General features: G+C 46.4%; 61 protein-coding genes, 1 tRNA gene, 1 other RNA gene and 1 pseudogene (1 of these 64 cut by a window edge). 40 read left to right on the top strand and 24 right to left on the bottom strand.

Features of this window, described 5'->3' with window-relative positions; all coding sequences use genetic code 11:
- Positions 1-399, bottom strand: partial view of a HAMP domain-containing sensor histidine kinase gene (locus tag QZW47_RS09940; RefSeq protein ID WP_293126607.1) — the 5' end (the start) only. 1767 nt of this gene lie to the left of the window's left edge; the window shows 399 of its 2166 coding nt (coding positions 1-399); its start codon is at positions 397-399; the stop codon falls past the left edge of the window.
- 337 nt (positions 400-736) lie between these two features.
- Entirely contained in the window at positions 737-2020 is a 1284-nt protein-coding gene (purD, locus tag QZW47_RS09935; RefSeq protein WP_293126605.1) for a phosphoribosylamine--glycine ligase, read from the bottom strand.
- Positions 2021-2051: 31 nt separating this feature from the next.
- On the opposite strand from purD, the gene QZW47_RS09930 reads away from it, so the two are divergent.
- The 5 genes from QZW47_RS09930 to QZW47_RS09910 all read left to right on the top strand — a co-directional run bounded on the left by QZW47_RS09930 (position 2052) and on the right by QZW47_RS09910 (position 6092).
- Positions 2052-2246 (top strand): hypothetical protein, encoded by a 195-nt coding sequence (locus tag QZW47_RS09930; protein ID WP_293126603.1) that lies wholly within the window; start codon positions 2052-2054, stop codon positions 2244-2246.
- 108 nt (positions 2247-2354) lie between these two features.
- Positions 2355-3674 (top strand): 5-(carboxyamino)imidazole ribonucleotide synthase, encoded by a 1320-nt coding sequence (locus QZW47_RS09925; RefSeq protein WP_293126601.1) that lies wholly within the window; start codon positions 2355-2357, stop codon positions 3672-3674.
- A 50-nt stretch (positions 3675-3724) separates the two neighbouring features.
- Positions 3725-3911, top strand: a non-coding RNA gene (ssrS, locus tag QZW47_RS09920) — 6S RNA.
- A 708-nt stretch (positions 3912-4619) separates the two neighbouring features.
- The gene (locus QZW47_RS09915; RefSeq protein WP_293126599.1) at positions 4620-5207 is read left to right on the top strand and encodes a TetR/AcrR family transcriptional regulator; all 588 of its coding nucleotides are present in this window, start codon (positions 4620-4622) and stop codon (positions 5205-5207) included.
- 114 nt (positions 5208-5321) lie between these two features.
- Positions 5322-6092, top strand: coding sequence for a glutathione S-transferase family protein (locus tag QZW47_RS09910; RefSeq protein ID WP_293126597.1), 771 nt, complete (start codon positions 5322-5324; stop codon positions 6090-6092).
- Here QZW47_RS09910 and QZW47_RS09905 read toward each other — a convergent pair whose 3' ends face one another.
- Positions 6093-6695: a hypothetical protein gene (locus tag QZW47_RS09905; protein ID WP_293126595.1), complete on the bottom strand. Its 603-nt coding sequence runs from the start codon at positions 6693-6695 to the stop codon at positions 6093-6095.
- A gap of 208 nt (positions 6696-6903) precedes the next feature.
- Between QZW47_RS09905 and QZW47_RS09900 the strand changes: the two genes are divergently transcribed.
- Positions 6904-7506 carry a hypothetical protein gene (locus tag QZW47_RS09900; protein ID WP_293126593.1) on the top strand — a complete coding sequence of 201 codons (603 nt, stop codon included), beginning with the start codon at positions 6904-6906 and terminating at the stop codon, positions 7504-7506.
- A 425-nt stretch (positions 7507-7931) separates the two neighbouring features.
- On the opposite strand, the gene QZW47_RS09895 is transcribed toward QZW47_RS09900, so the two are convergent.
- Positions 7932-8636 carry a type 1 glutamine amidotransferase gene (locus QZW47_RS09895; RefSeq protein ID WP_293126591.1) on the bottom strand — a complete coding sequence of 235 codons (705 nt, stop codon included), beginning with the start codon at positions 8634-8636 and terminating at the stop codon, positions 7932-7934.
- 224 nt (positions 8637-8860) lie between these two features.
- On the opposite strand from QZW47_RS09895, the gene rpmI reads away from it, so the two are divergent.
- The 6 genes from rpmI to QZW47_RS09865 all read left to right on the top strand — a co-directional run bounded on the left by rpmI (position 8861) and on the right by QZW47_RS09865 (position 13641).
- Entirely contained in the window at positions 8861-9058 is a 198-nt protein-coding gene (gene rpmI / locus QZW47_RS09890) for a 50S ribosomal protein L35 (RefSeq protein ID WP_293126590.1), read from the top strand.
- Positions 9059-9077: 19 nt separating this feature from the next.
- Positions 9078-9434: a 50S ribosomal protein L20 gene (gene rplT, locus QZW47_RS09885; RefSeq protein WP_293126581.1), complete on the top strand. Its 357-nt coding sequence runs from the start codon at positions 9078-9080 to the stop codon at positions 9432-9434.
- A 268-nt stretch (positions 9435-9702) separates the two neighbouring features.
- The gene (locus QZW47_RS09880) at positions 9703-10233 is read left to right on the top strand and encodes a tetratricopeptide repeat protein (protein ID WP_293126579.1); all 531 of its coding nucleotides are present in this window, start codon (positions 9703-9705) and stop codon (positions 10231-10233) included.
- A 236-nt stretch (positions 10234-10469) separates the two neighbouring features.
- Positions 10470-10847 carry a response regulator gene (locus QZW47_RS09875; RefSeq protein ID WP_293126577.1) on the top strand — a complete coding sequence of 126 codons (378 nt, stop codon included), beginning with the start codon at positions 10470-10472 and terminating at the stop codon, positions 10845-10847.
- Positions 10844-11452 carry a chemotaxis protein CheC gene (locus QZW47_RS09870; protein WP_293126575.1) on the top strand — a complete coding sequence of 203 codons (609 nt, stop codon included), beginning with the start codon at positions 10844-10846 and terminating at the stop codon, positions 11450-11452. Before QZW47_RS09875 ends, QZW47_RS09870 begins: the two co-directional genes overlap by 4 nt.
- A complete protein-coding gene (locus QZW47_RS09865; RefSeq protein ID WP_293126573.1) occupies positions 11449-13641 on the top strand; it encodes a diguanylate cyclase in 2193 nt (730 codons plus the stop codon). Before QZW47_RS09870 ends, QZW47_RS09865 begins: the two co-directional genes overlap by 4 nt.
- Before the next feature lie 696 nt (positions 13642-14337).
- Here the strand turns inward: QZW47_RS09865 and QZW47_RS09860 are convergent.
- Positions 14338-15411 carry a hypothetical protein gene (locus tag QZW47_RS09860; protein ID WP_293126571.1) on the bottom strand — a complete coding sequence of 358 codons (1074 nt, stop codon included), beginning with the start codon at positions 15409-15411 and terminating at the stop codon, positions 14338-14340.
- 412 nt (positions 15412-15823) lie between these two features.
- Positions 15824-16804 carry a DNA polymerase III subunit delta gene (holA, locus tag QZW47_RS09855; RefSeq protein WP_293126569.1) on the bottom strand — a complete coding sequence of 327 codons (981 nt, stop codon included), beginning with the start codon at positions 16802-16804 and terminating at the stop codon, positions 15824-15826.
- A 176-nt stretch (positions 16805-16980) separates the two neighbouring features.
- Here holA and QZW47_RS09850 point away from each other — a divergent pair, with 176 nt between their 5' ends.
- The 3 genes from QZW47_RS09850 (at position 16981) to cbiE (ending at position 19702) form a co-directional block, all read left to right on the top strand.
- Positions 16981-17721 (top strand): DUF1868 domain-containing protein, encoded by a 741-nt coding sequence (locus tag QZW47_RS09850; protein WP_293126921.1) that lies wholly within the window; start codon positions 16981-16983, stop codon positions 17719-17721.
- A complete protein-coding gene (locus QZW47_RS09845) occupies positions 17718-17891 on the top strand; it encodes a hypothetical protein (protein ID WP_293126567.1) in 174 nt (57 codons plus the stop codon). The genes QZW47_RS09850 and QZW47_RS09845 overlap by 4 nt, the downstream gene beginning before the upstream one ends.
- Before the next feature lie 497 nt (positions 17892-18388).
- A complete protein-coding gene (cbiE, locus tag QZW47_RS09840) occupies positions 18389-19702 on the top strand; it encodes a precorrin-6y C5,15-methyltransferase (decarboxylating) subunit CbiE (protein WP_293126565.1) in 1314 nt (437 codons plus the stop codon).
- A gap of 245 nt (positions 19703-19947) precedes the next feature.
- Here cbiE and QZW47_RS09835 read toward each other — a convergent pair whose 3' ends face one another.
- The 3 genes from QZW47_RS09835 to QZW47_RS09825 form a co-directional block, all read right to left on the bottom strand.
- Positions 19948-20817, bottom strand: a complete 870-nt coding sequence (locus QZW47_RS09835; RefSeq protein ID WP_293126563.1) for a CPBP family intramembrane glutamic endopeptidase — start codon at positions 20815-20817, stop codon at positions 19948-19950.
- Between the two features lie 272 nt (positions 20818-21089).
- Positions 21090-22130, bottom strand: a complete 1041-nt coding sequence (gene lpxD, locus QZW47_RS09830) for a UDP-3-O-(3-hydroxymyristoyl)glucosamine N-acyltransferase (RefSeq protein WP_293126561.1) — start codon at positions 22128-22130, stop codon at positions 21090-21092.
- Between the two features lie 298 nt (positions 22131-22428).
- The gene (locus tag QZW47_RS09825; protein ID WP_293126559.1) at positions 22429-22743 is read right to left on the bottom strand and encodes a YkvA family protein; all 315 of its coding nucleotides are present in this window, start codon (positions 22741-22743) and stop codon (positions 22429-22431) included.
- Here QZW47_RS09825 and QZW47_RS09820 point away from each other — a divergent pair.
- A complete protein-coding gene (locus QZW47_RS09820) occupies positions 22742-22990 on the top strand; it encodes a hypothetical protein (RefSeq protein WP_293126557.1) in 249 nt (82 codons plus the stop codon). The genes QZW47_RS09825 and QZW47_RS09820 overlap by 2 nt on opposite strands.
- 29 nt (positions 22991-23019) lie before the next feature.
- Here the strand turns inward: QZW47_RS09820 and QZW47_RS09815 are convergent, their stop codons facing one another.
- Both QZW47_RS09815 and QZW47_RS09810 read right to left on the bottom strand, forming a co-directional pair.
- Positions 23020-23181: a hypothetical protein gene (locus QZW47_RS09815; protein ID WP_293126555.1), complete on the bottom strand. Its 162-nt coding sequence runs from the start codon at positions 23179-23181 to the stop codon at positions 23020-23022.
- A gap of 474 nt (positions 23182-23655) precedes the next feature.
- Positions 23656-24876 (bottom strand): SPFH domain-containing protein, encoded by a 1221-nt coding sequence (locus QZW47_RS09810; protein ID WP_293126553.1) that lies wholly within the window; start codon positions 24874-24876, stop codon positions 23656-23658.
- 191 nt (positions 24877-25067) lie between these two features.
- Here QZW47_RS09810 and QZW47_RS09805 point away from each other — a divergent pair, with 191 nt between their 5' ends.
- The 5 genes and pseudogenes from QZW47_RS09805 to QZW47_RS09785 all read left to right on the top strand — a co-directional run.
- Positions 25068-25337, top strand: coding sequence for a type II toxin-antitoxin system ParD family antitoxin (locus tag QZW47_RS09805; protein ID WP_293126551.1), 270 nt, complete (start codon positions 25068-25070; stop codon positions 25335-25337).
- Positions 25334-25576, top strand: coding sequence for a type II toxin-antitoxin system RelE/ParE family toxin (locus QZW47_RS09800; RefSeq protein WP_293126549.1), 243 nt, complete (start codon positions 25334-25336; stop codon positions 25574-25576). The genes QZW47_RS09805 and QZW47_RS09800 overlap by 4 nt, the downstream gene beginning before the upstream one ends.
- A 315-nt stretch (positions 25577-25891) precedes the next feature.
- The gene (locus tag QZW47_RS09795) at positions 25892-26248 is read left to right on the top strand and encodes a hypothetical protein (protein WP_293126547.1); all 357 of its coding nucleotides are present in this window, start codon (positions 25892-25894) and stop codon (positions 26246-26248) included.
- Between the two features lie 122 nt (positions 26249-26370).
- Positions 26371-27522, top strand: coding sequence for a GUN4 domain-containing protein (locus tag QZW47_RS09790; RefSeq protein ID WP_293126545.1), 1152 nt, complete (start codon positions 26371-26373; stop codon positions 27520-27522).
- A gap of 198 nt (positions 27523-27720) precedes the next feature.
- Positions 27721-27840, top strand: a pseudogene (locus QZW47_RS09785) (DUF4058 family protein); the annotation flags it as partial.
- Here the strand turns inward: QZW47_RS09785 and QZW47_RS09780 are convergent.
- The 3 genes from QZW47_RS09780 to rlmD form a co-directional block, all read right to left on the bottom strand.
- Positions 27825-28082, bottom strand: a complete 258-nt coding sequence (locus QZW47_RS09780) for a DUF5615 family PIN-like protein (RefSeq protein WP_293126919.1) — start codon at positions 28080-28082, stop codon at positions 27825-27827. The pseudogene QZW47_RS09785 and the gene QZW47_RS09780 sit on opposite strands and share 16 nt — an antisense overlap.
- 18 nt (positions 28083-28100) lie before the next feature.
- Entirely contained in the window at positions 28101-28415 is a 315-nt protein-coding gene (locus tag QZW47_RS09775; protein ID WP_293126543.1) for a DUF433 domain-containing protein, read from the bottom strand.
- A 199-nt stretch (positions 28416-28614) separates the two neighbouring features.
- Positions 28615-30036, bottom strand: coding sequence for a 23S rRNA (uracil(1939)-C(5))-methyltransferase RlmD (gene rlmD, locus QZW47_RS09770; RefSeq protein WP_293126541.1), 1422 nt, complete (start codon positions 30034-30036; stop codon positions 28615-28617).
- Between the two features lie 469 nt (positions 30037-30505).
- On the opposite strand from rlmD, the gene apcD reads away from it, so the two are divergent.
- Positions 30506-30991 carry an allophycocyanin subunit alpha-B gene (gene apcD, locus QZW47_RS09765; RefSeq protein WP_293126539.1) on the top strand — a complete coding sequence of 162 codons (486 nt, stop codon included), beginning with the start codon at positions 30506-30508 and terminating at the stop codon, positions 30989-30991.
- A 117-nt stretch (positions 30992-31108) separates the two neighbouring features.
- Here the strand turns inward: apcD and QZW47_RS09760 are convergent, their stop codons facing one another.
- Positions 31109-31492, bottom strand: coding sequence for a hypothetical protein (locus QZW47_RS09760; protein WP_293126537.1), 384 nt, complete (start codon positions 31490-31492; stop codon positions 31109-31111).
- Positions 31493-31632: 140 nt separating this feature from the next.
- Between QZW47_RS09760 and QZW47_RS09755 the strand changes: the two genes are divergently transcribed.
- Complete coding sequence (locus QZW47_RS09755; RefSeq protein ID WP_293126535.1) at positions 31633-32013, top strand: helix-turn-helix transcriptional regulator; 381 nt, start codon at positions 31633-31635, stop codon at positions 32011-32013.
- Between the two features lie 7 nt (positions 32014-32020).
- Positions 32021-32425, top strand: coding sequence for a helix-turn-helix transcriptional regulator (locus tag QZW47_RS09750; protein WP_293126533.1), 405 nt, complete (start codon positions 32021-32023; stop codon positions 32423-32425).
- Between the two features lie 598 nt (positions 32426-33023).
- Here the strand turns inward: QZW47_RS09750 and QZW47_RS09745 are convergent.
- Positions 33024-33404, bottom strand: a complete 381-nt coding sequence (locus QZW47_RS09745; RefSeq protein WP_293126531.1) for a hypothetical protein — start codon at positions 33402-33404, stop codon at positions 33024-33026.
- Positions 33405-33578: 174 nt separating this feature from the next.
- On the opposite strand from QZW47_RS09745, the gene QZW47_RS09740 reads away from it, so the two are divergent.
- The gene (locus QZW47_RS09740) at positions 33579-33995 is read left to right on the top strand and encodes a helix-turn-helix transcriptional regulator (RefSeq protein ID WP_293126529.1); all 417 of its coding nucleotides are present in this window, start codon (positions 33579-33581) and stop codon (positions 33993-33995) included.
- A gap of 130 nt (positions 33996-34125) precedes the next feature.
- Entirely contained in the window at positions 34126-34527 is a 402-nt protein-coding gene (locus QZW47_RS09735; protein WP_293126527.1) for a helix-turn-helix transcriptional regulator, read from the top strand.
- A gap of 123 nt (positions 34528-34650) precedes the next feature.
- On the opposite strand, the gene mazG is transcribed toward QZW47_RS09735, so the two are convergent.
- Both mazG and QZW47_RS09725 read right to left on the bottom strand, forming a co-directional pair.
- On the bottom strand, positions 34651-35478 hold the full coding sequence (gene mazG, locus QZW47_RS09730; RefSeq protein WP_293126525.1) for a nucleoside triphosphate pyrophosphohydrolase: 828 nt from the start codon (positions 35476-35478) through the stop codon (positions 34651-34653).
- Positions 35479-35484: 6 nt separating this feature from the next.
- Entirely contained in the window at positions 35485-36075 is a 591-nt protein-coding gene (locus QZW47_RS09725) for a metal-binding protein (RefSeq protein ID WP_293126523.1), read from the bottom strand.
- A gap of 71 nt (positions 36076-36146) precedes the next feature.
- Here QZW47_RS09725 and QZW47_RS09720 point away from each other — a divergent pair.
- The 3 genes from QZW47_RS09720 to QZW47_RS09710 all read left to right on the top strand — a co-directional run bounded on the left by QZW47_RS09720 (position 36147) and on the right by QZW47_RS09710 (position 38220).
- Positions 36147-36218: transfer RNA gene (locus QZW47_RS09720), tRNA-Val, on the top strand.
- A 271-nt stretch (positions 36219-36489) separates the two neighbouring features.
- Entirely contained in the window at positions 36490-36873 is a 384-nt protein-coding gene (locus QZW47_RS09715; RefSeq protein WP_293126521.1) for a hypothetical protein, read from the top strand.
- Positions 36874-37167: 294 nt separating this feature from the next.
- The gene (locus tag QZW47_RS09710; RefSeq protein ID WP_293126519.1) at positions 37168-38220 is read left to right on the top strand and encodes a folate-binding protein; all 1053 of its coding nucleotides are present in this window, start codon (positions 37168-37170) and stop codon (positions 38218-38220) included.
- A 359-nt stretch (positions 38221-38579) separates the two neighbouring features.
- On the opposite strand, the gene QZW47_RS09705 is transcribed toward QZW47_RS09710, so the two are convergent.
- Together QZW47_RS09705 and QZW47_RS09700 are read right to left on the bottom strand one after the other, a co-directional pair.
- Positions 38580-39398, bottom strand: coding sequence for an FkbM family methyltransferase (locus QZW47_RS09705; protein ID WP_293126517.1), 819 nt, complete (start codon positions 39396-39398; stop codon positions 38580-38582).
- Between the two features lie 113 nt (positions 39399-39511).
- Positions 39512-40015 (bottom strand): hypothetical protein, encoded by a 504-nt coding sequence (locus QZW47_RS09700; RefSeq protein ID WP_293126515.1) that lies wholly within the window; start codon positions 40013-40015, stop codon positions 39512-39514.
- Between the two features lie 137 nt (positions 40016-40152).
- Here QZW47_RS09700 and QZW47_RS09695 point away from each other — a divergent pair, with 137 nt between their 5' ends.
- The 6 genes from QZW47_RS09695 (at position 40153) to QZW47_RS09670 (ending at position 46979) form a co-directional block, all read left to right on the top strand.
- The gene (locus tag QZW47_RS09695; RefSeq protein WP_293126513.1) at positions 40153-40395 is read left to right on the top strand and encodes a hypothetical protein; all 243 of its coding nucleotides are present in this window, start codon (positions 40153-40155) and stop codon (positions 40393-40395) included.
- 418 nt (positions 40396-40813) lie between these two features.
- Positions 40814-41896, top strand: coding sequence for an ATP-dependent 6-phosphofructokinase (locus QZW47_RS09690; protein WP_293126511.1), 1083 nt, complete (start codon positions 40814-40816; stop codon positions 41894-41896).
- 329 nt (positions 41897-42225) lie between these two features.
- The gene (locus tag QZW47_RS09685; protein ID WP_293126509.1) at positions 42226-42654 is read left to right on the top strand and encodes a thioesterase family protein; all 429 of its coding nucleotides are present in this window, start codon (positions 42226-42228) and stop codon (positions 42652-42654) included.
- 180 nt (positions 42655-42834) lie between these two features.
- Positions 42835-44457 carry a DUF697 domain-containing protein gene (locus QZW47_RS09680; RefSeq protein WP_366930835.1) on the top strand — a complete coding sequence of 541 codons (1623 nt, stop codon included), beginning with the start codon at positions 42835-42837 and terminating at the stop codon, positions 44455-44457.
- 330 nt (positions 44458-44787) lie between these two features.
- Positions 44788-46335: a DUF697 domain-containing protein gene (locus QZW47_RS09675; protein ID WP_293126507.1), complete on the top strand. Its 1548-nt coding sequence runs from the start codon at positions 44788-44790 to the stop codon at positions 46333-46335.
- Positions 46332-46979: a type I restriction endonuclease subunit R gene (locus QZW47_RS09670; protein ID WP_293126505.1), complete on the top strand. Its 648-nt coding sequence runs from the start codon at positions 46332-46334 to the stop codon at positions 46977-46979. Before QZW47_RS09675 ends, QZW47_RS09670 begins: the two co-directional genes overlap by 4 nt.
- A gap of 206 nt (positions 46980-47185) precedes the next feature.
- On the opposite strand, the gene QZW47_RS09665 is transcribed toward QZW47_RS09670, so the two are convergent.
- Together QZW47_RS09665 and QZW47_RS09660 are read right to left on the bottom strand one after the other, a co-directional pair.
- Positions 47186-47875 carry a hypothetical protein gene (locus tag QZW47_RS09665; protein WP_293126503.1) on the bottom strand — a complete coding sequence of 230 codons (690 nt, stop codon included), beginning with the start codon at positions 47873-47875 and terminating at the stop codon, positions 47186-47188.
- Between the two features lie 149 nt (positions 47876-48024).
- On the bottom strand, positions 48025-48948 hold the full coding sequence (locus QZW47_RS09660) for a TlyA family RNA methyltransferase (protein ID WP_293126501.1): 924 nt from the start codon (positions 48946-48948) through the stop codon (positions 48025-48027).
- 400 nt (positions 48949-49348) lie between these two features.
- Between QZW47_RS09660 and QZW47_RS09655 the strand changes: the two genes are divergently transcribed.
- On the top strand, positions 49349-49546 hold the full coding sequence (locus QZW47_RS09655) for a hypothetical protein (protein WP_293126499.1): 198 nt from the start codon (positions 49349-49351) through the stop codon (positions 49544-49546).
- 112 nt (positions 49547-49658) lie between these two features.
- On the opposite strand, the gene apcB is transcribed toward QZW47_RS09655, so the two are convergent.
- Complete coding sequence (gene apcB / locus QZW47_RS09650; RefSeq protein WP_293126497.1) at positions 49659-50168, bottom strand: allophycocyanin subunit beta; 510 nt, start codon at positions 50166-50168, stop codon at positions 49659-49661.
- A 338-nt stretch (positions 50169-50506) separates the two neighbouring features.
- Here apcB and glnA point away from each other — a divergent pair, with 338 nt between their 5' ends.
- Positions 50507-51928 (top strand): type I glutamate--ammonia ligase, encoded by a 1422-nt coding sequence (glnA, locus tag QZW47_RS09645; protein ID WP_293126495.1) that lies wholly within the window; start codon positions 50507-50509, stop codon positions 51926-51928.
- A gap of 563 nt (positions 51929-52491) precedes the next feature.
- Here the strand turns inward: glnA and QZW47_RS09640 are convergent.
- The gene (locus QZW47_RS09640) at positions 52492-52734 is read right to left on the bottom strand and encodes a hypothetical protein (protein WP_293126493.1); all 243 of its coding nucleotides are present in this window, start codon (positions 52732-52734) and stop codon (positions 52492-52494) included.
- Positions 52735-52801: 67 nt separating this feature from the next.
- Here QZW47_RS09640 and QZW47_RS09635 point away from each other — a divergent pair, with 67 nt between their 5' ends.
- The 3 genes from QZW47_RS09635 to QZW47_RS09625 all read left to right on the top strand — a co-directional run bounded on the left by QZW47_RS09635 (position 52802) and on the right by QZW47_RS09625 (position 54472).
- The gene (locus QZW47_RS09635) at positions 52802-53128 is read left to right on the top strand and encodes a hypothetical protein (protein WP_293126491.1); all 327 of its coding nucleotides are present in this window, start codon (positions 52802-52804) and stop codon (positions 53126-53128) included.
- Positions 53125-53358 carry a hypothetical protein gene (locus QZW47_RS09630; RefSeq protein WP_293126489.1) on the top strand — a complete coding sequence of 78 codons (234 nt, stop codon included), beginning with the start codon at positions 53125-53127 and terminating at the stop codon, positions 53356-53358. The genes QZW47_RS09635 and QZW47_RS09630 overlap by 4 nt, the downstream gene beginning before the upstream one ends.
- Positions 53359-53566: 208 nt before the next feature.
- A complete protein-coding gene (locus QZW47_RS09625; protein ID WP_293126487.1) occupies positions 53567-54472 on the top strand; it encodes a ferritin-like domain-containing protein in 906 nt (301 codons plus the stop codon).
- The last annotated feature ends 864 nt before the right edge of the window (positions 54473-55336 follow it).

Genomic DNA, 55336 nt, shown 5'->3' with positions numbered 1-55336 from the left:
GGGGAGTTTAATTTGGCGGCGCAGGGTGAGGGAAGTGCGTACCTCGGATTCGGAGAATGGTATCCCCAGGAAAATATCTCCTGCTTCGTCGGCGTACAGCATATAGCGGACGCTGGATGTGCTGCTGTAAAATTGGCGCGAAAAACGGGCAACTTCGGAGCGATCGTTATTCGCAATCAGCGGCGCCACATTTGCCGCCAACAGCAGGCCGAGGTCACGGCCGTAGCGAGTATCGTTAAGTCGGGCGTCTAGCTGGATAGTATTCACGGCCCAAAAAGTTAGGCCGCTCATAATTAACGACACTACGAGGGTAGCACCGGCCATCAGGCGAGTCTGGAGGGTAAAGTCCGACCACCAGCGGGCAATAATTTCTCGGATTTTGTTTAGTATGGCCAGCATTTCACCTGTTCACCAGTTAAATATTAAAAGCAAAATTAAGTCATTGGTCATTGGTCAATTGTCATTGGTCAATTGTCATTGGTCATTGGTCGTTGGTCATTGGTCATTTGTGATTGGTCGTTTGTCATCAGGAAGAAGTAAGAAGATATACACAGAATTTTTTTTATCGATCCGTATTTTACGTTTAATTAGGTAGATTTGCTTAATTTAGTTTTTGGTCGATCGAATTTTGTGCTGCGACTTGGAAGCTACCGCCACCGCAGATGTGCCAAACTTCATTGTTACATTTCTAATTTCACATTGCTTGGCTTGCCGGTGGCGGGCGGTGTCGAAACTGCTAAATTTTGTCCGCCAAAGCCCGACGGCCGATATCACGACGGCAGTATACCCCTTCAAATTGGATGCAATCGACTGCTGCATAAGCTTTGGAAATAGCTTGTTCCAAAGTTTCACCCGCAGCGGTGACGCCCAAAACGCGGCCGCCCTCGGTCACCAATTGCTGCTGCTTCAACTGAGTGCCGGCATGAAACACGTCTGCACCTTTGGCTTCGGCTTCCTCGATACCTGTAATAACTTTGCCTTTTTGGTAATTTCCCGGATAGCCCCCTGAAGCCAAAACTACACAAACAGAAGCCCCCGACTTCCAGCGAATATTGGAATATTCACCGAGACGCTGTTGACAGCAAGCCAACACCAAATCTTCTAAGGGAGTTTCCAAGAGCGACAAAACCGCTTGAGTTTCGGGATCTCCGAAACGACAGTTGAATTCCAAGACTGTGGGTTCTCCTTCGCTGGCGATCATTAAACCTGCGTAGAGGACGCCCCGGTAGTCGATGTTGCGTTTTCGCAGCGCTGCGAGGGTGGGTTCGAGAATTTCTGCTTGAATCCTGTCCATGAGTTCTGGGGTGACAATTGGCGCCGGGGCGTAGGCTCCCATACCGCCCGTGTTTGCTCCCTTGTCGCCTTCGCCGATGGCTTTGTGGTCTTGGGCCGGCAGCAGGGGTTCTACGGTAATGCCATCCGTGAGGGCGAGAATCGAGACTTCTTGGCCCGTGACATATTCTTCCACGACGACTCGGATGTTGTCGGTGCCGAATTCCCCTCGGAAAATGGTGTTGATGGCGCTGTGAGCCATTTTGACGGTGGTGGCAACGGTGACTCCTTTGCCTGATGCGAGTCCGTCTGCTTTGATAACTATGGGCGCTCCTTGTTCCAGCACGTATGCTTTAGCTGCTTCTGCTTCTGTAAATACGGCAGCTTTGGGTGTTGGGATACCCTCGGAGAGCATCAATTCTTTAGCCCAGGATTTGCTGGATTCTATTTGGGCGCCGGCTTTGTTGGGGCCGAAAATCATCAGTTTTCGCTGTTGGAAGTAGTCAACGATGCCTAGCGATAGGGGCAATTCCGGGCCGACAATCACTAATCCGATGTTGTTGACCATCACAAAGCGTTCGATGCCTTGGAAGTCGTCGATGTTGAGCGAGAGATTTTGACAGCCTTTGGTGGTAGCTGTGCCACCGTTACCCGGTACGCAGAATACTTGTTTAACCCGCGTCGATTCTAGCAATTTTTTGGCGATCGCGTGTTCGCGACCTCCGTTCCCCACAACCAAAACTTTCACAGCATCCTCACCTATAACTTTTGTTCTCTAAATGGCTGATTTTCCGTGTTTGCACCTGTCTGCTTTTTGCAGTGCCCTCAATTATGCCATGCTTGGCGCGACGGAATTGCTAGATGTGGCACTTTTCTCGATGAGTCGGGCTCGATCGCTATTTCTCAACGCCTCGGAGCGTGGAATAATTAAAGACTTTCGCCACCGATTTTTTGGGGCTGCGGTCTCGATTTAATCCTGCAATTACAACTATTCTTTTGCTGTTAACTGTGCAATTACTCTAATTCATTGTGGTACAAATAGCGGTAAAATAGGTTGGTTGACTTTGCGGATTTTTACTCACATGAAATCAAATCAAACCGCTGCGAGTTCCTCTGCAAAATTTAAGCGGGTGGGCGTTATCGGCGGCGGCCAGCTAGCTGGGATGATGGGGGATGCTGCTAATGCGCTGGGTCTTGAATTAATAGTGCAAACTCCTCAGGCAACTGACCCGGCTGTTTGTGTGGCTGCGGGTGCTGTTTTGGCTGCTGTTGATGATGTTTTGGCTACGGCTCATTTGGCAGATGGCTGCGATGTTGTTACTTTTGAAAATGAGTTTGTGGATGTGGATGGTTTGCGGATTCTCGAACAGCAAGGTGTATTATTTCAGCCCAGCTTGTCGTCGCTTTCTCCTTTGTTGGATAAGTACGTGCAGCGCTGTTATTTACAAGATTTGGATTTGCCCACTCCCAGGTTTTGGGCGCCCGCGGATCTGAGCCAATTGCAGTTAGATTCGTTGCAGCAATCCGAGCAAAAGCAAATTGGCTCCGAAGGTGTGGGGGATGCGCCGAATTTGGGGTTCGTGGCGATCGACAATCGGGGAATTTCCGTTTCCGACAGCACAGAGATAGCACAAAACTCGGAATCTGGGCCGAGAGATTTTCCCTTTGTGGTCAAAGTTCGCCGCCACGGTTACGACGGCCAAGGTACTTTTATTGTTAAGGATCGCGAGAGTTTTGAGTCAATTAGCGCTCAACTAAAAGGCCAGTCTTTGCTAGTGGAAGAGTTTGTGCCCTTCGATCGCGAGTTGGCTGTGATTGCTGCTCGATCGGCGAATGGCGAAATGGCGATTTACCCGATCGTGGAAACCCAACAGCTCGATCAAGTTTGCCGCAGGGCGATCGCGCCCGCGGATATTAGTTTAGAGGTGCAAGCTGAAGCTTGTGCGATCGCCCGTACTCTCCTCAATAGCTTAGAAGCTGTCGGCGTATTCGGCATTGAATTGTTTTTAACCGCCGACAATAAGCTGTTAGTCAATGAAATCGCCCCGCGCACTCACAACTCGGGACATTTTACCATCGATGCTTGCGAAACTTCACAATTTGAACAGCATTTGCGCGCGGTTTGTCAACTGCCTTTAGGCAATTGCGATCTGAAATGTGCAGGTGCTGTGATGGTAAATTTGCTCGGCTACGAGTCTGCGGAGTCCGACTATTTAGAAAAACGAAAACAACTGGCACAAATCAGCGGCGCTTTTGTACATTGGTATGGTAAGAAAGTATCGCGTCCGGGCCGCAAACTCGGTCACGTTACTGTTGTGTCCGATGCCCGGTTGGGGGATGAGGGAGGACAGTCGGCTAGTGCGATCGCTCAAACCGTAGAATCCATCTGGTATTCAACTTAAATTGCTCCGAGCTTGCCAAAATCTGGTTAGTTGGTATATATTAAATAAAGGTTCTACTGCGACGTTGGTGACTGCCAATAATGTTTTTTTGATCTATAACTCTTAACTCTCGGGAATCAAGATGTTTGGACAGCAGTAAACTGGGCTTGTACCCAGAAACTTTAAGTCCGAGCCAACGGTGCCCACCTGGTAAAATACCAGGTCAAAAGCTGAGGTAAGACGGCGTTGCGGGGAGCCATCATAAAATTGATTGAGATAGGCGCTGTGAAATATGGCTAGCCTATTTTTTTTGACATTAAACCTAAAAATTTCCATTTTTGGTGTAAGATCGTGGTCGCAGAAAACGATCGTACAGGTTCGTAGTGAGGACTTTAGTCCGCATCCATGAAAGGACTAAAGTCCTCACTACAAACGATCGTACAGGTTTGTAGTGAGGACTTTAGTCCGCATCCATGAAAGGACTAAAGTCCTCACTACAAACGATCGTACAGGTTTGTAGTGAGGACTTTAGTCCGCATCCATGAAAGGACTAAAGTCCTCACTACAAACCAATTTGCGATCGCCCCTTGCCATCCACAGGTTTGTAGTGAGGACTTTAGTCCGCATCCATGAAAGGACTAAAGTCCTCACTACAAACGATCGTACAGGTTTGTAGTGAGGACTTTAGTCCGCATCCATGAAAGGACTAAAGTCCTCACTACAAACCAATTTGCGATCGCCCCTTGCCATCCACAGGTTTGTAGTGAGGACTTTAGTCCGCATCCATGAAAGGACTAAAGTCCTCACTACAAACGATCGTACAGGTTTGTAGTGAGGACTTTAGTCCGCATCCATGAAAGGACTAAAGTCCTCACTACAAACCAATTTGCGATCGCCCCTTGCCATCCACAATTATCTCTGCTACTCTCTAAAAAAGACCTATCGGTCTGTAAACTCTCGCTCAAAATGTCAAAAGCCCAAGAAACCAGAGAAAAAATTCTCAGGGAAGCCGCAGCACTGTTCAATCAGTACGGCTACTCAGGTTCTTCTATGTCCGACATCATGCGCGTTACAGGCTTGCAAAAAGGAGGAATTTACAACCACTTCCACAGCAAAGACGAACTAGCCTTGCAAGCCTTTGATTTTGCCGTTCAATGTATGCGTAAAGAATATCTCGGGGCTTTGAAAGGAAACAAAAATGCGATCGATCGCCTAAAAGCTATGGTATCAGCATTTAGTAAATTAGCCGAAAATTCTCCTATACCTGGCGGCTGTCCCCTGTTAAATACCGCAGTTGAAAGCGATGACGCTCATCCAGCCTTGCGCCAGCGCGCACAAATAGCAATGGATGGTTGGCGCGCCTTGATTTGCAAAATAATTGACAAAGGAATTGCCAAAGGTGAAGTGCGAGAAAATGTCGAAGCTGATGCAGTAGCAACTATTCTGATTTCAACGTTGGAGGGGGCGATAATGATGAGCAAACTTTACGGAGATCCGATTCACATCAACAGAGCAATTACCCACTTACACGCTTATCTCGACAATCAACTTTAGAATCAGAGCAATTTTTTTGCCATAAAACAGACCGAATGGTCTTTAAAAAGCCTAATCTAATTCAAGATCATAAAAATTAAGGACAAATTCATGTCAAAATATGCAGATAACCCAATGAATAGTTCAACAATTGCCAATTCCGATCCACTGCGCTTGATTACTATTCCAATCAGCCACTACTGCGAAAAAGTTCGCTGGGCGCTAGACTTGCTAAAACTTCCCTACATTGAAGAAAAACACGTACCAGCTTTTCACCGCTCGGCTACCCGCAAATACGGAGGTAGCAGCGTTCCTGTTTTAGCTAGCAAATCTGGCAATTTTACCGATTCAACCGAGATTTTGCATTATCTCGATACCATAAGTTCATCAGATTTCCGATTATATCCAACCGAGCCTAAATTGCGCCGAGAAGTTGAAGAATTGGAAGAGTTATTTGATACGAGATTGGGGGTAGATATTCGCAATTGGGCATATTTTTATCGATTGGATAATCGCGATACAATGCGAAAAGCTTGGTGTAAAGGGACGCCTCTGTTGGAGCGAGTTGGATTTGAAATAGGCTTTCCGTTGATTAGCGCCAAAGTGCGGCAAACTTACAACATTACAGCAGAGTCAGCAGCCCTTTCGCTGCAAGGGATTCGGGAAGTTTTCGAGATAGTGAATCAAAGATTAGCAGACGATCGCCCTTATTTAGCAGGCGATAATTTATCGGCGGCAGACTTGACTTTTGCCGCATTAGCTGCTCCAGTGTTGCAACCTCCCGAACATCCGGTTTTGGTGGCGAAAATTGACGAATTGCCGATCGATATGGTATCAGTAATTAGAGAGTTGCAGGCAACAGTTGCCGGAAATCACGCACTCCGCTTGTACCGAGAGCAGCGCTAATTAACCATTTTGCACCATCCACACCAGCATCCCCAAAATTGTCTCGACTGGTGGAAATGGATAATCTCTAACATCAATAGTAACGGTTTGCCCTTCCAGTTTGAGAAATCGCCAAGCAGTACCGCTGGTTACTGATCCGTAAATAGTCGAAATTGAGTTATTATTAATGTCGTTAAATCTTTGAGCTGCCACCATTTCGGCAATACACTGTCCCAAACCGCTGTTAATGTTATCTCGCTTGGCTTCTACCAGCATAACCGCCGGTGCTTCGATTTCAAATTGTTCGGAAGAGCGGCTAATTAAAAAGTCGCAAACTCCACTTAATCCCAGCGCGATATCGACTGTAAAATTTGTGCCGGAAAATACGCTGACTTGGCGGTTTAGCAAGCGTTTTACTTCTAAAAGTGCGGGGGCGATGATTGCTTCGGATCTGGATTTTGCTGTTCCTACTGCGATCGCCCAGGGAATGGTATCTTCCAACAAACCTGCTAAAATGAGACTGGGCGCGATCGGATCAATTTCTGGTAAAAAGCGTCCACCTTCAACTGTAGTGAGTCCAAAGTCTTGTTTGACTTTCCGTATTGTGAAATCGCTATATGCCATAATTTTTCAAGTTAAGCCGGAATGTGCGTAGTGCACACCAGACATTTATTGAATAAGACTTACGCACGGGTAGTCAGAAACCGGGTTTTTTACGAAAATCCTGCGCTGTAGCCTACAGATTAAATCAAAAACCCGGTTTCTTTGGTTTTGATGCGTAAACCCTGTTGAAGTATTCCTAAAATCTTATCAACAAAGTCGGTGATTTTCAATGTTATACAGTGAATTTACGCTCAAAAAAGCTAAACGTGATTTTGGCTTAACAACCGTAGAAGCAGGGCGATTCCTGCCACCAACCGAGCCGATTAATCCTAGTTTATATTTGACGGAATCGCTCATTGAAGGATTACCACTGGCTACAGCTACTGGTTCAGAAAAAGCACGCTCTGAATTGATTATTAGTCCAATCTTAGTCGAAGTCAGAAAGATTTTGCAGCGACAAGTCAGCTTATTTTCGGGAGAAGATTTTACCGTAGAGCCGGAGTTGGGATTGAGCGGAGTTTGCGATTTTTTAATCAGTCGCTCTCCCGAACAAATATTGATTGAAGCGCCGGCAATTGTGATTGTTGAGGCGAAAAAAGCCGATTTAAAAGTAGGTTTGGGACAGTGCGCGGCCGAAATGGTGGCGGCTCAAAAGTTTAATGAAATTAACAATATCCCGATCGCCACAATTTACGGTAGTGTCAGCAGCGGGACTGTTTGGAGATTTTTGAAGTTGGAGGCAAAAACTCTGACAATTGACCTCAATGACTATGCTGTGCCTCCTGTGGAGCCGCTTTTGGGGATGTTGGTCTGGATGGTTAGGGACGGTTAGGGCGATCGACTGCAATAGACAAGATTGCATAAGTCTTTGATCGATCCAGAAACCGCAGATATCAAGCAGATAAACACAGATAAACGCAGATAATTTCAGGGTATTTTCCGATTTTTGCAATCTTGTCTAATCTATCGCTTTTCTCAAAAAGATGAGGTGCAAGTTGAGATTTTAGATTTTAGAGTTTAGGATTGGGGGATTGATTAGTCAATACTAGATCTTTCTGACAACCGCTATATTTGCCATCGTGGATGGCTCACAATACCAATTTAGAAAATATTTGTTACATAATTGAGGTTGAGGCAAGTTTATTCAAATATTATCGATGGTGCGTCGCTCGTTAGATTTTTTGTTTGTTTTTTGATACTATGAATAGCGACACACCCTACCAATATTATTACAGAAATTTGTCAAGCTTGGTATGACTAATTAGGCTGCACTTCTGCTGATAGATTATTTAAGATTGTGTTCATGGCTTTGTTGATTGCATCGAAATCACTCTCTCTTGTCAACATTTCCTCTGGTTTATGAATGTATTTACCTTCCACTAATTCATCTCCACAGTTTTGAATAATTTGCTGTACGCTGTCTTTGGTTGATTCGAGGTGAAACTGTAAACCTAATACTTTTTTGTTATAAACAAATGCCTGGTTCTGACACCCTTCGCTGTATGCTAGACGAATCGCACCTTTTGGTAGGTCAAATGTATCGCCATGCCAATGAAAAACGGTCAGCTTCTGTGGTAGTGAGTTGAAAACGGCAAAATTCTCAGCTTCATCGGTCATTTCAATCGGAAACCAACCAATTTCTTTTTGCGGCCCCGGATCAACTTTTGTACCTAGAACATCAGCAATTAATTGTGCTCCCAGACAGATGCCAATGACTGTTTTATCCTGTTTAATTGCTTGCTCAATAAACTGTTTTTCTGCTGTCAGCCAAGGGTACTTGTCATCTTCGTAAATATTCATCGGCCCGCCCATGACAATCAGCCAATCAATTTCTTGAACAGAAGGCAAAGGTTCGTTATTATAAAACCTGGTGACTGACAATGAGTGATTTTGAGCGATCGCCCACGGTTCAATTCTGCCTAGCCCTTCAAAACCAACGTGCTGTAGATAATGAATCTTCATCCGATCGCTCCTGCAAATTATAGAGCTAATATTACATCTTGTATGTAGGTTGTATCATTAGTGCCGTGTTAAGTAATATCAAGCCCGTCGAATCGAAAAATCGTTAAATTCTCTCTGCACCTAGGTTTCTACCCAACTCCCCAACTCCCAACCCGCAAATCTTCCTTGCAGAAAGTAGCAAAAACATGATATAGTTGAAGCTTGTGTCCAAATAACACCAGTTTATGCCAAAACTCAAAACTCGCAAAGCAGCCGCAAAGCGCTTTAGAGCGACCGGCAGCGGTAAAATTGTGCGCCGCAAAGCTTACAAAAGCCACTTGCTCTCTCACAAAAGTTCAGCTCGCAAAAGCCGTCTCTCTAAGCTGGTCGTCATCGATGAGACTAATGATGGTAACGTGCGGTTAATGCTTCCATACTTGTAAAGTTTAACGGAAATTAAAGATGACACGGGTAAAACGCGGTAATGTCGCCAGAGCGCGCCGCAAAAAAATTCTCAAATTAGCCAAGGGTTTCCGAGGCGCACAGTCCAAACAGTTCCGCACAGCTAACCAACGGGTGATGCAAGCCCTGCGTAACAGTTATCGCGATCGCAAAAAACGCAAACGCGATTTCCGCCGCCTGTGGATTGCTCGGATCAATGCTGCATCGCGCCAGCACGGCACGAGCTACAGCAAATTGATCGGTAACATGAAGAAGGCAAATATCGAAATCAACCGCAAAATGCTGGCACAAATGGCAATCATTGACCCCGCAACCTTCGGTAAAGTCGTGGAAATGGCCAATCGAGCCGGATCGTGAAAGCTTGAATAGTTTTCCGAAAGAAGAAAGCAGAAGTAGGAAAGATTTAGCGATCGGCCAGAGAAGGAAAACTCCAGATAAATCTAGGAGGTTCAGACCAATTTCCTTCTTGGTTCTTACTTCTGGATTCTTGCTTTTTCAAAAAGTGCGATCGGGGTTGGCGATCGCCATTTTCGTGTTATTAAGAGAGTTGCAGAGGCAGATCGTGCTTATTGCTAGCGAATTAAAATAAATAAAACCTTCCACCGATTAACCTAATAAAAAAAACATGGATAGTAATTTGCTGATTGTTTACCTGTCAGTATTGCTGGCGATACTCGGCAGCACTTCCTGGTTTGTGGTGCGCCAGATTCTCAAAACTCGGAAGCTGGAAATGTCTCTAGAACGCTTAGAAAATAAGCTGACAGTTGAAAAAGGAACAGCACAGGAATACTACGAACTAGGAAGTATCTATGTAGATAAGAAGCTTTACTCCCAGGCGATCGTGCTGTTTCAAAAAGCATTGAAAGCCAAAGACTTAGAAGGGGAAGAAGACAAAGCAGCTATTTACAACGCTCTGGGTTTTGCACACTTCGGCCAAGAACAGTACGACATCGCGATCCGCCAGTACAAAGAAGCCTTGAAGTTGCAGCCAGAATACGTTACATCTCTCAACAATCTGGGTCATGCCTACGAGCGCAAGAAATTAACAGCTCAAGCCTTGGAAATGTACGAACAAGCTCTCACCTGCGATCCAGAGAATGCCACGGCTAAAGGGCGAGTAGAGTCCCTCAGGAAGCGTTTGGTAATCTATAATTGAGCGCCGATGTTACGAGAAATACACAGCCCGCAAACCTGGTTTCATTGAGAAACCGGGTTTTTTCTTCTCCTAGTCAAAGATACTAAACTATCGAACACCTTAATGCGTTAGTTTTTAAGAACAGGAATTCGGCCAGATATCGATCGCACGCTGTGCCGAAAGTTTAAACTACTGTCAAGATAAAAGCAGTACCTGTAGCGCCGGTTGGTACTAAACAATTGAAGGAGGAGAACGTAGTGACATCAATTCTCGTTGTCGAAGATTCGTGGTTGACTCGCAGGGTAATCTGCAAAATCCTGCGAGCAGAAGGATACGAGACTTGGGAGGCATCGAGCGGCCCGGAAGCTCTGGAACTGCTGGCGACTAAAACCCCAAACTGTATGCTTTTAGATCTGCTGATGCCAGAAATGGAAGGTCGGGAAGTCCTGCAAGCCATGCGCTCACGAGGATATAAAATTCCAGTCATCGTAATAACGGCAGACATTCAATCCACCACCAAATCCGAGTGCATGGAACTCGGAGCCCTGGCAGTCATTCACAAAATGCCCAACTCAGACGAACTGATCGGGTGGATCAAAAAAGCTCTCAGTGCCAGCGAGGAGAGCGCCCCATGAAATTAAGTGCTCGACAGCTCGATGCTTTGCAAGAACTCGTCAACATCGGGATCGGTCAGGCAGCAGGGATTTTGAACGACATGATCGAATCTCCCATTCGCTTGCAAATCCCCTACCTCCAAATCCTGTCTCCAGCCCAGGTACAAGCAGAATTAGAGCAGCACCTCAACGGCGAACAAATCGCCGCCGTCCAGCTCAAATTCACTGGTTCCTTTGGCGGTATTGCCCAGCTAGTCTTTCCCACCAACAGCGCGGCAATGCTGGTGACGATGCTGACAGGGGAAGAAGTCGGAACTCACGACCTAGATTCAGTGAAAATTGGTACGCTGAGTGAAGTGGGAAATATTGTAATCAATGGGGTCATGGGTGCAATCAGCAACGTACTTCAGCAACGGCTGAACTACTCAATTCCCAATTATACCGAAGGGACGATCGCCACTTTGCTGACATCTGGCGGTTTGAGTGCTGATACAGTTGTGTTATTAGCCCAGACCCGTTTCATTATTGAAAAGCTTCACATTCAAGGAGACATCATCCTCATTTTCAATGTCAGTTCCTTTGACGCCTTGTTGGCTGCGATCAATCAACTTGCCGGGGGTCTATGATCGAGGAGAGCAAAACTATTGAGGAAAAATTTGGAGTTCTAGACAGCGTACCAGTAGGCGCCTGCCTGCTGCGAGATGATTTTGTAGTGCTGTTTTGGAATACCTGTCTCGAAGACTGGACGAAAATTCCCCGCGAGCAAATGTTGGGAACCAAGATCACAACTCATTTTCCTCACCTGAGCCAGCTCAAGTACGCCAATCGCTTCCAGCAAATTTTTGCAGGAGGCCCGCCAACAATTTTTTCTTCTCAAATTCACAAGCACCTGATTCCGGCAACTTGGCAAGACGGTCAGCAGCGCATCCAGCAAACTACGGTGACTGCTGTCCCTGCACTTTCACTCGGCCCTGCTGCATGGGAAATTGTCGGCTTGATTCGATCGACTGTAGAGTTGGAACCAAAAGCTACGGTGCCAGAAGCAGAAGGTTTTGATCGTGCGGAACCCTCCACTTCTCAGAGTTCTGCGCCTTACGGCTTTGTGGCATCAAACTTGCAATCTTTTTACGCGCTGTTGGTGATACAAGACGTAACCGACCTCACTCACCGCATCCAAGCTTACCGCACCATGCGCGATCAGGCTTTGGAAGAAGTGAAAGTCCGCCAGCGGGTCGAGGAAGAATTGCGCGAGAGCCAGCATTTCATCCAGCAGATTGCTGATGCAGCGCCTTATTTGCTTTACATTTACGACTTCACTCAACAGCGCAACGTCTACGTCAACGGTCAAGCTTCTAAATTGCTGGGCTACACTCCCGAAGAAATTTTACAAATGCAAACTGCTTTGTACTCGGGTTTGGTCTACCCAGAAGATTTAGAAAGGGTGTCGGCGCACCTGCAAAAATTTACCTCGGCCCTGGACGGGCATATCTTGGAGTTGGATTATCGGCTCAAACACCGATCGGACGAATGGCGCTGGTTTCGCTGTCGCGATCAAGTGTTCGCCCGCACAGCCTCAGGAGAACCCACACAAATTTTCGGCACCGCTCAAGATATTACGGAGTACAAGCGCGCAGAAGAGGCCCTGCGCCAGCAAAACGAACGGGAACTGCTGATGGCGACGATTACTCAGCACATTCGCCAGTCTCTGGATTTGGGCGAAGTGCTCAGCACGACTGTCAACGAAGTACGCCAGTTTCTTCAGGCCGATCGAGTGATGATCGTCCGCTTCAACCCCTGTACGGGCAGTCTCTGCGCCACACCCGCCACGGGGGCGGTGACAGTGGAATCTGTAGCACCCAACTGTCGGCCGATGCTGGGAGAAACCCTGGAAAATTTCTGTTATGACGAGTTTTATCTCGAAGCTTACCAACATCGGGCGATCCGACCGATCGCCGATGTCTCGGCCGCCGATTTACGGCAAGATCAAATTGACTTGCTGGCAGAATTTGAGGTAAGAGCTTATTTGGTGGTACCGCTAGTGCAAGGAGAGGACTTGTGGGGGTTGCTGATGGCCCACCAGTGCAGTCCCCGCCAGTGGATGCAGTTGGAAGTCGAGTTGCTGTCGAATCTGGCGGCCCAGTTGGCGATCGCCATCAAGCAAGCAGAACTCTACCAGCAGTTGCAAGCAGCCAACCTCAAGTTAGAGCGCTTGGCAACTTTAGACGAACTCACACAGCTAGCAAACCGCCGTCGCTTCGATCAGTATTTAGAAATGGAGTGGCGCAGACAAGCCCGGGAACAAACACCTCTATCCCTGATTCTGTGCGATATTGATTCTTTTAAAAGTTACAACGATACCTACGGCCACCCAGGCGGAGACGAATGTTTGCGGCAAGTCGCCGGGGCGATCGGCAATGCAGTCAGTCGCCCCGCTGATTTAGTAGCTCGCTACGGAGGCGAAGAATTTGCCGTGATTTTGCCAAATACCGCGATTGGCGGCGCCATATTGGTAGCCGAACACATACAGCTCAAAATAGCAGCTTTGCAGCTTCCTCACGCTGGTTCTCAGGTAAGCCAGTATGTCACTGTCAGTCTGGGTGTAGCGAGTATAGTTCCAGGAGCTGAATCCCCAGCCTCGATTCTGATTGCCGCCGCCGATCGAGCGCTGTACCAAGCCAAAGATGCAGGGCGCGATCGCATCCAAGTTTACCACGCAGACTCTGCCACAGCCAAGACCAACGGCACAGCCCCTCCCGTGCGCCCGGTTGACTTGTACCGCCCCAATACTAATTTCCCCTCACCCACAAGCGCTTGACAAATCCCAAGATTTGTGCATTCGGAATACACACTGACCACAATCCGGAAGAAATAGCATTTAAGATTTTCAATTTTTTGATTTGAGGAGTGGGAATGACTTATAGCCTTTTTCAAAAAGGTGAGTTACAGGTTGAGATTTTAGATTTTAGATTTTAGATTTTAGATTTGCCCGGAGCGGTTTCGCTTTTAGGCCAAGGATTGAGAGCTCAAGCCGATCGATAGCTCATGTTTTTGAGAATTGCTATATGAGTATCAGGAGAGGACGAGCGGGCAGTTACATTTTTTGACCCTATAACTTCGACCTTGAGAGATTTTAATTACCAGCATTTTGGCATCAGCTTTTGGAATAGAAAAGCCTCAAATGCAATCTGTTTTGCGTAATATTGTTACTGACATTATCACTTTTTTGACAGCTATCGATCCAGTATAAATTAAGATTTATAGCCCAAGACGGTTGACAAATATGCTTTTTGACGAAGTTCAGAACATGATTTTATAGGCAATACAGGCTTTTTTTGCAATTCAAATTGTTTTTAAGTCAACCCTATTCGGTTATAAACCTCGCATGGGTTTAGCAGTCAATAAAATTGAAAAAAGTCAAAAGTAAGAAAGCTTTCAGTAAAAATAAGATTTTTGACTTTTGACTTTTGACTTTTTAGAATCTTAAGAGTATTAAACTCAAAATTCAAAACTCTTAAGGTGCTGCCGCCGCCCTGCGGTTGGCAACAATCAGATTTGCCTGATACTCTGCCGCTTTTTGCTGAGCCTTTGAATGGTTGGGGCTAGTTGACGGCACGGCTCTCATAAGCCCAACCGCTTTCTGCCACTCGCTTGCTACTGCAATCCACTCAGTTTGAGATTGAGCCGTTTGAGCCAAAACTGCTGCCTTCTGAGCGTTGTTAACGCCTTCCCTCCAAGAATCAGGCTTAGGCGCGGCGGCTTTGGGTGCAGGAGATGCTGCCTTGGGTGCAGGAGATGCTGCCTTGGGTGCCGGAGATGCCGGTGCTGCTGTGGTTGTGGGCGGTGTGGGAACCGGGCTGGCGGGCGCAGCAGCAGTAGTGGGAGGGGATTTTGGCGCAGGAGATGCTGCCTGGGGCGCCTCCCCAGATGGGCTGGGAGATGGAGATGTGGCTTTAGACGCAGGAGATGAGGCTTTTTTGGGCGAGGGGGAAGCAGCTTGGGGGGCGCTAGGTTCTGGGTTAGAGCCGCCGCCAAAGGGTAAATTTCCCGTCAAGTAAAGCGCTGCGATCGCCCCCAGAGGAACTAAGATACCGACAGGTATTGCCCATTTGGGGAATTGTTTTTTCGGAGGCGGGGCGATATCTTCCTCGTCGTCTTCCTCGTCGTCTTCTTCGTCGTCTTCTCGATCGAATTCTCCCTCTTGATAATAGTCTTGGCCTTCTGGCTCGTCATCATCTAAGCCTACAGAGTCGTCAGGCATTCCACTATCCGAGGCGTAAGACATTGGCTCGGCAGGCATCAGATCTATTTCATCTTCCCACGCAGGCGAGCTGTCACCTGTTCGACGCCCGTAAACCTTGACAGTGTGAATTGATTCGAGTCCCAAATTCGTCATCCCGCTGCGGATGAAATCTACCAATGCCATTTGACTCGGTACTTTGCCTGACTCCAGAGTTATGTGGAGGCAGCCGTTGTCGCGCGTCACATCGGCGTTGATGCCTTTGGGTTTGAGTGTACGGTTGATGCTAGATGCGATCGCTTGTGGATCGCCCTGCTTGAGAAGTTCCCGCAGGTTCTGTTGTGTCATGGGTAGCGCTCTTTTTTTTGGGGGGGGTGGAGAGCCGGCAAATAATATTAATCGATCGGCGTTCGGCGGCGGACAATATTTATTTACCACATTAACTTCTACTGTGGCATTCTGAGATTATTTCTAGCATCTGTTCAAGACTCTTTGTCCCACATTCCGGGATCGATCGCCAACCGGCTAGCGAAATTTGTTGTAAAAATTTACATTTATCCAGCCCAAAACCTGATATTGGCTTTCCCACAGTCGCCCGCCGCCCCAAATTTTAGATTCTTCTCTAAGCGGGCAAGGCTTTTGTTCTAGCTCCGAGATTGATCCGTGGAGTCAAATCTAAAATCCTTCGACGCGATCGAACACCTCAAATCGAAAAATGGAAAATCGACTTGCTGGCTGCTTGGAGGGCGAGGAGAAGACATCAGCGAAACAAGCTAGAAAGTTCTATTACTTTGGTTTGCAGGGTTGAGACTTCTTCCCGGCCCCGCTTTAAAGAAGCTTCTAACTCCAGCAGCAAAGGCAAACTTTTTTGCAGTTTTTCTAAGCTGGCATTCTTGACTTCTTGGCGAAAATAGTATACTCGTTTCGGATTGCCGAGGTCTAGAGCTTGGGCAATTTTATCATCGCGATCGCCCGCTTGGATCATTGCCTTCACCCACAGCCAAATCCGAAACTTACCAGTCAAGCCTGCCACAATCCTCAAACCAGGCTCGCTCTGGGCAGTTAAGCCCGCCAATAACTCCAAAGCTGCTCCTGTATTGCCCTCGCGAATCGCATCGGCTAGCTGGAAGGTATTCTGGGCGTGACAGTGCACCAGTGCGGCCACTTCCTCCGGGTTGAGAGGTTGGCTGCGGCTGCCGGCAAATAACAGCAATTTTTCGAGTTCGCTGTATAGCTGGCGGGTATCGCTACCGATGGATTCGGCCAAAAGCTCGATCGCCGTAGCGGTCAATTTAACATTCATTTCGGCGGCGACTTGGCGCACTCGCTGGGCTAATTCCTTGTCATTCCAAGGCGGAATCGGTGAAAATTCTCGAAATTCGGCAGCGGACTTGGCGAGTAATTTAGTAGATTTAAGTCGGCTGTCGGGTTTTTTGACGGATGTCAGCAGCAATACGGTGGTAGAGGGAATCACCGGCAGCGCCCGTTCTAGTTGAGCTAAAAGTTCCGCAGAGCACTGCTGGGTTACAGTCGTATTTGCCAGCCAGACAAAACGGCTGCCGGTACCGAAGGGTGGTGTTAAAGCTCGATCGAGTCCTTCAACCACAGCGTCGGCTCGATCGGCAACAATCTTGTCATAGTTAAAACTAGCCCAGTTGGGGTCGAGAACTGTTTGGCGCAAACTTGTGACGGATTGCGCGATCGCAAAGTCGTCTTCTCCCCAAAACAGGTAAATTGGCATATTTCAAGCCCTGGAGCCAAAAAAAATAGATTTGTACGATCGCCAAGTCCAACATATCCTGAATCAGACTGTTGGAAGCCCGCACCATAATATAAAATTTGGTGTGGGAGTATTTCACCGCGAGGAAATCAAGATTGGATGACACTTATCAAGCTTACGTAAATCGGGTGGCGCGAATGACGCTGCTGGACTCCTACAAGTCCCAGGTGGAACACATTCAGGAATCTCCAAAATTTAAGCCTGATGAAGCCGGTCACAGAAATCCTGTACCTTTTCCGGGTTATTCGGTGATTACGCCACCTGCGGGGGAAGATGCAGAAAATACTGCACTTTATAGTAATTTAAACTCAGTGCAACAAAGGCTATTGCAGGAATTCGCGGACGGTGCGCTCGTAGCACTGCCTCCTGATAGCTTCCATTTAACCGTGGCTGATTTGATTTGGAGCAGCGCTTTTCGAGATGCCTCTGAGAAAAATCCAGAATTTGAGGGGCAACTGCGCGAGCGCATGAAAGATGGTTTTGCAGCCTGCAAACCGTTGGCGGGCGGCCCTCCCATACGCTGGACGGTGCTGGGGTTGATGGTGATGACTAGAGCTGTAGGTGTGTGTTTGGCACCGACGGACGAAAACTCTTACAAGCAAATTCTGGAGTTTCGTCGATCGATCTATCAAAATCCCGATCTAATGGCTTTGGGAATTGAACAGCAATATCATTTTACGGCACACATTACTCTGGCTTATTTTGGGGACACCGGGCCGAACCTAGACCGCGGTCATTTTTGTGCCGTGATGTCGGAGTTAAACGATCAATGGCTCGACACACCGCAGGATCTGTGCGTGCACCGAGCCGAACTGCGGAAGTTTGACGACATGACTAGCTACGTGCGGCAACCGGATTGGCCTGTTTTTGAGTTTTGATAACGAAGGAAGAAGGAAGAAGGAAGAGGGAAGAAGGCAGAGGGAAGAAGGCAGATTTTCCCACTGCTTCTATCCTCCTCTCCCTCTCCCGCTCTCCCTCTCTTTTCTGTGCCAACCGTCAAAATACTGCCTTTGACACTCTCCGTGCTCTGGGCGACGGAGATTCTTAATTCAGCGACTGACCTTTAAGCACCGTATCTCTTGCGAGCAATCTTCAAACCTTTCAACCGTGAACAAACACCAATTGACGAGCCTGATTTACAGCAACCTTCTTTGGGTCTATCTCCACTCATGGTACGCTTGATACGACCTAGAGTTTGGGCGTGCCCCGCCCTACTTGATTGATGAAACCAAATTATGTATCTTCTGGTATGAGAATTCGGTGATTCTCTAGCTCTGTTTTACAAGGTTTTCGCTACCCTTTTTTGTGCTTTTCTGAAGCTTTCAGGTTCAAGGGTGCCGACTCAAAGCCGCTTCACAACCGCCCACCTTGGGAATTTCAACCACTTCTATTTTAACTTAAAGCCGTGCTAAATGCAGAGGGTTTTAGACCCAAATTTCCGATAAAATGTTTTAATTATTCTAGCTGGGCAACAAAATCAAGCAAAAAAATCATGAGAAACCAGGAAAAATCATTAATTCTGGTTTTTGACTTTTTGATTAAAAAGTGACTGTACACGTTGTTGGTATTGGTTTAGATGGAGCTGCTGGGCTGAGCTCCTCGGCGCGGCAGGTTGTAGAAATGGCCGCTCTGCTCGTCGGGAGCGATCGGCATTTGAGCTATTTTCCCCAGCAATCCTGCGAGCGCTGGGCGGTGGCAGATTTGACCGAAGCAATTCTGGAAATTCGGCGTTGGTTGGTCGCAGATGCGAATTTAGAAGCAGATGCAGACACTTTTGGGCAGGCATCCACCCCTTCGCCCCAACTTATTGTAATTTTAGTAGCCGGCGACCCGCTGTTCCACGGCTGGGGAAAGTTGCTCATTTCCCAACTGCCGCCGGATAGATTGACATTTCACCCCAATTTAAGCTCCGTGCAGTTGGCCTTTAACCGCTTGCACATCCCCTGGCATGATGCTCATTTTGTAGGTTCCCAGGGACGTTTTTTTGAGGAACTGACGGCAAAACTCAAGCTGGGTGTCGAGAAGATTGCGGTGCTTGCGGACGAAACTCGCACTCCGGCGACTATAGGAAGTTTGGTGAAAGCTCTAGATTTGCCCACACGCTACCAGTTTTGGGTTTGCGAAAATTTGGGTTCGGCAGAGGAGAAAGTGGGTTGCAGGTCTCTGGAAGCTTTGCTGGAAGAGGTTTTTGCACCGCTGAGCGTGGTGGTGCTGCTGCGGGATTTTCCGCCGACAGCACCTTTGGATTTGGGAAAGTTGCCTTTGTTGGGTATTCCCGATGCAGCTTTTATTGGTTGCGGGGACAGGCCTGGTTTGACGGTGGAACGGGAAGTGCGGGTGTTGGTGCTGGCACAGTTGGCTTTGCAACCGGAACAAGTTGTCTGGGATGTGGGTGCTGGTAATGGTTCTGTGTCGATCGAGATTGCTCGTTTATTCCCGCAGTCTGAAGTATATGCGATCGAACAAACGGTTTCTGGTACTTCTGCGATCGAACTCAATTGTCGCCGTTTTGAGTTGCAAAATGTGTTCTCAATTCACGGAACCGCTCCGGAAATCTTGCACCGTTTGCGTCCGCCGCACCGGATTTTGATCGGCGGCAGCGGTGGGGGGTTGACTAAAATTTTGGGCGTTTGCGCGCTGCGGCTGCTCCCTGGAGGGTCAATCGTGCTGCCTTTGGATGTTTTTGAGGATATTGCTACTGTTTTGAGCTGGATTGGCGATCGGGTGCGCCGGGAACCGCACTGGAGTTACCGAATTGTACAGGTGCAGTTATCGCGCTCTGTGTCTGCGGGCACTTTGACTCGTTTTGATGCGTTGAATCCAATTTCGATTGTGACGATCGATCGGCTTTTGGATTGATCTAGAATTTTTAACGCTGTCGCGCATTTAAATTGTATATTTAGGGCGGGCTACAAGAGCCCACGCACTCATTATTTGATTGTTTTTTAGCATCAAATTTAAGTTCCCAACAGCTTATCTGTTTTTTTTGTTCTAGTTCTCGCTTGACTGAATCTAATCTTTTTTTTTACCGCAGAGGGCGCAGAGGGCGCAGAGGAAGAGGGGAAGAGAATTGATACTTTTAAAGGGGTTTGGGGTGTTAGGTTTTAATTTTTAATTAACAAAACTACGGCTGCTGTTGCTAGCAATAACAGAATTCCGGCTGCACCGGCTAAGGGTTTTGTTCCTATTCCTGTGATCCATTCGGGTATGTGGCCTGTGGGGTTAATTGCTTGAGCTGTATCTACGGTAGTTATACCCCAAATCCATCCGGCGTGGAGTCCGATCGCGAATCCTAGACTACCATTGTCGGCGATGCGGGCTAAGATTAAAACCACGCCCATCAGCCACAATCCCGGTAGTTGAGGTAGAGTTTCTTTGGCGGCCCAAATTAGGTGGGCGATCGCAAAAATGAAACTGGCGATCGCACTTGCGGTTAATATTGAGTAATCTTGTTGGAGTAAATTTTGCAAACAACCCCGAAAGATTAACTCTTCTGTGGCGCTAATCCACAAAGCTAATAACAATGTCACCAGAGTTGAAGGCTTCAGGATTGAAGCCGCAGGATTAATGATTGTTTCGCCTGTTTCGGTTGAAACTTGGCTGTTTGATAATTCCAGCCAACCAGCGGTTAATTGCACGCCGAACAAAATAGTTAAGCTGACTACTCCCAATGTTAATCCTAACAGCGCCGATATCAAAGTTGCTGGTTGCAAATTCCAACCCCAATCTGCCAAAGATGCGCCTTCGATCCAAGTTGTCGCCCACAAAATTAGGGGGACAATTAAGTATAGGGAAGCGAGTAAAGGTAGTTTTTTGTTACCTAATGGTTGGGGCGGATGCCATTTTAGGGCGATCGCCAGCATAACTGCTATGGGTAGCCACAAACAAGCCCAAGTTGAGAAAAAAACAATTACTTTGACAATTGCTGGTATTGAGGGCGACAGCAGTCGCAGGTTATTTAGGCTATTCCACATTTAAGCGATTGTCTCAAAATATTGGATTAATATGTAAACCGCAGATTTAAAGCGGATTAACACATATGAACGCAGATGATTTCAAAAAATGAAAGCAAATAAATACAACTCTATTCAATTCGAGTTCTTCGTTGCGGAAATTCCCTCGAATCTATTCTTTAAACATCAGTTGAATTCCCTATAAAATTCGTTACCTGTCAACTGCAAACTGTCAACTGTCAATCGTCAACTGTCAATCGTCAACTGTCAATCGTCAACTGTCAATCGTCAACTTAACGATCGATCCGGCGCTGAATTTGCCTCAAAGATTGGTACATTTCGGGTAAGCGGTTGTACACCGCAGCGGCTTTGAGAAATAGTTTGTGGGGAATTGCTGGAACTCCAGTCACGATCGCACCTGCGGGCACATCGCTGTGAATTCCGGCTTTGGCTGTGGCGATCGCCCCATCTCCAATTTTAGCTTGATTGGCTATTCCCACTTGACCTGCCAAAATTACATTGTTGCCAATTTGGACGCCACCGGCTAAGCCGACGTGGGCTGCAAAAGCGCAATTTTTCCCGATTTGACAGCCGTGACCTACGTGTACTAAATTGTCAATCTTGGTATTTTGCCCGATGCGGGTTTCTCCGACTGCTGGCCTGTCGATCGTGCTGTTGCAGCCCACCTCAACGCCCTCTTCCAATACAGTGCATCCAGACTGCTCCATTTTCACCCATCCTGTGGCTGTCGGCACGAACCCAAAACCTTCGGAACCGATCGCCGCACCGCTGTGAATGACGCAATTTGCCCCGATGCGAGTACGTTCGTGAATCACACAGTTAGCGTGTAAAACTGTATTTTCGCCAATTACCGCATCTGGGTAAATGACGACATTTGGATGAATGCAGACGTTATTGCCGATTTTGACTTTTGCTTGAATAACTGTGTGGGGGCCGATGCTGACATTTTCACCGATTTCTGCTGAGGGGTGAACGGTAGCGGAGGGATGAATTTCGGATGCTGGGCGAAATGGTTGGTAAAAAAGGGCGATGGTTTGAGCAAATAGCAACCGCGGATCTGCTGCGGAAATCCAAGCAATGTTGCGATCGCTGCATTGAGCTTGGAGGCTTTCATCTAAGGGTAAAATTAAAGCTGAAGCGTTGGTAGTGGCTGTATGAGCGGCAAATTTCGCTCCTTCTATGTAACTTATCGTACCTGATTCGGCTTCATCGACTGGGGCGGGGCCTGTAATTTCTCGATCGGCTGCGCTGGAGGCTTTTAGGCTGTGGCTGTTGGCTAAGTTAAGTTTCTCTACTATTTCGCTAAACTGCATAAATAAAAATTTACTGTTAACACCTATTCCTCAAGATGAAAATCATATCATGTTCGATCGATCGACAGTCATAAAAAAAATTGTAGGAATCCAAGAACACTGGGCGGTTGAAACGGCGTTTATACAAACTTTCACCCACTCCAAACGGGTTGAAGACTGGGCGGTTAAATTACGTCATCCTTACAAACAAAAACCCGACGGGAGCGGGTTGAAGACTGGGCGGTTAAATTACATCATCCTCTTAAGTCCGCGGAGGCGGACATTGTTTGTGTAGACGCGGTTTCAACCGCCGTCTGATCTATTGCACTGAAGAGGCTTCTACATCTACGGTGCGGGCTGTACCTTCCGAATAGCTGCTGGTTGGTTCCGAGGCTGATGCTGTCTCTGTTTGACGGGATTTAAAATGGTCGATCGCCATTTGGGACACTTCGGAAATCAGCAATACTGCGATCGCCACATCGTCAATTTGTCCGATCACTGGCAGAAAATCCGGTGCAATGTCGATCGGGCTTACCAGATATGCCACGGTTCCCAGAATAATCCACCAGCGGTACTTGGGGTTGCGGAGCGTTTCGCGGTACCAGTTGTAAACCGATTGTATAGAAAAATTCATGGGGTTGTCCTCTCGTTATATTTTCAATCTTGACAAATTCTCGCTCGAAACGCTTGTGGAGATATCCCCCCTAGGGTTGGGAAGAGAATGCTACTCGCAGGTATTTGGAATTGCTACTGTTGAATTGAGAGAGTTGAGACTTGCGATCGCCCGGATTCAGAAACCGGGTTTTTTGCCGAATCAGCAGGCTGCAACCCTGGATTTTATCGGCTCAATCCGGTTTCTGGGGTTTGATGCGACTGTCTGAGCAGATACGCGGAAATCAACATTGACACATCACAGAATATAGAACCCATTTGAGATATATTCTGCGTAAATCTCAGAAACCGGGTTGATCTCGGTATTTCTCGTCACCCAACCCAAAAACTCGTAGAAACCCGGTTTCTTGCCCCGGGCGTAAATCTCATAAACCGGGTTTCTAGGAGTATTTCTCGTCACCCAACCCAAAAACTCAAAGATGTCAAATGGGTTCTATACATCATGACATACATAGATTTTTTCCCGCTCATCTACTTAGTAGATGAGCTATTTTGAGCGCTGTAACTTTGGTTGGGGGCTACTATTTTGAACAAACAAAACTGTTCTATAAGGAACAGTTTTTTGGTATATTTTTACACCTGTTTTTTTGATAATTAGGATATGGGAACTCGCCCCAATTAGTGACATTTTTATGATTAAAAGTCCGTCAAAACCAACATTTATTCTCTAGTCACTTTTCTTAAACCCTTGTATTTAATCAGTTTCAGCTTTGTTGTGTCTCCGTATGGGTATGAGCATCCGATTTAAACAGCAAATATTTCCACCGATCGCCCTACAAGCAGCCTAAGTACATAAAAACAATTTGAGTATTATAAAATACCCGTAGTCCGAGTTTGGACAGAGCGTTAAGTTCAATCGAAAAAAGGGTACTGTTCACCCGTCTTGAAACACCCATTTTTGGTCGCCTATCGCAATTTCGCAACCATTCGCCAACCAAAAAGGTTCGTTAGCAGCCAGCCTCTGGCCTCCAACAAAAGTACCGTTGGAACTGCCGCTATCGACAAGTTGATATCGCTGTTTCCCAACTTCATCAGTGGCGCGCCGAATCTGGGCGTGGTAGCGGGAACTTTGCGGATCTTGCAATACTAAAGAGTTGGTCGGTTCGCGTCCAATTGTAAAAGGATTTGCCGTTAAACCGATCGCCTGTCCAGAAAATTTGTAGATTAAATATGCAGTGTTTTTGCGATCGCTGCTAGCGAGTACCGTCGGTGCAAGTGAAGGTGAATTTCTCGCAGGTGGGAGACTATTTTGGGCGAGTTGTTCTGTCAGTTGTTGCAAATCGCGATCGAATGATGCGGCTGTTTCGGAAGCTGGAAGACTCGCGGGAGAATGACCTGAAATTAAGTTTAACTGTTGGATGGGGGCTTGAGGTGCGATCGGGCGGCCGGCTTCAGCAATTCTCATTTGCAGGGCGGCCGAATTTTCGGCTTCCTGTCGGGCACTCATTCCCTCAACTTGGCGAATCACTCCGTTAGTTTCCGGGAAGCTGACATCGCCAATTCGCACGTCTTCTAAATTAAAACCCAGGGGATAAAAATCTTGGACGCGATCGAGCAAATTTTGGCGCAGCAACAGCCGGCCCTGAGTGATAAGCTGTTGTAAGGAAAATTGCCCGATCGCCAATCCCATGCAATCCTTAACTGCACTTGCTAAAGCTGCGATCGGATCGGACAATTCTAAAGCTACCCGTTTCGGATCTATAACTTGATAAATAACCGTCAAAGTCGCATCAATTAAAAATCTATCCTTAGACAAGAAATCACCGTGGGACTGCACGTCTAAGTTGCGGAGTTTCGTATCTACGAGGACAATTTGACACTGTTCCAGCAGGGGAAGGGCGAAGCTGAAATGACGCCCGGATTTCAGGGTACGCACGGCGCGGCCGTTTTTGACCAACAAACCTGTGTAACCCGCCCCGATAAAGTCCATGCTAAACCCGGCCCAGCGTTCTGGAGTGACGGTTTGAATCAAGGGGGAGGCGTTGTTCATGGGATGCAGTTGAGGGAGGGATGATTCTACTTTTAGGGTAACAAATTGCTGGCGATCGGGCGATCGGTGTGCCGGTTCCGCAACTTCTATACTGTACGCCTCCACGACTCCCCATTCAGCACGTACTGGATCTAGCTTGTATCTAGAATTTATTTGCTACACTTGATGAAGTTATCGGTCAAAGGCAATCTTCAGAAAAGGCGATCGCAACCAAATAGTAAAATCACCTTGAAAAGTAAAAATTACGTTATATTAAATCGCCTATAATATAACCAACAATTCTCCTTTAATATGCCATGCAAATTGTTTTGTCACCTGAAGTCGAAGCCCTCGTGCAGCGTCAACTCACGACTGGCAAATACAAAAGCGCGATCGAAGTTATCCTAGCAGGTATTCAACTGCTTGAACAGCAAGAAGATATTTATCAAGGGCGACTCCTAGAACTCCAAAAAGACGCGCTGATTGGCCAAGAAGCGTCTCAACGAGGTGAAGTTGTAGATGGCGCTACAGCCCTAGCAAAAATCCGCGCCAACCTGCGATCCCGGTACAATTCCTCAGAAGCATGACTCCTAAATTTCGCATCACCGAGCCCGCAATTCAAGATATCGAGCAAATTGCCGACTACATCGCTCGTCAATCAGGATTCGATACAGCCGATCGCTTTTTAAGCAATCTAGATGCAAAATTTGCCAAAATTGCTCTGTTTCCGAACCTGGGACGACAACGAGACGAGATTTTACCAAGTCTACGCAGTCTCTCGGTAGATAACTATCTCATACTCTATATGGCGATCGCGACTAAATAGTAAAACAAGCTTGACAATCATTAGGAATTAAAATTTAATAACTTAAGCAACGTTTCCATCTCAATCCTTGCCCGCAGACTGTCTAGGCATGACAATGCCGAACTTATTGAATTTTCATTCCTTAGCTGCCACTGGATATCGAATCACTAGCTTGCGATCTGCCTGAAACCCTTATTCTACGCCGGAAAATCAAAAACTGTCCGAAGGATCGATGTTACAAAAATAAAAACTATAATGGTTGCGAGACTTTGAAAAAGTAAGTATAATGTTCCTCAAGTCTTTATTCACCGCTATCAAATTTAAGGAAATATAGATATGGCTGGCAACAACGTTTATATGGGTTCGGGTAACTCCGGTAATTATAACGAATCAATCCAAGGCAATTACATACAAGGTAATTGCATAAATATCGATCGGGATTCATCTCAAGCAGCAGCTAAAATTCAACAATTATTAATCAAGCTTCAGACAGAGGGCTACACTCCACAGGATGCTCAGCAGAAAATCGCTAGTGACTTAGTATCTCAGGCTAATAAAGATTCTCAATTTAAAAGCTGGTTAGTCGATTTTGCACATTATGTAAGTGATGCTGGTGCTAATGGTCTGATTGGTGAAGCAGCGGTAAATGTGGTTAAGCTAGCGCTGGGGCTGTTAGGTATTCCTCTGTTTTAAAGGACTCATAAGCTGTCGCGCATTTAATCTAGGCAGCCCGGTTTATTAAAATTATTATAGGGTGGCATCCAGCCCACCCTAAGAGTTAAAGTTTTCTTCAGCTCAGCTTATTCAGCCAAACAATGACAGGTAAAAAAAAACCAATATTTAACATATTCAACAATTCAATATCTAGGCTGCGAAGAATTAAAAAGCAAGGATATTACTTCTTTTTTAGTGTATTACTGGGATTAATCGGTATTTTATTTTTTTGCACGGGCGTTTTAACTATAACTAGGTTTATAGTTAGCTGTGTAGCCTTTGGGGGGTGTAAATTTTTATGGTTTTTAGCTGTTAATCATCCCCAAGAATCAGAAGCCCACTTTGAAGACAATAGCAAAATTGGCGATCGCAATATTCACATGAATGGTGGCAATTATAACCAATCTATTCAGGGCAATTATATCCAGGGAGACTATATAAAAATACAAGATTGTTACATAAACACCAATCAGGAATTATCTGAAGTAGTCGCAGAGTTTCGGGATGTTGTGACTCAACTTAAAAACCAGGGATATAGTGCGGAAAAAGCTGAGGTGCAGGTAGCTAAAGATTTAGAAGAAGAAGCCCGCAGTAACCCAAAAGTCAAAAAAAGACTATTTAAGTGGAGAAAGTCTTTAAATAATCCATCCAACACTAGAATAAATGATGAAGCTGATGCAGCTAGAGAAGTTATTAAATATGCTGTTAATTCTCAATATAGTTCGTCTGCTAAATCCACTTATGTGGCATCTGGAAAGTATTATAAGTTATCTAGCCTGCTCGAAGCTCGAAAATGGAAAGAAGCTGATGAGGAAACAGAGAACCTTATATTAGATATACTAGGGAAAGAACAAAGAGAGTTCCGGTCTATTTTCAACTTATTATCGGGTTCTGATATTGAAATTTTACCAGGTAAAGACCTCAATATTATAAATAAACTATGGAAAGATAATAGCAATGGACGCTTTGGCTTTAGCGTGCAAAAGTGTATTTGGGAAAGCATTGTTGGCACTGAATCTGACGAAGAAAACTATTATCCTTATCCGCAATTTAATGAGCATTATAAGCAGTTTGGCAAGCGTGTTGGCTGGTATGTAAAGGGTGATTGGATATACTACTCTGATATTAAACATTCTTCAACATCTCTACCTGGGCATCTTCCAATCAAAGTGATGTTAACGATACATTCTAAAAAATGCGACTGCGATAGCTCGATTTTTAGTGTTTTCATGAAGCGTCAATATTACTCGTAATTGAAATAATTAAGTTATTTTGTGTAGAGCTAGTAAAGTAAGTGCGCTCGCCCTTTCACCACCAATCTAATTAAATTACGCACGAGTACAGCTATCCCGTAGAAAATCGCCCTTTTCTTCCCAAAAACGATCGCCCTTGTCGCAACATTAACCGAGTGCTAAAATGATTTTAAAATCAACAAATCCCAATAAAGTCCTATGCCATCACCCTTTCCCGGCATCGACCCCTACTTAGAACACCCCGATTTCTGGCAGGAAACTCACAATCGGTTAATTGTGGCGATCGCCGACTACATCATGCCTCAAATTCGGCCCAAAATCGTACCGCCTAGCTGATGTCCAAATATCAAACCAGCAAACTTTTTTTCCTGATGCTGCCAATTGTGAGCCATTGCCCTAAAACCGATATCTTGAGTAAACAATACTCTCCCTAACGCAGTCGCACGTTCCAAAAGTTCGTCATCCGGCAATTCTGTCGCACCATCTTCGATCGCACTCAAAACATCCACACCGCGACGGCGCAACTGTTCGGTAATTGCTTGCGGAATGTGAACATCCATGTACAGAGCAATTGCCACTTATAACAACCCCTTAGCTCGCATTCTCACGAAAAATGGTGAACGCGAAAGCAAAGAGTTTTCCTGTTGTACCTGCTCCCATTCCATCCGAATTTCCCGATCAATTTCTGCTTGAAAGTCGAAGTAATAAGCCATCGCTGCATGAGCCTCTGACTGCATCAAATAAGGATGCTGGCGGCATATTTCCTCCACTGACCAACCGTAAGCTAGATAATCCATGACAATCTGAGCAACCCGCACGCGCGGTATCCGTTGCAACCGTGCGGGTTGACCCGCTACTTTCTCGATATGAGGATAAATTAAAGCTGATGTCATTGCTTTTTAGATCTATCTCTACAGGAGCTTAGCATCAATATTATAACACTCAACCAAAATGAAAAGAATAAAACAGTCGATCGCCCTTTACGTGCAAAAAACGATCGTCGAAGTAAGGTTCGCACCCAGAGAAAGTCAAGGTTTAGTCTCACGTTGCGCGGACTTCGTTTGACTAGAAGCGATTTCAATCGCCGAATCATCAAGCCGGTAGCTTCACCAAAAAAGCCACACACTCCACATGAGAAGTCTGAGGAAAGAAATCCGCAGGCTGCACTCGCGCTAACTGATAATCCCCATTTTCGCACAAAATCTTTAAGTCGCGAGCCAAAGTCGCAGGCTTGCAGCTAACATAAACAATCCGATTCGGTTTCATTTCCTTGATTGTTTCCAACACCGCCCGATCGCACCCTTTTCTCGGCGGATCTAGCAGCACAATATCCGGTGTCAGTCCCAGGGAAGGCAGCAAATTCTCTACAGTTCCTACCTGAAAATCGACATTTTTTAAGTCATTTAATTCAGCATTTAATTTAGCTTGCTCGATCGCAGCAGGTTGCACTTCTAAACCGATCGCAATTTTGACTTGCTTGGCCACCGGTAAAGTAAAAGTCCCAATTCCGCAGTAAGCGTCCACCAATACCTCGCTTCCCTGCAAATTCAACTGCCCAACTATCACCTGCAACAAAGCCTCAGCAGCCTCTGTATTTACCTGGAAGAAAGTATCTGCCCTTAGCTGAAAGTTCAAACCCGCAAACTTTTCTCGCAGATAAGACTGGCCGGCAATGCAGCGAGTTTCCGCACCAAAAATCACATTAGTTTGAGCTGAATTTACATTCAAACAAACACCTACAAGTTCAGGATATTGTTTTAGCCACTCAGCGGCTTGTGCTTCAATTCCCGGCAACTCTCCGGTGCGAACTATTAAAGTTAGCAGCATTTCTCCCGTGCGCCGTCCGATTCGCAAGGACAAATGACGCAATTCTCCTGTATGTTTCTTTTCGTCGTAGACTGGCCAATCTCTCCAGTGGATGTCTTCTTTGATTTCTTTTAATAATGGATTGAGGCGTGGATCTTGCACCGGACACTGATTTAGATTGACTAATTTGTGGGTGCTTTTTTGATAGTAACCTGCTTGTACTTGACCAGTCGCAGAAATTGCTACGGGATACGTCGCTTTGTTGCGGTATCCCAAAAATTGGGGAAATTCTTCGATTTTTCCAGTTAAAATTTCATCGACTTGCACATCGCTAAATCCGCCAATTCGTTCTAAGGCTTGAATGATTTGATTTTGCTTGGCTGTAAGTTGATGTTGATAGTCTACGTGTTGCCACTGACAGCCGCCGCATTTGTCGGCGACAATGCAGTTGGGTCGGATGCGGTGTTCGGATGCTTCCAGAAGTGTGTCCAGCTTACCTGTAGCATAGGTTGATTTGACTTGCACGAGGCGCGCGAGGATTAGATCGCCCGTTACGGTATCGGGCACAAACACCACTAATTCACCAAAACGACCAACTCCGTCGCCGGTGTCTGCCAAGTCGGTAATCTCAAGCTCAATCAGTTGACCTTGCTGGCAAGGGTTTGCCACTTTCGTCGAGTTTCGGGTGGGGAATTTAGATTTGGTCACAAGTAGTCGTGGTAGGATTTAATATGTTAATGCAATATTGATCTCTTTTTTGAGAGATCGATCGTACCGAAGCGAGGCGTAAGCCATCCCACTCAAGCTCAAGTGCAGGAAGTCTTCGTGCTTCCGAACCCCTGGATGCTACAGCCAAAGCTTGCAAAGAGAGAACGTTGTCCTCGATCGAGCCTGTGCGATATGCTATTGGGGCTTGATGGGCCAAAACTCGTCAAACAGTCTAAATGTCTGCCGACATCCAAACTCTCGATCGCAGTTTTTGAATTTCTCCCAGAGTACCTTGGGACACAAGGAAACTGGCTTAGTCACTAAGCATAACGCTTGCGGAGGTTGACCGCCTGCTTCTGGACTCGATTAATGTTAGCAGCAAGGTAAGTCGCCGAAGCAAGAATCTCATCTTTAACAGATGGGAATGTCAATCAATCTTTTCCTCAAATATCCTCAAATTTGAATAACAATGAGCGTAGTTAGCCAATTTATTCTCCAAGCCGATGACGAACTTCGTTATCCCAGTACCGGCGAACTCCAAAGCATCAATGATTTTTTTAAGACGGGAGAACAGCGGGTGCGTATTGCTACTGCGCTTTCTGACAGTGAGAAAAAAATTGTTGAAGAAGCTAGCAAAAAACTTTGGAAAAAACGCCCTGATTTTATCTCCCCTGGCGGCAATGCTTACGGCCAACGCGAACGCGCTTTGTGTCTGCGCGATTACGGCTGGTATTTGCGCCTGATTACCTACGGTATCTTAGCTGGTGACAAGGAGCCGATCGAAAGTATCGGTTTGATTGGCGTTCGGGAAATGTACAATTCTCTGGGCGTTCCTGTTCCTGGCATGGCTGAAGCTATTCGCTGTTTGAAGGAAGCTTCTTTGGCTTTGCTCAATCAGGATGATGCTAGGGAAGCTGCTCCTTATTTTGATTATGTCGCTCAAGCAATGTCTTAATTGCTTTTGTGGCAGATGTGGCGGAGCATTTGCGCGTGATTTTGGGGTAAATTTGTCTCGTAATTGCTCGCAAATGTTTCGCTTCTGTTTTAGACACGGAAATCTGCCGAGTTTCTCCTAGGAAGCAAGGCTGTTTAAGCTTTCCCAGATTTCGAGAGTGTCTTGTCTTTCAATGCACATTTGATTTAAAAAGTCAAGTGTTTGTTGGAGATATTGTTTCTTGAATTTCCGGCTGTCGTGGCGAATGGATGTTGTCAGTTGCGAGAGTTCCGAGAGGGTGGGGGAAGTTTGAATTTGATGGGCGATCGCGTTTTGCCATTCTTCCAGCCTGCGGTAGGAGATAAATTGTCCGCCTTTGTCGAGCCGATGCACAAACACCACGTTAGCCCAAGATTCGACTCGCTTAATTAGATTTTGGCTGATTTTCAGCATTTGGGCGATCGACCTCACGGTGATGCGGAGTTTTTTAGATGGTTGGATGCGCCGAAATAATGGTGTCATGGTTTTTATTTACTACCCTGTTCCAACATTGTAACACAGCATCTTAAGTTTGCAACTTAAAATATAAAACTAAAAAGTCTGGCGTGATACCTTAGCTTTATGGCGTGATAGCGTAGCTTTATGCAGATAGGGGATGACTAATGGTTGTAGCAGAAGCTAAACGAGAAAAAGAATACCTGAGACGAAGATTTAGTGACACCGGGCTACGGCGGTTGGGTAAATTTTTGCGATCGTGGCGGGAAGCTAGGGGCTGGAGCGTTCACGAATTGAGCGAACAGACCAAGCAGCATGAGGTTCAATTCTATACTCTAGCAGGAGAGCCTTTGCCGAAAGTTTTGGGGGTCAGCATTGCAGGGATTTCGAGAATTGAAAATGGCTATTACAACAAGCCAGCACCGGATCTTTTGTGGCTGTTTCTCGATGTTCTCGAACCGGTTCACCCGATTGAAGAGCGTTTGCTGACTTTGGAAGACTTGCTGTTGATTGGAACTGAGTTTTGGAATCCAAACGTTGAGGCTTAGCCGTAAAATGTCAGGACTCTCTAACAAGACTGTGGTAGATAACCGGCAGGAATTGCGTCCCGTTCGCTTCACTGAGACGGGACCGATGCGTTTGGGCAAGATTTTGAAAGTAGCAAGACGGGAAACTGGTTGGTCTGTTAGCGAAACAGAGTTCAAAACAAAGGGCTATGAAGAAGCGCTGTTCACGGCGACAAATCAACCCGTACCTAGAGATGTGGGTATTAGTGCTGCGACAGTCAACCGTTACGAACGCGGGAAGTTGGATAATCTAGATTGGCGATCGCTCTCTCTGTTATGCTTTGTCCTCAAGCCGATCGATCCCATAACAAATCAACCCCTCGAACCCACAAACGCCCTTTACATCGCCTGCGAACATCCGCCATACAACGACGCGCAGCTTTACGAGGAGTAGACTAATACTGACCGCCTTTATTGTTGAGAAATTACAGCTTTGGCGGTGTTGCTCAATGCAAGTATTAAGTCAGGAACTCAGGTCTAAAGACACCCTCGCTTGCAAGAGTAATCGAGTAAGCTATTCTGACCAGCCTAAGACTTTCGAGGTCTACGTTATTCGGGTCACGATACCGGAGAATGCGACGCTAGTTTTCCGCTCTATCGCCAGTAGTTAAACAGTCTTAAAGTCACTGAGACAGTGCTGCTGGCCTCACAAGCCCCTATAACATTGACCGACAAGCGAACATTACCCCGCAAGGGAGCCCAACAAAGGCAACCATTATGCGTACAGGACTGGAAGATTTGAAATGGTAACTGTCCCGTTGAAAGTGCAACACAACAGCACACCGAATTAACCAGTTCCAAGGCGGTAATGGAAAGATTCAACGCGGTTGAAACCGCCTGGTCGTTTCCCTCTCAGGACTAAAGTCGCTGAGTTTCCCACTTACCGTATTTCTTTTACGACCGCCGAAACCCCGAAGGCTAGTTCTAAATTTTGAGAAATGATACCGATATTCCCCTATGAAAGCAACCCCAGCAACTTTGCTGAGTTTCTGCTAGGAAGCAATGCTGTTTGAGCTTTCCCAGATTTCTAAAATATCTTGTCTATCAATGCACATTTGATTTAATAAGTCAAGGGTTTTTGGGAGATATTGTTTTTTGAATTTCCGGCTGTCGTACAGAATTGATGTTTTGAGCTGCGAGAGTTGCGATAGGGTTGAGCAACTTTGGATTTGATGGGCGATTGCATTTTGCCATTCTTCCAGCCTGCGGTACGAGATAAATTGTCCGCCTTTGTGATGGTGCACGAACACTACGCAAGCCCAGCACTCCACCCGCTTAATCAGATTTTGACCCATTTTCAGGAATTGGGCGATCGATCGCGCGGTGATACGGAGTTTTTTCGAGGGCATGATACGGCGAAATAGTGCTGTCATGGCTGTATACTCAGGGATTGAGATGCAAGTTCTGTTTAGACTCAATTACATATTACTCTATCTCAGATTCTTATCTCACTTATGAAATAAAAGTTAATTTAAACTCAGATATTGCTCGTACAACCCTCAATCATTGATGCTGTGCTAGTTTGAGAGTTAACCTAGGTGGAAAAAATGTCAGCACTCTCTAACAACGCTGTGGTAGATAACCGGCAGGAATTGCGTCCCGTTCGCTTCACGGAGACGGGGCGGATGCGTTTGGGTAAGATGTTAAAGGCTGCAAGACATACAAAAGGTTGGTCTGTTAGCGAAACGCAGTTCAAAACAAGGGGGTACGAAGAGGCGCTTTTCATCGCGACAAATCAACCTGTACCCAAAGATGTCGGTATCAGTGCCGCCACAGTCAACCGTTACGAACGCGGGAAGTTGGATAATCTAGATTGGCGATCGCTCTCTCTGTTATGCTTTGTCCTCAAGCCGATCGATCCAGTGACCAATCAACCCCTCGAACCGACAAACGCCCTTTACATCGCTTGCGAACACCCGCCGTACAACGATGCGAAGCTTTACGAAGAGATTACCGACTCTTAAGTTGCTTTGTCCCGCCCTTTTGCTTAGCAATTGAAGCTTTAGCTTACTGCTACATAGCCTCTAACTCCTAAACTTGGATCTTCGGTTAGTTTTTATGTGACTTTTAGTTTATGACCTATAGGACTGTAAAATGCCGGGATTTCTTGACTTTAAGGCTGTAGTCGAGCAGGAAAAGCTGCGTCCTGTGCGATTTAGCGATACGGGACGCGGTAGACTGGGAAAGCTTCTGAAAGCAGGTAGAGAGCTTCGAGGTTGGTCAATTATTGAAACTGAAATGGTGACAAAAGAATATGAGGCGGCTTTGTTTCGGACAGCCGGAGAACCTGTACCGAAAGATGTCGGTATCAGTAATGCGACTGTCAGCCGCTACGAAAGAGGGAAGTTAGAAAGCTTGGATTGGCGATCGCTCTCTCTGTTATGCTTTGTCCTCAAGCCGATCGATCCTGTGACAAATCAACCCCTCGAACCGACAAACGCCCTTTACATCGCCTGCGAACATCCGCCGTACAACGACGCGCAGCTCTATGAGTAGTTGATATCTGAACTGATTAAACCAAATTAGTTAGATTTGGAGTTTTTAACCGCAGAGAGCGCAGAGGGCGCAGAGGAGGATAAATGAGAGAGATTAATCATTCTGATACCAACGGATTTGATATTAAGCATCGCCTTTTTGCTTCGCTAGTAAAGCCTTAGCTTTTTGCCACAAAGCCTCTAACTCTTCGGGCGGATAATCGGATAAAGGTCGATCGCACGCAGCCTCAACTTTAGCAAACCGCTGTACAAAGCGATCGCTCGTTCCCTGCAAAGCAGCCGACGCATCTAAATCGTACCAGCGAGCTAATTGAACCAACACAAACATAATATCCCCCAACTCGGACTCCTGCGCCGCCCGATCCTCGTGTTTGAGAGCGTGTTCAAATTCGGCCATTTCTTCATGAAACTTATCCCAAACACCGTCTACACTGTCCCAATCAAAACTCACCTCCGCGGCTTTTCGAGAGATTTTCGCGGCGGCGGCGATGGGCGGCAAAGTGCTCGCATAACGGCTCATTTTTGAGGCTAAAGTTGCTGGGTTCTCCGCAGTTATGCCTTTTTCTGCTGCTTTAATTTTTTCCCAGTTTTCGTTCACTTCATCCACGCTGTTAATCTCCGCATCCCCGAAGACGTGGGGATGGCGGCGAATCAGTTTTTCGGTAATCCCCGCAGCGATTTCGGCGATGCTAAATTGTTCTGATTCGCTGGCAATTTGTGCTTGCAAAATTACCTGTAATAGCAAGTCGCCCAATTCTTCAACGATCGCACTTTTGTCTCCTTTGCGAATCGCGTCGGCGGTTTCATAGGCTTCTTCAATGATGTGAGGAATCAGAGTTTGGGGAGTTTGGGCTAAATCCCAAGGACATCCGCCGTCTGGCGATCGCAATTTAGCTACAACTTCTATTAGGTTTTCGAGTGCTACGAGCGATCGACTTTGGGAATTAGACATCAGAATTTACCTATTAGATTTGCTAGATGTGCGGCGGGGAGCTTTACTTTTGCGCCTCTTAATAGTCTTAGGAGGACGCAACCCGCTAAATCCTTTCTTTTTGAACTGTTTGTAAGCCGAGCCACCCCAATCACTCAGATAGTGGCTCATCGCGCCCAATTCAAGACCGATGTAGATGGCTATAATTTCGATATAGTGTGCCAAGATCGATCGACCGTAATCCAAAACCGCATCCTGCCAATTCCCGGCTAAGTTGCCAATTTTTTCGGCGATCGTCAATCCCAACACTCCCACAACCGCGATCCAGGTAGCGAGGTACAAGATTCGCAAAGCAGTGCCAATCAGCGGCCCGTGAGACCAGACAGAGCGGTGGCGCAGGCTTTTTTGGTAGGGTAGCCAAATAAATTTGAACCATCCCCAGCGCTGATACTGACAAGAGTAGATATCTAAATCAGGGCCAAACATCAGTCCGCCGACTAAGAAGCTGCCGGAAACGAGCAAAGTCAGGCTGCTGCTTTGAGTATGGCCAAAGGTGACTCCTGCCACCAAGGGCAAAGTCCATAGAGTTATTCGATCGTGCGTGCGGCCAGAGGGCATTAAATGTTTATGATTTTTTTAGTTGATCTTTCTGGGATACTGTGATATGATAAATCCCTGTAAGCGCAATCGGGCGATTAGCTCAGTGGTAGAGCGCCTGCTTTACACGCAGGATGCCGTAGGTTCAAATCCTACATCGCCCATACTCAATTGAAAAGCTGTTGCCAAGGGCTTGAAGAGAAGACGGCGGTTAAAACCGCGTCTACACAAACGAAGTCCGCCTCCGCGGACTCAAGAAGGTAAGGTAATTTTAACAGCCCAGTCTTCAACTTAAAGACGTGGGTTTTGTCTTTATAGACGCGGTTTCAACCAGTCTTTTTGAACCAAACTTAACATTTTGTGGCGGATGTCTCACAAGTTGGCACCCAATGCTGGAAAATTAATTCATTGATTTTCCTTTTTAACATCGCGTATATGAAGCCTAAAATAACTAGCCCGATCGCCTGGAAACAAGCTGAACTACTCATGCAGCCTGCCATGATCCGAGTCCTCGACAACATCCGCAAAGAACTAGAGGAGTCAGTCTGGAAAGGAACTTATCAAGAAGTACAGGTTCCGATTCCCGGATATCAACTAATTTTAGAGCATCAAGGCGAGCAAAGATCCGTGGATATTTGGGAACTTTGCTATCGAGTCTGCTTTGTCAACTACCAGCCAGCCCATACTCCAATGCAGAGTCAGGAAGTCATAATTGACACTGTTTTGATTGATGAGGACACTGGCGATGTAGATTGGAATTGTCTTGATGCTAAAGCTAGTCAATTAATCCAAGAAGTCTTTGCTAATTTGAATCATTAACTATAGTAACAAAAACGGTTCGTAGTGTGTCCTGGCGTCCGCTCTTAGACTGCGGACTAAAGTCCACACTACGAGCCAATTTTATAGTTGTCAATCGACCGGACACGATATCATTAGTCATTAGTTATTAGTCATGGCTAGTTGGAAACTGTTTTTTTTCAGGACAAGACTTGGTTACACACCGGAGATTCTGTAAAAAACCCAGTTTCTTGGCCTGCGAGTGCGATCGCAAACTCAAACTCAAACCCAGCATTAATCATTCAATACACAGTCAAATCTTAAATTTCAAATCCTATGCTAATTCAAGAATTGCACGACATTCAAGCCGCCGCCGGTGCTACTTTTGCCGAGTTAGCAACCACACAAACAGTCCCCATCAGTTTTGGTAACGACGCAGCCGCCATCGCAGCAACCAAACAAAGTGTAGCTTTGTGCGATCGCACTCACTGGGGACGCATTCAAATCTCCGATAGCGATCGCCTGCGGTTCCTGCACAATCAAAGTACCAATAACTTTAACATACTCAAACCCGGTCAAGGTTGCGACACCGTTTTCGTCACATCTACAGCTAGGACGATCGACCTCGCGACAGCCTATGCTACAGAAGATGCTGTAATCTTGCTCGTTTCAGCCAACCGCCGCGGCCAATTACTCGAATTGCTTGATCGCTACATTTTCCCAATGGATCGCGTAGAATTAACAGACATAACCGATACAACCGTTGCTTTCAGTCTCCTCGGCCCCGAAAGCACTCAACTACTAGAAAAACTCGGAGTTACCGAACTTGATCATACAGCTTATGCTACCCACAAGTCGATCGACCTTGCCGGTATAGAAGTCAGAGTTGCGATTGGTAGCGGTTTAGCCACTCCTGGATACACATTAATTGCGTCAGCAACCGATGCAGCCCGCTTGTGGACTGAATTAGTCAAAGCTGGGGCTGTACCAATGGGCGATCGAATTTGGGAACAACTACGCATCGAACAAGGACGCCCCGCACCAGATTTTGAACTCACAGACGATTACAACCCCCTAGAAGCGCGCCTGTTACACACAATTACCTACGACAAAGGCTGCTACATAGGCCAAGAAACAATTGCCCGTTTGAACACTTATCAAGGAGTCAAACAGCAACTTTGGGGCGTGCAATTAAACGGCGTAGTTGAACCCGGAACAGTCATCACAATCGGAGAAGAAAAAGTCGGCAAACTCACCAGTTTTACCAAAACCGAATCCGGCTTTTTTGGTCTTGCTTACATCCGCACCAAAGCCGGAGGCGAAGGACTAAAAGTGCAGCTAGAAGAAATTACCGGAGAAATAGTAAACGTACCCTTTCTAAGCTTGTAACTATAAGTTCATAGTCAGGTTCGTAGTGAGGACTTTAGTCCGCATCCATGAAGGACTAAAGTCCTCACTACAAACCTAGATAGCCTGATTAAGTTCATAGTCAGGTTCGTAGTGAGGACTTTAGTCCGCATCCATGAAGGACTAAAGTCCTCACTACAAACCTAGATAGCCTGATTAAGTTCATAGTCAGGTTCGTAGTGAGGACTTTAGTCCGCATCCATGAAGGACTAAAGTCCTCACTACAAACCTAGATCGCCTTATTAAGTTCATAGTCAGGTTCGTAGTGAGGACTTCAGTCCGCATCAATCAAAGGACTAAAGTCCTCACTACGAACCTAGAGTGCGTGTTTTTTCAACATATCAAATAATGACATAATCATCGCTCAAAATCGCTTGACTCACCTGCGGTTCCGGCTCAATCGGGTCGCTGTAATAAGCATCAATATGTTTAATAAAATTTTCCCGATAAACTTTGAGATGCGAATTCAGTGCTTCGATATCCTGCTCTCCAGTGGCGTAATTGCTATTGTTCCTAAATAAACCAGATTCCTTAACAAAAGCCATATCAATTTGCCACAAAGCTGCATCAATCGGGCGATAAGCCAAATCAACAATATCGTAAGCTACGAATCCTTGCGACTTCATAAAACTCATTATCTCATGCATCTGACCAAACAAAGTAACTTCTACAATTACATATTCAGTTTGCTGTAAAATCTCAGTCGCACCCGCTAAAACATCTAATTCCTTACCGTCTACATCAACTTTAATTAAATACGGGCCTGAAAAATTTCTTTCCCTACATATGTCATCCAATGTAATTGCTCGAATATTTCTCAAATAAGGATTACTGCTATCAGTAATCGCATTTTGCGAAATCGAAGAGTGCACCATACCTGGATTGACGCTGAGAGTTAAAACTCCCGATTCTTTGGCCGCAGCCGCCATGATGTATTCTGCACTTTTGAGCTTGCGGCAAATTTTGGCTAGGTAAGGTTCATTTTCGGCGATGGGTTCAATTAGCAAATGTCGCGCATTGGGGAAGGTTTCGTAAAGGTTAAAAGTTCCCAAAGCTGCGCCGACATCAATCACAGTTTTTGGCTCAAAACCTAATTTCTTGGCCAGCACCAAGCTTCCTGTCATTGAGTTTCTCTGAATTCCCTTTTGTTGTTCGCTCATAATTTTTATCCTGATTTCTATAAGGTTATTGTAATTATTGTAGGGTGCGTCAGGTCAAAATATTACAATCGCAAACTAAGAATTTGCGCCCTGACGCACCCTACTGTTAGCTACTATTTCGCCGACTTCTGCCCCTTTTTTTCCGATTCTACAGATTGCAAAGCTTCGTCAAGAATTGCCCGCGCTTCTTCAGCTTTGCCCCTAGCTTCTCGATAGCGGACATTAGCTTGAGCGAAGTTTTTGAGAACCTTGAAACCGTCTTTCAGGCGACCAATTTCTTCGGCACTCACAGCCTCATCTGTAAACAAAATATCGATCGCCTCCCGGATTTTGAGGGCTTCTTCACGGGATTCCATTACCTTCAATTTGAGACTTGCCAAATTGCTCAAAATCTGCACCGCTTCAGTAATTGCGTCGTCCCCGTCAGACACAGTAGCATCTTCGATAACTTCCACAAACTGCTTGGGCCCAAATCCTTCTGCGAGCTCTGTAGGTAGCTTCCCTTCATCCATCAACAGCATCAGCCGATCCATTGCTTCTTCCCGGGCTTTCGCTGAATCTTTCCCTTTGACAGTTAAAATAATTTCGGGGCTTTGAGGAAGTGTATAACGAACCATAATTTGACCACAAGTATGCGAAAACAATTCAATGATATTTTATCAAAGATTCGATCGCCTGTTGCAGCAATCGATCCGCCCCTGACCAACCGCTTGCCAAAAGTTGACACATATACACTCAAAAGGAACCCTCGACCATGAAAGATAAAATTCTTAACTTTCTCAACTTGATTCTAGTCGCTGATGTATTTTTTGTATTGGCTATTTTTGCATGGTTTGCGATCGCCGTTGCAGGGCGATCGACTGGCGTGAATCTCGGTTTCGATTTGTGGTACAGTCTGTGGCAGCCCGTATTCAATCCTGCCCTCGGCATTCTCATGGGCGGTGCAATTCTCAGCGGCATCATTAATCAAATTTCTAAACGCCTCAATCCCAAGTAGAATTGATGTTGTATTTGAGACGGTGATTTGGGACGCTACGAAAGTTAGTCGATCGAACTTGTGGAGTGCGTCAGAAATGAGCCACTCAATTAGGTCGATAAACCTTGACAATACATATAGCGGTTCTCAAAAAAGTGAGGATAGCCGAATGCCCAATGCCGAATGCCCTATGCCCTATGCCCTATGCCCTATGCCCTATGCCCTATGCCGGATAGTACCTCATCTTTCTGAGAAAGGCTATAAGTATGTCATTGCTAGTACAACGAAGTGAAACGAAGCAATCACAAAGGTTATCATAGCTTTACATTCTGTAACAGATTAAAGTTTATTTGTACCTACTTACCTCGCAAATCAGGATTCGACGCATCGGATCTAAAAATATCAACCATGTTCTGAGGAACAAAAGTCTGGCTTAATTATGGGAGAACAAAAATGTATCGGCATTCTCACCAGCGGGGGTGACTGTGCAGGCTTAAATGCCGTGATTCGAGCCGTTGTTTACCGCGCAACGGAAACTTATAATTGGAAAGTGATGGGCATTCGTCAAGCCACCAAAGGGTTGATGAGTCGCCCTCCCGAAGCAATGGCCTTGAATGTGGAGAAAGTAGACTCCTGGCTCACCATTGGCGGTACGATGCTAGGAACTACAAATGAGGGCAACCCTTTTGCCTTCCCGATGCCTGATGGGAGTTTGCGCGATCGCTCTGATGATATTATCGAAGGCTATCATAAACTCGGGCTGGATGCCTTAATTGGCATTGGTGGCGACGGTAGTCTCGCGATTCTCAGAAAGATTGCCAAAGCAGGCAATTTGAATTTAGTAGCTATTCCTAAAACTATTGATAATGATGTCGGTATTACCGAGCGTTCGATCGGTTTTGATACTGCTGTCAATATTGCCACAGAAGCACTCGATCGCTTACATTTTACCGCAGCCAGTCACAGCCGCGTCATGATTGTTGAAGTCATGGGACGCGATGCCGGACATATTGCGATTAGTGCCGGAATTGCTGGCGGAGCTGATATAATTTTGATTCCCGAAATTCCTTACAAAATTTCTGAAATCTGCGCGAAAATTCAAGAACGCCAACAACGTGGAAAAAACTACTGTTTAATTATAGTAGCCGAGGCTGTCCGCACAGAAGCAGGCGAGTTAGTAATGCACACAAATCGCTTAGGCCAAAGTCGATTAGGCGGCATTGGTCAATATTTAGCCGATACAATTTCTGATTGTAGCGGTGCAGAAACTCGTGTGACAGTTTTGGGGCACACTCAACGCGGCGGAACTCCTTCTCCCCTAGAAAGATTAATTGCTTCGGCTTTTGGTGTCGCAGCAGTTGATTTAGTTGCCGAAGAGAAATACGACTGCATGGTATCTTGGCAACAGCGGGAAGTTGTCAGCGTTCCATTAGAAGATGCGATCGCCAAATACAGACCCGTAGACTTCGATGGTACTCTAGTTAAAACCGCCCGCGGTTTGGGAATTTGCTTGGGAGATTAGTCAATTACCCGTCAGATTTATCAAAAATTTAGTTCTGGATGCACTTACAACAAGGTCACGGCCACCAGTGCGTCCAAGACTAAGATTAACCGGGAAGCAGTAGCTTTTCAACTATTTTTTAGTCAGGACTTACGCATCATTACCAAAGAAACCGGGTTTTTTACCTAATCTGTGGGTGAGTGCGAAAGATTTTCGTAAAAAACCCGGTTTCTGACTCCCCGTGCGTCCAGGACTATTAGTGTAACGTGCAATCAGTTACGATCGCGTCTGGGCTATTCTCGCTCGCACTGGCGATTCCCAAATACTGCAATAAGTGAAAAGGTGAGCAATTGACACCATTTATAACACAAATTAGAGTGCGCCATTACGAAATGGACGCCCTCGGTCACGTCAATAATGCTGTCTACCAGCGTTATTTAGAACACGCTGCGATCGAACATTTAGAACACTTGGGATTTACACTTTCTCGCTACCGCGAATTGGGCGGCGTCTTTGTAATGCGTCGCATAGAAATTGATTATTTGCGATCGGCAACCGCAGGTGACAGACTGGATGTATCCACTTGGATCGAACAGGTGCGGGGGCCGCGCGCCGTCCGCCGCTACGAAATTCGCTTAGCCGGTAGTGACGAAATTTTGTTAAAAGCAGAGGCGCTGTGGGTTTGGGTTGAGATTGAGATTGTGAAAATGCGACCCAAAGCAATTCCAGCCGAGATAATTGATGTTTTTAAAGCGCAGTTTCCCGAACAATCAACCTAGAAAAATATCAACTATTTTATCTAAAACTTTAATTAAAAAAGCTCTAGGTTTGATCGTTCGGACTTCAGTCCTATATCCCCCATTTTTTAAAGTGCAAAAAGTTACTAAGCTGTTGCGCCTTGGACTTGCATAGGAGTGGCGAGATCGCGTGTCCACCCCACAAAAGAGTTTAATTGATTTTTGCTCGGCAATTTAAATGCAGAAGAGGTTAGTACAAGCCGCAAATCCCGATCGCCCAAAGTCGGATGCCCGCCTGCCGGTTTGGATGCCGCAGAGGTACGATGGAATATAGGGAGGGAAGCCAAGCCCGGTAAGGTTAAGCTTGGCAATAATACCCACAGGAAGGGAAAAATGACACTTAACTTGCGGCGACCAATTTTGATAGGCGGAATCGGACTTTCAGCAGCGCTGTGGCTGCTGGAAACTCTACAGCATTCGGGTTCAGAAATGGGTGAAACGGCACTCATCGGTTTGGCGGCAGCCGGTGCTGGTTATTGGTGGTGGAAACAACAATCGCCCCAACTCGAACTCGCACTCCCGCAGCCCTTGGTGAGCAGGGAAGCAGCCGAAAAAGCGATCGCGACTGCCGAAGCAGCAATTAAGTTGCTCGCCTTGGAAGCGCAAAAATCGGCAAATCCGGCTCATCTAACAGCAAAGCTCGATCGGCTCAAAGTCGAATTAGACAGACAAGATTTGCGGATTACCGTAACTGGCGGCAAATCAGTCGGCAAAACTAGCTTAATTCAAGTTTTAAATTCTAATTGGGCATCCCAACAGCCACAAGAGCAGATTTTCTCGGAAACAGCAGCGCTGTTTGCTAATACCACAAATGCGGATGCCAAAATCGGCGGCGATGTAGTCCTATTTGTCACAGCGGGCGACATCACCGATTCGGAGTTTAAAACATTATCTCAACTAGCGTCCGCAGGTCAGCGCGTGTTGCTAGTTTTGAACAAACTAGACCAATATTTGCCAGCGCAGCAGTCGCAAATTTTGCAGCAGTTGCACGAAAGAATGCAGGGAATATTGGGGACAGAAGATATAATTGCGATCGCAGCTTCCCCCAATTCGATTAAAGTGCGGCAGCACCAAGCCGACGGCACTGTTAAAGAACGGATTGAAACTCAAGTCTCTCAACTCGAACCGCTGACAGCAAGATTGACTCAAATCTTAACCCAAGAACGGCAACAGTTGGTCTGGGCCAGTGCCGTGCGCGAGGCTGCAACGGTTAAATTAGAGGCAAAAACTTTCTTAAATGGCATCAGGCGTGATCGGGCAATGCCCATCATCGAACAATATCAGTATATCGCCGCCGCCGCCGTATTTGCTAACCCAGTTGCCGCCTTAGACTTGCTAGCCACAACCGCCATCAGCACCCAACTGGTAATCGACCTCGGCGCTATTTACAAGCAACAGTTTTCCTTAGACCAAGCTAAGACTGTAGCAGGAACTTTGGCAACCCAAATGTTCAAACTCGGACTGGTAGAACTCTCTACCCAAACTATTGCTGGACTGCTGAAAAGCAATGCCGTTACCTATGCAGCCGGAGGCGCGGTGCAGGGAATTAGTGCAGCCTATTTTACCAGAATAGCGGGACAGAGTTTGATTGAATATTTCCAAAGTCAAGAACTAGAAAATGCTGCCAAAGGCATTTTCAGTCTCAATCAGTTGACTGAGACTTTACAAGCTGTATTTAAGCAAAATCAGCAAGTTTCCTTCTTGCAAACTTTCGTCAACCAAGTCGCAAGTCGTCTCTTACCTCAAACATCTGGGCCCCAGGCTGTTAATTCTGCCGCCAGTTAGAATTAGTCCTGGACGCAAGGGCGGCCAGAAATCGGGTATGATCTGTCTAAAAAATTATGGCCAGATCTCCCTGGCACACCCCTTAAGAAGGGGGGGACAAGAGCATTCTCAAAGTCCCCCTTCTTAAGGGGGATTTAGGGGGGTCAGACCTCGGCAGTAAACGAGATATACAAAGGGTTTTACGCGGTTGTTAACACGCCTTGGCACTGCCGTGTCCCTACATAATTTTCAAATAACAATCTAGAAAATTATCAAAAATTGTATTAAAATAAGAAATAGAATGTGATAATTCTACACTCAATTATACTTGCTTAAAAAAGCCGATCGCCAATGGCTGACAATTCGATCCAAGAAAATCGCCTCTCCCTAGCCCGCGCCAGTTTGCGCGAAGCCCTCGCGCGCTACTCCTACCTGCGCCAAGGCAAAACAAACTCGCACAACACAGAATTAGAAGCCGCGCTGCAAACTCAATTAGATATCTTAACTTACACTTCACAAAAACTCGACCATAATATTATTCGCATTGCTACTTTCGGTCTTGTCAGTCGTGGCAAATCAGCCGTATTAAACGCACTGTTAGGTAAAAAAATCCTGCAAACAGGCCCTCTCAACGGCGTGACTAAGTGGCCGCGTTCCGTGCGCTGGAGCGTGCCTTTACCTTTCCTTGACAGTGTGGAACCCCCCCAACCCCCCCTTGGTAAGGGGGGGCTTCTGGAACCCTCCCTTGGTAAGGGGGGGCTTCTGGAACCCCCGCTTGGTAAGGGGGAGCAGGGGGGGATTCAAGTAGAGTTAATTGATACTCCCGGGCTGGATGAAGTTGGTGGCGAAGTGCGCGGCGACATGGCAAAACAAGTAACTCGCCAAGCTGACTTAATTCTATTTGTCGTTGCAGGCGATATCACGCGCACTGAATATCAAGCTTTGTGCGAATTGCGAGCAGCTCAAAAGCCCCTAATTTTAGTTTTTAATAAAATTGACCTGTATCCAGAATTAGACAGAAAAGCTATTTACCAAAGTTTACAAGCGCTGGCAAATTCCCAACAGTTAGCAGCCGAGGCGGTAACAGATGCCACAGATAGCGAAGATTTGGACGATCGCCAAAACAACATCCCTGCTCCTAAATCTACAGCAAAATCACCCGCTCAAACTGCCAAATCTTTAGAAATAGTCATGGTAGCTGCCGAACCCGCGCCGGTACAAGTGCGGGTAGAATGGTCAGATGGAAGTATTACTCACGAATGGGAATCGCCGCCCGCCCAGATAGACGAGCTCAAACACACAATTTTGACAATTCTTAACAGAGAAGGGCGATCGCTCCTCGCCCTCAATGCTTTAGTAGAAGCTAGGGATGCCGAAGCAAATATTGCCCGTCAAATTCTGAAATTGCGGCAAACAGAAGCCGACGATTTAATCTGGCAATTTGCCAAATATAAAGCCTTAGCCGTAGGCTTAAATCCCGTTGCTTTCCTAGACATAATGGGAGCAACAGTCGCAGATTTAGCCTTAATTCGCTCTTTATCCAGACTTTACGGTTTGCCCATGACTGGTTACGAAGCCGGGAAACTTTGGCAAACTATTTTCTCCAGCGCAGGCGGCGTACTTTTGGGAGAATTGGGTAGCAGTTTTCTCTTGGGATTTGGTAAAAGTGCGGCGGCTGCTGCCCCGCACATCGGCTTTTCTACTTTCGCCGGAGTCGCTGTCACTCAAGCTAGTTTAGCAGCTTACGGAACCTACGCTGTCGGTCGCGCCGCCCAAGTTTATTTAGAAAAAGGCTGTACTTGGGGCCCCCTAGGACAAGATACGGTCATTCAAGAGATTCTCGCTACCATCGAGCGCAATACAATTATCGATCGCCTCCAGCAAGAATTCAAAATATGACACAAACTACAGCTATTACTGAAATTATCCAAACTTTAGCAGATGTTGCATCTCGATTCAATATTACGCGCACTGAATCCGAGGGATTTTTCCCCGAATGGCATGAAGATTTGCCCGAAATTTCAGAAACAGATAAAGTCGCTCTCAATTTGATTCGGCGCCGATATCTCTATCATCTAAATGATGGAAATCTGACAGAAGGAACCGTCACGCTAATCCTGGGTTCCCCTCTATTGGAACGAGCAGGTTTTTACGATTCACCTTTTAAAATGACTGCTGAAAAATCTATACAAATTGTTTTAGATGACGAGGATGAGGAAATTGAAACACTCAAAGGACGGATTGATGTTTTAGTGATGCAAAATCAATTTTGGGTGACACTCTTAGAGTCGAAGCGCACCACAATTTCAGTAATGTCTGCACTTCCCCAAACACTAGCATACATGACAGCCAATCCTCGGCAGGATAGACCGAGTTTTGCTGCAATGACAAATGGTAGTGAAATTGTATTCGTTAAGCTAGACTTTCAGCATCCACGTAAATATGACTTATCAAGAATATTTTCACCTGTTCCTTTAACAAACGAACTTTATACGGTTCTTCAAATCTTAATAAAAATTGGTCAACTGATTACTGAGTCATAAAAATTGCAGAAGACTCGGCGGTTGAAACCGCGTCTATACAAAGAAAACCCATGCCAAGCGGGTTGAAGACTGGAAGATTCAAATTACCTTATTGTCTTCAGTCTGCGGAGGCAGACTTCGTTTGTGTAGTCGCGGTTTCAACCGCCGAGTCTTATCTTCTTCGTTTGTATAGGATCGGTTTCAACCGCCGAGTCTTATTTGTATTCTTATCGTCCCGCGATTCTCACGCCTTCCCTAAAATGAACGATTGTCGCAATTACTGCTATGCAAAAATAAAATAGTCTAATCAGCCAAAAACACACCCGCATAGCCCAAGTAACAATCGTCGGAGCAACACCTGTTAACTGCACAAATTTTGAATTAACTTTTTTTTCAAAGCTATCGAGGTCTTTCATCTCAGATTGTTTTGTCGGAATCACCGGAAACTGCCCGGTATATACGTAATAACCCAGAAAACCAGGCAATCCGACCTTGCGATTCAAAAATGAATTAGTTAATGTTGTTGTTTCCTGCGGGGATAAGTTATCCGATTCCCCTACTTTTTGCAGCCAATAATTGTATCTAATTGCTGGCGTACTCATGAAAACTACAGGAACTATAACTATCAACAAAGCCGCACTAATTTGCCGACAGTATTTAGGGGGCAGAAGTTTGGTCGCGATCCCAAATCCCATGCCGATAAAAGCAAATACTAATATATTTAATAATTCGATTATTTCGATGCCCTTCAACAAATCGCCGATAATCAGAATTGTATATAATAGTTTGTCTGCCAGCAGCAGAGCTGCGAATTTGATCAGAATTGACACGCCTACAATCGTAGCTGCAATTGCCAGATACCCGATGCCACCTAGAACGTACAGTAAAATCGAACCGACTTGTTTAAATGACTGCATGGAATTATTCGATAAGTGAAAGTTTAGGAGTCTGACTGACAAAACAACTTGAAATTTTAGATAAATTTAGATTTCGCAATTTGACTTGTAAAATAGATGGCCTTGACATTGAAAAGTCTATTATTCAATCTAAAATCTAAAATCTAAAATCACTTGATAAGTTCCTCCGCAGCCGCTTTCGCGACTTGTGCGATCCGTTCCTTCACAACACCCTCTTCGATCGCCCTAAGCTCTAGCTCTGGTTGGCGATCGATCCCCAACCATAAAAGATACTCGATATTACCGGCCGGGCCAAGTAAAGGCGACCACGTTAAGCCTCTTTCCTGCCATCCTAAGGCTGTAGCTGCCTTCCATACTTGAAAAATCGCATCCGCTTGAGTAGCCGAGTCTCTGACTACGCCTTTTTTGCCGACGCGATCGCGCCCAACCTCAAACTGCGGCTTTACCAACAATACCGCTTCTCGCGGTGGTGCCAACAATTCCCACAACGCCGGTAAAACCTTATCCAGCGAAATAAACGACACATCTACTACCGCCAAATCTGCATAAACTCTTTTTGGCAAAGCATCGCCCAGAGGCAATTCTTGCTCTCCTCCTTGTAGGGGTGGTGCCCCCGTACCCGCCCCTACAAGGGGGGGTGACTCTCCGTAAAGCTCCGCAGGAGTCATGTAGCGCAAGTTGGTGCGTTCTTTCAAAATTACCCTCGGATCGTTGCGTAAGCGCCAATCAGCTTGACCGTAGCCAACATCTATCCCGTATACCAGGGCCGCACCGGCTTGCAGCAGACAGTCGGTAAAGCCACCTGTGGAAATGCCGCCGTCGAGACAAATTCTGCCAGCCACCGGAATCTCAAACACTTCTAAAGCTTTGGCTAATTTGTCGCCGCCTCTGGAAACGTAGCGCGATCGCTCTTTGATCTGAATTTTTGCTGCAATGTCAACCTCAGTCCCTGGTTTGTCAATTACCTGCTGGTTGATGGAGACTTTCCCAGTCCGAATCAAGGCCTGAGCTTGCTGTCGGGAGGCGCACAAATCCAGGCTGACCAATAAAGTATCTAATCGCTGTTTAGCCAAGGTTTTTAATCTGTACGGATACGGTTAACGACTGTACCAGATTATCACTTACGCAAAAATCCGATAGCAGATTTTTGGCGATTATTTTGGTTTTCCCAGCAGCACCGCCGATCGCCCGCCGCGATTTTTTCCCTGTTTTCTAAAGCTGCGAGGCTCGCGCCCCCACCTGAAAGGATTTGCCATTTTCGATTGACGAATGGCTGATGGCGGGCGGGGTTTGGCTCTTGGCTGCGGTTGTATTCTTTTTTTGAAACAACTTTCGCCTGATGTGACAGAGATCGCTTTTTGCGTGTAGTCGGATCACAGATAAACATTAGTAGAATCACATAAAAAATTTGGCAAGTAGCGGATTATGTAAGTACAGGGAAATGCGCTACAAACACAATCAGGGCGATCGAGCATGAAAACCACTAACTTTCCGATCAGAAATCAGAGCATTTGTCAAGAAAATCCCTTAGCCTTCATCAGCGGTAACATCATCCACATTGTTTATCCCAATGGCGAAGTAGAAGCAACAACCAGCGAGCAAATCGATCGGCGCCAAACCAAATGTCCCCTCGACAAATGCGTGGTTTGGGGATGCGTCGGCGACTTTTAAGCCATTAAAAAGATCGCTTGCAGGCACGAATGCCAAAAAAGCGATCTATCAAACGCCTGCTACGTGCAAGCCACAAATGCAATTTGCTGCAAAAAGAAGCAGCTTGCTTAACTTAAATATCTTGTTCGCTCAATTCGCGAATCATGTAATCAAAAGGCTGATCCAAGAAAGGCCCTACAGACAAACCAGCAGCTTCCACCTGAGCCTTAACCATCTCCTTCATAATGCCGATCCCCATCACCGTCGGGCCAATGGGAACGCTCAGAGAATTGTAAGTTTCGCGCAAACCTTGCAGCACGCGCTCGTCGAGCACATCCGTACTGCCAGCAACTAGCGCGTAAGTAGCGTAGCGCAAGTAGTAGTCCATGTCTCGCAGACAAGCCGCGTAGCGACGAGTTGTGTAAGCATTGCCACCAGGGCGGATCAGTTCGGGCTGTTCAGCAAATAGCTGAATACCAGCTTGCTTGACAATTGCAGCAGCATTGCTGTTAATTGCTGCTGCTGCTTGTACCCGTGCCGTGCCCGTTGCAAAATAAGATTTCAACCGATCGATACCATCTCGGTCTAAATACCTACCAGCAACATCATAATTTTCAATCAGACTCGTCACTGCGTCGCGCATAAGTTTCTCTCCCAAAAATCTTTATCAATACTTTGCTATCTGAGATAGACCGCCTATTGTAGACTACTACAAATCGACCTTTGATTAAGATTTGAGATAGGATTTTACGATCGGTAGTCAATCCCTGGCAAACAGTCGCATTTATGCGCCCGTTTACCTTGTATCTTCAGCCGAAACATCGATCGGGCAAGCATCACCAACTGCCGGGCCGCACTGAGTACCACTTTGAATATTTTGTATCTCTTGCTACAAAAATCCTGGTACCGAAGGCCCACGATCGCCAAAATCGTCTGAAATCTGCCGGTCGCCCTCAACAAAACCCATATCAGGAGTAAGTCATGTTCCAGACACCCCAAGAAGCCTTAAACTACATCAAAGAAAATAAGATCCAGATCGTTGACTTGAAATTCATCGATATGCCGGGGATCTGGCAGCACCTTTCCCTGTACCACGACCAAATCGACGAAACAGCCTTCACCGACGGCGTACCCTTCGACGGTTCCAGCATTCGGGGCTGGAAAGCCATCAACGAATCAGACATGACAATGGTCATCGATCCGACCACCGCGTGGATGGACCCGTTCATGGCAGAACCCACCATCAGCTTCATTTGCAGCATCAAAGAACCCCGCACCGGCCAACCCTACAACCGCTGTCCCCGCACCATAGCCCAAAAAGCCATAGACTACCTGCTGACCACAGGTCTCGGCGATACAGCATTCTTCGGGCCAGAAGCAGAATTCTTCATTTTTGACGACGTTCGCTTCGACCAAACCCAAAATTCCGGCTACTATTACGTAGATTCGATCGAAGGTCGCTGGAATTCCGGCAAAGAAGAAGCAGGCGGCAACCTCGGCTACAAGCCGCGTTACAAAGAAGGTTATTTCCCAGTAGCACCAACCGATACCTCTCAAGACATGAGAACGGAAATGCTGCTGACAATGGCAAAATGCGGCGTACCAATCGAAAAGCACCACCACGAAGTCGCCACCGGCGGGCAGTGCGAACTCGGTTTCCGCTTTGCCACATTAATCCAAGCCGCCGACTACTTGATGACATATAAATATGTCATCAAAAACGTCGGCAAAAAATACGGCAAAACCATCACCTTCATGCCCAAACCGCTGTTTAACGACAACGGTTCCGGGATGCACGTTCACCAGTCGATTTGGAAAGACGGCCAACCGCTATTTGCAGGCGATCAATATGCTGGTTTCAGTCAAATGGGACTGCATTACATCGGCGGCATTCTCAAGCACGCCCCGGCACTTTTGGCAATCACCAACCCCACAACCAACTCGTACAAGCGCTTGGTTCCCGGCTTTGAAGCGCCTGTAAACTTGGCTTACTCTCAAGGAAATCGATCGGCATCAGTGCGGATTCCTCTTTCCGGCAACAACCCGAAAGCCAAGCGCTTAGAATTCCGCTGCCCAGACGCCACATCCAACCCCTATTTAGCCTTTGCAGCCATGCTGTGTGCAGGCTTAGATGGCATCAAAAATCAAATCGATCCGGGCGAACCTTTGGACGTAGATATCTACGACCTTTCCCCGGAAGAATTGGCAAAAGTTCCATCTACTCCCGGTTCCTTGGAAGGCGCTTTAGAAGCTTTAGAAAAAGACCACGCTTTCTTAACAGAAACTGGCGTCTTTACCGAAGACTTCATCCAAACCTGGATTTCCTACAAACTTGACAACGAAGTCAACCCGATGCGGCTGCGCCCTCACCCCTACGAGTTTGCTCTCTACTACGACTGTTAGAAAATTAAGCATTAAAAATGGCATAATTCCCATGTTTAATGCTTAATTAAGAATAACGCCGCCCTCAAAAGCGGCGTTTTTTTTGATAGTTTAGAACTTCTGAATCAGCGCCCAGACTTTGCCTTTACCGGAAACTATCTCGGCGACGCTGTGAGTAGTATAGCAACCGCCTTGGCGGTTAGGACATAAATAACTTCATGAATAGAGCCGATATCCTTACGGAATCAAACCATTGATGCCCGTTATGCAACTGTCAACTCTTCGACTCCCCTCGACTTCGCGGGCGGGCAAGTCGCGAGCGCGCTCTTCTGTCAACTCTTCGACTCCCCTCGACTTCGCGGGCGGGCAAGTCGCGAGCGCGCTCTTCTGTCAACTGTCAACTGCTATAGCACCCTGTGTAGCTTCAGAAACATTCTCTACTGCCCATGTATTCAGGATGAAACGCCGCCGCGCGTCAGCTTTTGGGATGCCCCTAATACCAATTTTATAAAGATTTGCTAGAGATGAACTCTTAGCCCCCCCTTAGTAAGGGGGGGTTGGGGGGGTGATTGTATAACACTACTTTAGAAAAATGGTATAACTTCATCTGGATCGACAGATAGGGCACTGCCTGCTTTTAATGTACCTTTTGAAGTCTGGAAATTACGATCGCCCTTTGCTGCCATTTGGACTCTGTGAAGCTGCCAACAAGGCTCAGTCTCCAAGATATTCCAGACAGCAGCTAGCGCCCCACTTTTCCCCAAACCCAGAACCGCTGTCAAAGCCGTCAAAACTAGCAAAGGCGGGAAATAATGCCCAGTTTTCATGCTGATTTGTTTGTGATGTGCTGCTCTCAGTATAAAGTAGCAATTAGCAATTACAAATGACCAAACGATGTCCGATATTTTTGTGATGGTTCGCAATCAGAGTAATGTTGCCATGACTTCAGTTGACGGCATTGCATTTGTCACTTTACTGACTCAAGAAGGACGACTTCTCGCCGAGGAGATAGTTGACTTGTTTGAGGCAGATGTGAATTTTGATGAACTCAAGCAGGGCAAATATACTGTAGTTGTCAGCCACGAAGCCGTCGAACCCCGATCGGCAATCTGTAATGTTACAATCACCGATGAAGATCGGGTCATCATGGTGACATTTGTTTACCTGGAGCTAGAACGAGTGCTGCTCCGCATTCAAACTTCAACCGAAGAAAGACTATGACAGTGAAAGTTACTCCGCCAAATTCAATTAAAATGTTTCGCTATCGAGTACATTTTTTAGCCAAAGACCTGTGGAGGGAAAAAAATCCGGTTTGTCGGATGAATCTGGCTTTGCAGTTAGCCGATGTGGCGACAACCCTGGCCCGGTTGGAAGTAGAAGAGGCGCGCAAATTTCAACAACAGCCTGCTAGTGTTGAGGCTTCAGACTCGACCGAATCAGAACTGTTTTGAATGCCCGAGATTGCTTTGGGAGCGGAGCGCAACTGTTGCTTGGCTGGTAACTCAAAACTATTGAAAGTCGATCGCGCGAGTTAAAAAAATTCTGTGTAGATAATTCATTCAGCCTGCTATCCAACAACTTTCCGCCTTGCGACGTAATGGGCTGTTCAAAAAACTGCGTTACACTTATATAGGTATCTTTACAAAACAACATAAAAGTATGACTGTTGCTTATCCCCGCAAGCTGCGTAACGCTATGGGAGCGCGCGATATTTTAGCTCAAGTGGTGCGCGATCGCGAAATTCACTTGATCACTCTCAACCGCTACCGCTACAGCGAACAGCGCAGTTGCAAAGACCTCACCGACTTGATCGAACAGCTAGACGGCGAACCGGCCGAACTCGTGCGGGATCTTTCGCGGCACATTTCCGACGAAGCACGACACGCCATGTGGCTTACCGACTTGCTGGTAGACATCGGCGAGAAGGTGGGAACGCCGCCGGGAGTTTCCTATATTGACGAATTTGAAAGATTGCTCGACAGCGATCAAAAAGACCCTACCAAAGACCGCGAAGATTTTGTAATTTCCTCCCTAGCAGCGATTAACGTTACCGAGAAGCGAGGATGCGAGTATTTCTCTGCGCACATCTACGCCTTGAAACAGGCTCCCCAAACCGAGGAAAACGTCAAAATCCGCGAAACCATCGAAAAGATTTTTCCCGAAGAAGCTGGTCACGTCCGCTGGGGAAATCGCTTGCTGGGTGCAATTGCTGCGAAAAGCCATCAACACCGCGAGAAGGTGGAACAAGCAAAACGCAAGTATGTGGCGATCGAACAAGCAGCATTTGAGTCGGGAATGGATATCATGTTGGGAGCGGAACTGCGCCGCGTCACCCGCTTGGTAAACATCGCCAACACTATGCCGCTGTGGGAACGCCCGCAATATTTGATGGATCGCTTGCCGGCCACCCTGATCGCCCCTGACCTGCAAATGACCAGAGTCGATGTAGCTCAGCGCGCCTGGAACCGCGACCCGAAGGCATTTGTCGAGAAATTTGTGCCGATGTTCCTTAACGGTCTCAACAACATTGAGAAGAAGTCGGCCCCAGCTAAGTCTAAGGGTTAAAAACTGTTTAGTCTCCGCGATCGCGGGGACTAAAAACCCGGTTTCTCTCTCGCCCTCTCATCGAGCGGCGAGATATCTTTCTGAGAAACCGGGTTTCTTTTCGGGAACCCTAAACTTGATACTCCCCACTGATGAATCAGGGGGATTCTTGAATGAATCCGAAAACTCACGGAAGGCGTTATCAAAGCACCTCTAGACGCTCAAAACAACTACCAATACAAAAGGTATTGCAATTGCGCTTACTTTTAAATTGTTTGCTTTCATAATCTATCACTTTCGCCAGATTAGGTACGCTTCACATTCTGCCGTTACTTGTCAGTTAAACAGGCTTACTACTCCTTAAAGAGTGTGGTGGCTCACGCTCGCCGGGATTTCTCCGATACTAGAATGTTTCAACACGTAGATAGTTTTTTTACTTACGACCTAATCATAACAAATCTTTTGATCAATTGCGTAAATAAATGTTGAATGCGGTTGAAACCGCTACCGAGTTCCTCCCCATGTCTAAAGCCAGGGGCTTCCCTCTCGTTTTTTGGTGAAGGGGAAGCAAAGGCGGCCCAAAACCCATGGGTTTTCTCTTGCTCATCCCCGAATCGCTGAGGTTGTATCGCAACAGGCCCCGACGTTTGGGACTTTCTCGAATTAACCTTTCCCATCCAGTCAATTCCTGCTTCCGTCTTCCCTCTTCCTGATTGCTGATGACAAATGACAAATGACAAATGACTTCTTCCTTCTACTATAGGGCTTGCTGAAAAAGCCTAAAACCCTTACAGCAAGAGACGTTGGCTCGTTTTAATCCTCAAAAAGTGCAAGCAATGCAGCTAAAATGGGTCAAAACCCCTGCACACCATCACTTTCGTAATG

This window comes from Microcoleus sp. bin38.metabat.b11b12b14.051, assembly GCF_013299165.1.
Lineage (GTDB): Bacteria > Cyanobacteriota > Cyanobacteriia > Cyanobacteriales > Microcoleaceae > Microcoleus.
The sequence above is the reverse complement of the archived record's forward strand: the minus strand, read 5'-3'. Positions and strand labels throughout refer to the sequence as shown.

What these genes read in the sequence shown, in the direction of transcription:
- QZW47_RS09795 (WP_293126547.1), top strand. Translation starts at nt 25,892, where the DNA reads ATGGCTGGCAACAACGTTTATATGGGTTCGGGTAACTCCGGTAATTAT.
- QZW47_RS09880 (WP_293126579.1), top strand. Translation starts at nt 9,703, where the DNA reads ATGGATAGTAATTTGCTGATTGTTTACCTGTCAGTATTGCTGGCGATA.
- QZW47_RS09895 (WP_293126591.1), bottom strand. Translation starts at nt 8,636, where the DNA reads ATGAAGATTCATTATCTACAGCACGTTGGTTTTGAAGGGCTAGGCAGA.
- QZW47_RS09695 (WP_293126513.1), top strand. Translation starts at nt 40,153, where the DNA reads ATGAAAGATAAAATTCTTAACTTTCTCAACTTGATTCTAGTCGCTGAT.
- QZW47_RS09910 (WP_293126597.1), top strand. Translation starts at nt 5,322, where the DNA reads ATGAATAGTTCAACAATTGCCAATTCCGATCCACTGCGCTTGATTACT.
- QZW47_RS09755 (WP_293126535.1), top strand. Translation starts at nt 31,633, where the DNA reads ATGGTTGTAGCAGAAGCTAAACGAGAAAAAGAATACCTGAGACGAAGA.
- QZW47_RS09665 (WP_293126503.1), bottom strand. Translation starts at nt 47,875, where the DNA reads ATGCAGTCATTTAAACAAGTCGGTTCGATTTTACTGTACGTTCTAGGT.
- QZW47_RS09750 (WP_293126533.1), top strand. Translation starts at nt 32,021, where the DNA reads ATGTCAGGACTCTCTAACAAGACTGTGGTAGATAACCGGCAGGAATTG.
- QZW47_RS09860 (WP_293126571.1), bottom strand. Translation starts at nt 15,411, where the DNA reads ATGACACAACAGAACCTGCGGGAACTTCTCAAGCAGGGCGATCCACAA.
- QZW47_RS09820 (WP_293126557.1), top strand. Translation starts at nt 22,742, where the DNA reads ATGGGGTTGTCCTCTCGTTATATTTTCAATCTTGACAAATTCTCGCTC.
- QZW47_RS09825 (WP_293126559.1), bottom strand. Translation starts at nt 22,743, where the DNA reads ATGAATTTTTCTATACAATCGGTTTACAACTGGTACCGCGAAACGCTC.
- QZW47_RS09915 (WP_293126599.1), top strand. Translation starts at nt 4,620, where the DNA reads ATGTCAAAAGCCCAAGAAACCAGAGAAAAAATTCTCAGGGAAGCCGCA.
- QZW47_RS09675 (WP_293126507.1), top strand. Translation starts at nt 44,788, where the DNA reads ATGGCTGACAATTCGATCCAAGAAAATCGCCTCTCCCTAGCCCGCGCC.
- QZW47_RS09705 (WP_293126517.1), bottom strand. Translation starts at nt 39,398, where the DNA reads ATGAGCGAACAACAAAAGGGAATTCAGAGAAACTCAATGACAGGAAGC.
- QZW47_RS09655 (WP_293126499.1), top strand. Translation starts at nt 49,349, where the DNA reads ATGAAAACCACTAACTTTCCGATCAGAAATCAGAGCATTTGTCAAGAA.
- QZW47_RS09625 (WP_293126487.1), top strand. Translation starts at nt 53,567, where the DNA reads ATGACTGTTGCTTATCCCCGCAAGCTGCGTAACGCTATGGGAGCGCGC.
- QZW47_RS09760 (WP_293126537.1), bottom strand. Translation starts at nt 31,492, where the DNA reads ATGACACCATTATTTCGGCGCATCCAACCATCTAAAAAACTCCGCATC.
- QZW47_RS09805 (WP_293126551.1), top strand. Translation starts at nt 25,068, where the DNA reads ATGCAAATTGTTTTGTCACCTGAAGTCGAAGCCCTCGTGCAGCGTCAA.
- QZW47_RS09925 (WP_293126601.1), top strand. Translation starts at nt 2,355, where the DNA reads ATGAAATCAAATCAAACCGCTGCGAGTTCCTCTGCAAAATTTAAGCGG.
- QZW47_RS09930 (WP_293126603.1), top strand. Translation starts at nt 2,052, where the DNA reads ATGGCTGATTTTCCGTGTTTGCACCTGTCTGCTTTTTGCAGTGCCCTC.
- QZW47_RS09900 (WP_293126593.1), top strand. Translation starts at nt 6,904, where the DNA reads ATGTTATACAGTGAATTTACGCTCAAAAAAGCTAAACGTGATTTTGGC.
- apcB (WP_293126497.1), bottom strand. Translation starts at nt 50,168, where the DNA reads ATGCGCGACGCAGTGACGAGTCTGATTGAAAATTATGATGTTGCTGGT.
- QZW47_RS09640 (WP_293126493.1), bottom strand. Translation starts at nt 52,734, where the DNA reads ATGAAAACTGGGCATTATTTCCCGCCTTTGCTAGTTTTGACGGCTTTG.
- QZW47_RS09870 (WP_293126575.1), top strand. Translation starts at nt 10,844, where the DNA reads ATGAAATTAAGTGCTCGACAGCTCGATGCTTTGCAAGAACTCGTCAAC.
- QZW47_RS09745 (WP_293126531.1), bottom strand. Translation starts at nt 33,404, where the DNA reads ATGACAGCACTATTTCGCCGTATCATGCCCTCGAAAAAACTCCGTATC.
- QZW47_RS09670 (WP_293126505.1), top strand. Translation starts at nt 46,332, where the DNA reads ATGACACAAACTACAGCTATTACTGAAATTATCCAAACTTTAGCAGAT.
- QZW47_RS09725 (WP_293126523.1), bottom strand. Translation starts at nt 36,075, where the DNA reads ATGCCCTCTGGCCGCACGCACGATCGAATAACTCTATGGACTTTGCCC.
- QZW47_RS09735 (WP_293126527.1), top strand. Translation starts at nt 34,126, where the DNA reads ATGCCGGGATTTCTTGACTTTAAGGCTGTAGTCGAGCAGGAAAAGCTG.
- QZW47_RS09740 (WP_293126529.1), top strand. Translation starts at nt 33,579, where the DNA reads ATGTCAGCACTCTCTAACAACGCTGTGGTAGATAACCGGCAGGAATTG.
- QZW47_RS09790 (WP_293126545.1), top strand. Translation starts at nt 26,371, where the DNA reads ATGACAGGTAAAAAAAAACCAATATTTAACATATTCAACAATTCAATA.
- QZW47_RS09780 (WP_293126919.1), bottom strand. Translation starts at nt 28,082, where the DNA reads ATGGATGTTCACATTCCGCAAGCAATTACCGAACAGTTGCGCCGTCGC.
- QZW47_RS09800 (WP_293126549.1), top strand. Translation starts at nt 25,334, where the DNA reads ATGACTCCTAAATTTCGCATCACCGAGCCCGCAATTCAAGATATCGAG.
- QZW47_RS09715 (WP_293126521.1), top strand. Translation starts at nt 36,490, where the DNA reads ATGAAGCCTAAAATAACTAGCCCGATCGCCTGGAAACAAGCTGAACTA.
- glnA (WP_293126495.1), top strand. Translation starts at nt 50,507, where the DNA reads ATGTTCCAGACACCCCAAGAAGCCTTAAACTACATCAAAGAAAATAAG.
- holA (WP_293126569.1), bottom strand. Translation starts at nt 16,804, where the DNA reads ATGCCAATTTACCTGTTTTGGGGAGAAGACGACTTTGCGATCGCGCAA.
- QZW47_RS09850 (WP_293126921.1), top strand. Translation starts at nt 16,981, where the DNA reads ATGACGCTGCTGGACTCCTACAAGTCCCAGGTGGAACACATTCAGGAA.
- QZW47_RS09905 (WP_293126595.1), bottom strand. Translation starts at nt 6,695, where the DNA reads ATGGCATATAGCGATTTCACAATACGGAAAGTCAAACAAGACTTTGGA.
- rpmI (WP_293126590.1), top strand. Translation starts at nt 8,861, where the DNA reads ATGCCAAAACTCAAAACTCGCAAAGCAGCCGCAAAGCGCTTTAGAGCG.
- QZW47_RS09775 (WP_293126543.1), bottom strand. Translation starts at nt 28,415, where the DNA reads ATGACATCAGCTTTAATTTATCCTCATATCGAGAAAGTAGCGGGTCAA.
- QZW47_RS09700 (WP_293126515.1), bottom strand. Translation starts at nt 40,015, where the DNA reads ATGGTTCGTTATACACTTCCTCAAAGCCCCGAAATTATTTTAACTGTC.
- QZW47_RS09630 (WP_293126489.1), top strand. Translation starts at nt 53,125, where the DNA reads ATGACAGTGAAAGTTACTCCGCCAAATTCAATTAAAATGTTTCGCTAT.
- QZW47_RS09690 (WP_293126511.1), top strand. Translation starts at nt 40,814, where the DNA reads ATGGGAGAACAAAAATGTATCGGCATTCTCACCAGCGGGGGTGACTGT.
- QZW47_RS09865 (WP_293126573.1), top strand. Translation starts at nt 11,449, where the DNA reads ATGATCGAGGAGAGCAAAACTATTGAGGAAAAATTTGGAGTTCTAGAC.
- QZW47_RS09835 (WP_293126563.1), bottom strand. Translation starts at nt 20,817, where the DNA reads ATGTGGAATAGCCTAAATAACCTGCGACTGCTGTCGCCCTCAATACCA.
- mazG (WP_293126525.1), bottom strand. Translation starts at nt 35,478, where the DNA reads ATGTCTAATTCCCAAAGTCGATCGCTCGTAGCACTCGAAAACCTAATA.
- QZW47_RS09710 (WP_293126519.1), top strand. Translation starts at nt 37,168, where the DNA reads ATGCTAATTCAAGAATTGCACGACATTCAAGCCGCCGCCGGTGCTACT.
- apcD (WP_293126539.1), top strand. Translation starts at nt 30,506, where the DNA reads ATGAGCGTAGTTAGCCAATTTATTCTCCAAGCCGATGACGAACTTCGT.
- lpxD (WP_293126561.1), bottom strand. Translation starts at nt 22,130, where the DNA reads ATGCAGTTTAGCGAAATAGTAGAGAAACTTAACTTAGCCAACAGCCAC.
- QZW47_RS09635 (WP_293126491.1), top strand. Translation starts at nt 52,802, where the DNA reads ATGTCCGATATTTTTGTGATGGTTCGCAATCAGAGTAATGTTGCCATG.
- rplT (WP_293126581.1), top strand. Translation starts at nt 9,078, where the DNA reads ATGACACGGGTAAAACGCGGTAATGTCGCCAGAGCGCGCCGCAAAAAA.